We start from the raw sequence: 56,915 nt of genomic DNA on the forward strand, positions 1-56,915 counted from the left end.
CGAGGAGGGGGTGGGTTCGGGGAATGGGGTGGATTTTTTTGGGGGGAAGGGGAATTGGTGTCGGCTGAATGGCTGATACCCCGAGGTTGTGTGGAGGGATAGGGTGCTTTTTCTACCGGCTGCGCGAGAATAGATCTGAGCGAGCGCGGTTGCCCGTTGTCGGTTGTTGCGGCCGCTGTCGTCGGAGTTTGCATGAACGTCTGGGTGTGGGTGGCAACCTGGGCGTCGGTCGTATTGGCAGTCGCGATACTGGGTCCGCTCGGTGCACAGTTCGTGTTGCGCCGGGAGAGGCGGCGGGCGATGCGGTTGGCAAGGGGCGCTTCTACGCAGCGGCGGTTGCCGGGACTGTTGCGGTGGGCGGTGCCGGTGTCTGTCGTTGTCGGGGTCAGCGCGGTCACTGTTTTCGGGGCGGTGTCGGCGCGGGCGCTGCTGGTTCGTGATCTCGAGGGTCGGGGGCGGGGTGGGCTGGCCGAGGTGCTGTGGCAGTTGCTGTTGTTTGCGGGTCTTGCCGGGGTGATCGCTTTTCTGGTCGTTGAATTCGTGAAGCATCAGACGCCATTGCGTGCGCTGGTGCATCGGGCTGCGGTCGAGCGGTTTTTCGGGGGCGATATCAATGTGCTGAATGAGCGGTTGCTGGAGCAGATGCATCAGCCGACGCCGAATGTCGAACGTTCGACTGCCAAGGGGTCGCCCAGCTACCTCAGTTACGGGTCGACGTCTCGACAATTGACGGGCCAGCTGACGGAATCGCTGCGGCATTTCGCGGAGTTCCTTGCGGACATATCGATTTCGGAGGGTTTGCGGGACGCACTGACTTTCGCGACGATCGGTGATCGGCGCATCGCGTCGGATCTCGTTCCCGTGCCAAGCGCATCGCTCGGCCTCGAGATCGTCACGCCGCCGGACAGTTCGAGCCCGAGTCCCGCCGAGGCGGTGTATGAGCATATCGAGCGCAGGCTCGACATCTTTCAGATCCAGGTCGAGAACCTTTGGCGGCGGGTGCTGCGGACGATGGCGGCGGGGTGGGCGGGTCTGCTCGCCGCGCTTGGTGCGTCCGTAACCCAGTCGGGCGCAGCCGAAGTGCTGATGGCGACGATCGGCGGGGTGGTGATCGGTGGCCCGGCCGCCTGGTTGGCGCGAGATCTCGCTCGGCTGATCGAACGCAGGGGTGCGTTGTGAGTTACGACCTGCTGCTTACCTTGCGGACCGCCGACCGTGGCGGACCGTGCAGGCAGCGGGTCCATGCGGAACTCGCGCCCGAGACGGGACGGCCGATGTTGTTGTTCGTGCACGGGTTCAATGTGGATCGGGAACACGCACTGCGCCAATGGCATTCGCTGGCGCGGTTCATCGCGCCGGATCCGATGGTGCAGCGCGGGCCCTTCTTGTGGCCGAGCGATCTGCATTGGATGCGGTCCATCGCGCGCTTCACCTATCCGGCCGTGGTGGATCGAGCCAGAGAGTGTGGCCGGTTGCTCGGCGACTATCTGGATCAACGGCGCGGCCATCCGTGCATCCTGATCGGGCACTCGCTCGGTGCTCTGGTAGCGCTCGCGGCGGCGGATTGGTATCGCGGTGACGAGTCTGTTCTGCGGGGGCTCGGCCTGGCCGGCGCCGCGGTCGCGGTGTCGGAGATGGCGTGGAAGAAGGGGCAATACGGTCGCAAGCTGGCGGACGTCGAGGGTGTCGGCTTCAGCCCGCGCGATCCGGTGCTCAAACGCCCGTTCGGCGTAGGCGACTGGTTGTACGCGCCGTGGACGCCACGGAGCGAGGCAGTCGGGTTGCGTGGCGCGCCTGCGGACCGGGTGTGGCATCGGCAGAACTTCGAGATCGATCACCACGCGCATTGGCGCGAACCGGCGTTCGGCGCCTTCACGGCGGTTCTGCTCGGCGACTGGGCGCAGCGCAAACCCCGTGCGGCGCAATCTCCCCCGGAGCGAAACATCCGTACTCGACCGAGTGGAAGGGACCACGAATGAGCAGCGACGTAACGGCGATCCGCGACGCGATTCACGACTACAAGGCGGGACACAACCCGAAGTTGGACTCGTTCTTCTACAACGGCGGGACGGTCGTCGCGCTCGCGGCGAGCATCGTCGCGACCACGCTGCCGTGGTCGGGGGACCTGCAGTGGATCCCGCGGGCGCTCACGGCGGTGGCCGCGATCATCATCGGCTCCGAGCGTGCGCTCGGGTTCGGTGAGCGCTGGCGGTTCCACCTCGGCCGCTACGGTGCGGCGCGATCGCTCGAAATCCGCCTGGCCCGTGCCGGTGTGTTGGAGCCCGCGGACGAGGCCAAGGAGATCTCGGCGATCGTGCACGAGCTCGGGGAATTGCTGCGTAATGACCGGGTGCCCGGTGGTCAACTGGATATTCCGCGCAGAGAAGGGTGACGAGCGAATGTACATAGCGGCACTGGATGAGTCGACAGACGACCGCGGACTGAGTTTCTCGATCCTGTTTCCGCACCTGGCGCGGATCGGCCGGATTCGCGACGTGCACATCGGCGAGATCCGCCCTGGCAAGGTTCGCGGTAACCACTATCACGCGATCCGTCAGGAGATCGTCGCTGTCATCGCGCGCGGCCGCTGGTCGCTACATTGGGATACCGGCGCGGAAACTCCCACGCACACGCGCACATTCGAAGCGGGTGCGATTGTCGTTGTCCCGCCGCGCAATTGGTCGCACGCGGTACGGAATGACGGTACTGAATCGCTCTGGATAGTCGCGGCGAGCGATCAGGTCTACGACCGGCACGAGTCGGATCCGGTGGCCCGCGACGCAATTCATCGGATGGTGGTGCAACCGTGACAGCGGAGACTTTTCGCACGTTCTGTCATATCAACGAGTACGGCATCGACGGCTTCGAGAAGCTGCACCGAATGGTGGCGACGAGTTCGCCGCTGGTGCTGTGGGGTCCGTCGAGCCGGATGATCGCGTCGATCCACTGTCGCATCCAACCGCACAATTTCCTGGGACTGGTCGACAGCGGCGACATCAAAATCATTTGCCGGGAGTGGTGGCTGGACCGAGCGTCGCGCGATCGGCACGACTGGTCGGGGGCCAAGTGGACGCCGGGCTTCGACGATGCACTCGCCAAGTTCGCGACCGAGGACAGCCCGCTACCCGAAGAGCAACGGCGAGTATCGATCATCAGTGGTGAGGGCGGCGACACCTGGGCTCCCGAGTACGTCGAGCGAAGTCCCGAGTTGGCCGATGCGATTTTCCGATCGCTCACGGCGTCGGACGCGCATCTTCGTTATCCGCGTGGGGTAGTGGAAAAGGCGGATCGCCACCGTGCCGACCGGCGCAAGTTCGTCGCGACGGTCGTCCGCGATACCTACAATCACGATGCGGCCCTGGCTGACTCGGGAACGAAGACACCATTCCTGCTGGCGCCGAAGGAATCCGCATTCCAGCAACTGCTGGAACACGTGCGAGCCGAGTCGCCGGTGGAGTTCCCCGAGTACCCTCGGGTGCCGTCGATGACGCCGAGCGAGCTCGCTGCGCTGACCGCCGAGGTGCTGCAGGTTCTTCGCCATCTCGAGGACGGCCGCAGCACCAGCGTTCGCCAGTTCATGAAGCACGACGGGCAGCAGCTGATCGCGGCATGGATGAATCAGTTCTGCCACGACCTGGAACAGGCGGGCGGCCGATTCAAGGCGGGCGACGTCGTCGCGCGGCTGCGTCGCGATTTCGACAACAATGTGGCCGAACCCGCGGGTGAAATCGAAACTCCGGAGGTCGTCGGACGAATCGCGGAGCTGACGCTGGACGCCGCCGACATGGTCGGCAGTGACCAGTTGCTGCAGGTGTTCGGTGGGTTCGGCATCGCGGCATCGGCGCTGCCGCTCGGCACCGAGTTGGCGCGGCGAGTCGGTCTGCTACCGAAACGCTATGAGGGCCCATGCAAGTGGGCGTTCGCGTACGCCTACGGCAAAGTGACCGCCAGCAACGCACGTCGTCGGGAACTACGGCACACCTTCGACCGGCTGACGTAGGCGGACTCGCAGCGTCAGGAGCCCGCCGAAAAGCATTCGCCAAGCGAGAACAACCATGCCAGGGTCATGGGATGACTGGGCAACGGGCGGCGGTCCCTGCCGAATCGGCCGCATCCGGAGCCGCGACGATCGGCATAACCGTTGGTGCACTGGCAGTTTCGACAACCGGAGTGTTCGTCGCGCTGGCGCAGGCGCCGACCGTGGTCTCGACGTTCTATCGCTGCGCGCTGGCCGTCCCGGTGCTCGTCGCCGTCGCCTGGTGGGAGAGTCGCCGCAATGGGCTGCTCGACCGGCGGGAGGCGTGGCTGGCGATCGCGTGCGGTGTGTTCTTCGCCGCGGACATGTTTCTCTGGGGCACAGCAGTGCTCGAAGCCGGGGCCGGGCTGACGACCGTCTTGGTGAATGTGCAGGTAGTCGTGGTGCCGCTGGTTGCGTACCTGGTGGATCGCGAGCTGCCGGGTCGGCGGATGGCATTCGCGCTGCCGGTGATGCTCGTCGGCCTCATCGCGGCGAGCGGCGTGCTGCAACAGGGCACGACCGGGCACAACCCCATGCTCGGCGCCGTCCACGCGATACTGGCAGGCGTCTGCTATTCCGGCTTCCTGTTCCTGCTGCGCCGCAGCGGCAGGCAGCGACGCACTATGCAGACCTACGCCATCGCCATCGTCATCCCCGCAGTGGCCGGCCTCGGCTGGAGCCTGCTGCGCGGGCTTTCCTCGACACTGCACGTCGACGGTCCCGCCCTGGGTTGGCTGGCGCTCACCGCCCTGACCGGTCAGGGCATCGGCTGGCTGCTCATCGCCCGCTACTCCCATCGAGTGCCGAGCGGAGTGAACGCCACCCTCCTGCTACTCACCCCGGTCGGTGCCCTGCTGCTCGGCGCGCTGATCCTCGGTGAACGCCCGGCCCTGCTCCAAATAGTCGGCTCCGCACTGATTCTCGCCGCCGCATACGGTGTCTCCGTTCGGCGCGACCCGACGTCCGCCCCGCAGCCGACCTCAGCGGAGGAACCTGCCCCCTCGAGCCGATAGGGCTGTCTCGGCGTGCGGCGGACTCGTCAGCCGAGACGCTCCCTGGCCGTGGCTAGGGCACCGGTCAGCACCTCGTGCACCGGGTCGTCCTCCTCGACTTCGGCAAGCGCCTTCCCGAGTACCTCCGCCGCCTCTGCCGCGCGCTCGAGGTCGAGCAGGATCCGTCCGTGCAGCAGATCCGATGAGGCGGCGTTGTCGGTGGCGTCGATTGTGCGAAACATGGTCGCTGCCTTGGCTGCTCGGTCCAGTGCTGCGTCGGAGCGGTCGGCGGCGTACAGGATTCGGGCCGCGTTCTGGTCCAGTCGGGCTTGATGCCAGGTGAGCAGGTCGGGATCGGGATCGCTCGCCGCCAGGTCGCGCATGGCCTGCTCCGCCGCGTCGAGAGCGGCGACCGCAGCGTCGATTTCCCCGCTCCAGCGCAACGACATCGCCTCGCTGTAGCGGCAGTAGGCGACCCGGACAGGGTCGTCGTCGAGCGCGGCCGCGTCGCCGGCCTGCCGATACCGTTGTGCGGCAAGGGCATCGCGATCGAGGGTGTCGAGCAGGTCTGCGGTCTCGGCGAGCACCTGTGCCGCGGCGCCGTGCTCGTCGTTGGCTCGGTGGAACTCGATGATGTCGTCGTAGATCGCGAGCGCCTGGTCCGGTTCCGCCATGTCGCGGTGCAGGCCCGCGAGCAGCCAGCGGCAGCTCTGCGACTCCTCGGTGCGGCCCAGGGCGTCGAAGGCAGCGACGGCCTCCTCGGCGAGGTCGGCGGCGTCGAGTAGCTGCCCGGTCCGGTGGTAGGCGATGGCCAGATCCCACAGGCAGCGCGGTACTGCCTCGGAGTCCACCGATCTGCCGATCGCGATGGCGGTGAGCAGCTCGTGCACCGCTTCGGCAGGCCGGTCCAGCTGGTTGAGCAGCGAACCACGCAGCCCGTACACCGCGACACGCAGGTGCACCGGCTCAACGGCGCGCAGCGCCGCTGCCGCCTCCTCGACGGCGGTCAGGGCGGACTCGGCGTCACCGCTGTGGCGAAGCAGGGCGCCGAGCCGAAACCCGGCGACCGCGATCATCTTCGGGACTTCCGCGCTGCGATAGGCCGCCAGCGCGGTGCGTGCGGCGCCGATCCCCGCGTCGAGCTGCTCGGCGTTGTAGATGGGTAGGTCCATCTGGCAGGCCGCCACATCGCCGATCAGCACCGGGTCGCCCGACCCTGCTGCGAGGGTCGTCGCCGCGGCCAACAATTCCGCAGTCTCGTCGGCGAGCTCGCCACCCGCCGCGATCTGCAGCGCTTCGACCAGTCGCAGTGTCGACTCGATCTGTTCGGCGCGGTCGGGCCGCTGAATCAGATAGGCATGGGAGGTGCGTACCAGCGCCAATCCCTCATCGACGCGGTCGGTTTCGCACAGATGCAGGCCGAGGTGGCCGAGATTGACTTGACGACCGGTCTCGTCGTCTGCCGTGGCGAAGAGCTCTACGGCCCGCCGTATCAACGCCTCGGTGGACGCAGGGTCATCGGCATCGGCACGCAGCCGAGCACGGAGGGCGGCGGTGCGAGCCAGCAGCGACGCATCCAAAGCGCTGTCGTCGAGCGTGTCGAGTTGTTGCAAAAGTGGTGTGGCCGTCGCGCGTTCGTAGCGATCGTAGGCGTGCTCCGCACGCTCGACGAGCTCGGTGGCGCTCAGCCCGGAAACATCGGCGGCAACGAGCTCCGGCGCGGTGCTCGGCGGCTGATGTTTGGCGGTGGCGGACAGCGGGAGGTGCTCCACAATGCGTTCGCGCGCAATGAGAGTGCGGACAATCTTGCTCTGCTGGTCGGTGCCGTTGCGCCGATCGAACCGCGCGGCGATGTCGAGGGCTTGCTGCGTCAGTTCCGCGCCGAGCGCAGCGGCGGTGTGCTCGGCCGCCGGACGGTCCCCGTGCGCGGGACGGCGAACCACGGCCTCGTCGTGGCCGGCCTCGACAACGGTGCGCAGCAGCAGCGCCGCCGACGCGGCGAACATCATGGCCGCGGACGGACTCGGTGCGCGGTCCAGCCACCCGAGGTGGCGGTCGAGGAGTTCCAGTCCGCGCGAAGGGTTTCCGGACAACGCGCAGAACACGAGGTGCTCGCCGATGTCCGCCAGATCCTGAGGCTTGGTGCGCAGGATCCGGTAGGCCCTGCGATGCGCGTTGCGTGCCTGTTCGTGCTGTCCGGTGCGCAGATAAGGCAGCAGCAGCGTGGTGAGGATGCGCTGCGGTTGTTCCACGCAGGTGAGCTCGCCCGCGAGCAACGGCTCGGCCACGGCGATGGCCTCCGCGTCGCGTCCGTGCTCGACCAGGTAGTCGGCCTTGCTGGAGGGATCGCAGCCCTCGCAGTCCGAGTTGTCGTCTCGCGGTGTCGCGCACCACTTCTCGTACCACTCTTCGGCGGCCGCCCGGTCGCCGATGTGCTCGGCGACCCGGTGCCGATAGGAGTACACCGCCTGCAGGCTCTGCCCCTCCGCGCGATAGCGGTCCTCCATCTGATCCAGCGCGGCCAGCGCCCGATCCTTCGGTACCTCGGGGAATTTGGTCATCGCGTTGACGGCGTGCTTGAAGTACCAGCGCAGCGTGCCAGCCACCCACGGCTCGTACGCCGCCGGGTTCCGGTCGTAGTCGGCAAGACACCGGGCGAACGGAACGAACAGCTTGGCGGGCTGTAAGCCGTGCGTGTACGCACCGACCAAGCTCAACCGGGTGTTGAAGGCGACCTCGGCGTGTTCACCGGCCTCCGCGTGCCGCAGAATCTGCTCCAGCAGAGCGTCTTTGGCGTCACCGTAGGACAGCTCGTTGGCTTCGCCGAGCAGCTGGTACAGGCTGTCTTCGGTCTCGGGCATCAGGACCCCCCGGGATTGTCGTGCACTGCCCAGTCGAGCAGGCCGACGAACGATCGATTGAGCAGTGCGGTGTCCACCGGCCGCAGCGGATGCTGGCCGAGCAGCAGCGACTGGCTGTAGAGCGCCTCGACGGCCATGGTGGCCAGGCGCGGGTCCGCGAGACCGGAGATCCTGCGCACCAGCGGATTACGGTGATTGAGCACCAGCTGCGGTCGGTCCGGGCCGTGGTCGGTGTCGAAGGCGCCGAGCACATCGGACCAGAGGTCGTCGGCGATCGCCCTGGTGGCGCGCAGTTCGGCGCGGTGCTGGGTGTCGCGGTCGAGCAGATACAGCGCGGCCAGCGACGGCGGGTCGAAGGTGCGCAGCGTGACCTCGCAGTCGAGCCGGTCGAGTGCGCGCTGCGCGGTCGCCAGGAACGGCCGCAACGCCAGCTCGACCTCCGGGTCGACCATGTCGAAATGGGTGGCCAGTTCGCTGGTTTCGAGGCGGGTGACGCGGATGTCCGGGTCGATGGCAGGCAACCGCTCGAGTATCTCGGTGAGATACGAGTAGCCGCCGTTCACCAAGCCGAGGCCTTGCGCGTTCGCGACGGCGGCGAGCTGGCGGAACTCCTCCACCGACGGCAGATAGCGGACCGTGTCGAAGCGGCGCCGGAATTCGGCGAGGGGAATCCGGCCGACGTTGGTCTCCACCGGAAGCCAGCGGTCCACCAGGCGCAGCATGTCGTCGTCGTGCAGGGCAAGGGCTTTGACGCCGAGGTCGTGGATGTTGAGGAACTGGGTGAGCCTGGCCGGGTCGGCGACGGACAGCTCGACGAGCCAGTCCCTGACCTGCGCGCCGAGCGCTTCTCTGGTGGACTCCAGCAGGTCGTCCTCGTAGAGCGCCTCGCGGCTTGCGGTCGGCCGCAACTCCGCGGCGTCGACCACGCAGCGGATGAAGAAGGCCCAGTCGGGGAGCAGCCCGGTGACGCTTTCGGCGATGAGCATGCGCTTGAGGTAGACGCGATGCCCGGCCTTGGCCGCCGGATTCGCGGCCTGGGGCAGCACGAAAGCCACACCGGTGAGACCGGATTCGGCACAGTCCAGGTCGAAACTGTCGAACGGGGTGAAACCGAAGGTGTCCTCGGCATAGCCGGCCAGGGCGGCCGCGCGATCGTGCGGGCTGGCATGCGGCGCCTGCCACGGCAGGTCGGGTTCGGTGACCGTCCGGCCGTCGACGGTGACCTCGAACGGGAGCATGCTGCCGAAGAGGGTGGCCAACTCGGTGACCGTGGTGGCGGTCATCCACTGTTCCATGCCCTGGCGCGGGAGGAGGGTCACCGTGGTGCCCGGCTCAGCGCGCTGGTCGGCCGCGAGCTCGACCTGGTAACGGCCGTCCGCGTAGCCGGTCCAGGCCACCGTCGGTCCGCCGCGCACCGAGCGGGTGAGCACGCGCGCCTCATCGGCGACGAGGAAGCAGGACAGCAGTCCGATACCGAACTGTCCGAGGAACTCGTGCCTGGCGAAGCCGAGGCTGTCGCGCTTGCCGCTGCGGCCGATGGTGGCGAGTAATTCGTGCACCTCGGGCTCGGTCAGCCCAATGCCGCTGTCGTGCACGCGGATACTGCCGTCGCCGGTCCGCGCCGGCGTCTCGATGCGCACCTGAGCGGGCGCGGCGCCGTCCACGGCCCTGCGTGCGGTGATGGCGTCCACCGCGTTCTGCATCAACTCGCGGACGTAGACCCGAGGACTGCCGTAGAGGTGGTGACTCAGCAGATCGACCACCCCGCGCAAGTCGACCCGAAACGCTTGCTCCACCCAAAACCTCCGAACCACTACACCTACGTCGAACACTCTAGCGATACGACAGCTGCGGTTTCCCGCCGTTGGTTATAGGGGCCCTATCTCTGTGGATGAGGGGTCTCGCGCGGAGGTTCGATTGACCAGCGGGGCAACGTCTTCGGAAGGGGGCCCGAACCTAGTTGGTTGCGGCGCTCTGGAGGCGGGACTGCATGCGCTTGGCCAGCAGGATGACGACCTGTTCGCGGATCAGGCCGATCCGGCTTGCGCAGGTGTCCGCCTTGGCGAGGGCGGCATAGTCGTGCACTTTGTCCGGGTCGCTCAGCAACTCGTCGAGTTCCATTCCCGCCCTGGCCTGGTCGAGGGTGAGGGTGCGGCCGGGGAGCCAGCTGAGGCGCCACGCGACGCCTTCGCGATTGGCGGTGCGCGACGCATATTCCGGAGTGCTATCGCTCGTGATCGACCGCTCGCTGACATAGAGCGTCATTTCAACCTCCTCTGTGGCCCGGGAAATCGGTAGGCCGCACAGGCGCGAATCGACGTGCAGGTTCCTGCGAATCTGCAGGTCATGCAGGCTGTCTCGACCCGACTTGGCGGTACCGACCGGTTTGTTGTCCCTGATCAAAGGTAGAAGCGAACGGGCGGATAGCGGTGCGCAGCGCCGCATTCTAAAATCGAGTTGAGGTAAAGTTTGCGGTCCGTCATGGTCCATCACGGGACAATCACGCGCGGATCACATGCGATCACGGTGGTCGGCTCGGTGACGGGAATCGCTCGAGTCGGCGAACTTTCGGCGACCAATCGGGGCGGTCGTGGCCGCTCTGTCGTAGTCGCTGCGGCGTGGAATACGACCTAACGGTCTTCATCCGATGTCTTGATTTCGTACAGTGAGCACGGCATTGCCGTTGTCCCAGTAATGCTTTGGGTGCTGGGCGATTCGATATCTCGGCAGGAGAGGGACCAGGACGATGAGTACCGACGGGGCATTCTCGGCGCGGTTCGCGCGGGTCGTCGCCGCCAGTGTGGCGGGGACGACCATCGAGTTCTACGACTTCTTTCTCTACGGCCTCGCCGCGGCGCTGGTCTTCGACAAGGTGTTCTTCCCGGTCGACGATCCGCTGATCGGTGTGCTGCTTGCGCTGGTCACCTACGCGGTCGGCTTTCTCGCGCGCCCGCTCGGCGGGGTGGTGTTCGGGCACCTGGGCGATCGGCTCGGCCGCCGCCGCACGTTGTCGATCACGCTGATGCTGATGGGCGGCGCGACCGTCGCGATCGGCCTCATCCCCTCGTACGCCACGATCGGTGTCGCGGCGCCGATCCTGCTTGTCCTGCTGCGTCTGACGCAGGGGCTGGCGCTCGGCGGTGAGTGGGGCGGCGCGGTGTTGCTGGTGGCCGAGCACGGATCGCCGGCACGCCGCGGGTTCTGGAGCAGCTGGCCGCAGACCGGTGGGCCGTTGGGGAACCTGCTGGCGACCGGGGTGCTCGCCCTGCTCGGGCTCGGTGTCTCGAATGCCGAGTTCGAACGCTGGGGCTGGCGGATTCCGTTCCTGCTGTCGATAGTCCTTGTCGGCGTGGGCATTTGGCTGCGGCACGCGGTGGAGGAGTCGCCGATATTCGTCGAGGCCAAGCGCAAGGCGGGCAGCGGCGGGCATGCTCCGGTGCGGATCGTGCTGCGGCGGTATCGGAAACAGGTGTTGATGGCGGCGCTCGCCGATGTCGGGGAGAAGGCAACGTACTACACGTTCAGCATCTTCTTGCTCGCCTATCTCACCCGGATCGTGCACGTACCGAAATCGACTGCGCTGACCGCGATTACGATCGCGTCGGTCTTTCAAGCGACCGCGATCGTGGCGGGCGGGGCGCTCGGTGACCGGTACGGGCGGCGGGTGTCGAGCGTGACTCTCGCGGTGTTGACCGGGGTGTGGGCGTTGGCCGCGCTGCCCTTCGTCGACAGCGGCAGCACGGTGCGGATCACCATCGTCATCACCGTCGGGCTGACCCTGCACGGCCTGCTCACCGGGGCGCAGGCGCCGTTCTTCGCCGAACTCTTCCCGAGCGAAATCCGCTATACCGGAGCGTCATTGGGATACCAGCTGGCGACGGTGGTCGGCGGCTCGCTGATCCCGCTCATCGGCGTCGCGTTGCTGCGCCGGTATCCGTCGACTGTGCCCGTCACACTGCTGCTGTGCCTCGCACTGGCCTGCACGGCGGCCGCGTTCCTCTGGGCGGGTGAGACCCGAGGGCGCGATCTGCGTGCGATCGAGTCCGCCGACAGCCCGCAGACCGACCGGAGCCGATCGATTCCCTGATCATGAATCAGCGTATGCACCGGTTTTGATTCGCCTGTCGAGTCGGCTCTGGCAATCTTGTCCAGGTGACCGATTTCAGCGACAGGGGCGGTGTGCTGAGGTACCTGGTGGAGATCTCCGAAGGGGACCGGCTCAGCCCGGTGTGGTGGCAGGTCGCCAACACCGGCGGACCCGCGCAGGTGGCGGCGGCTCTCAAGGAGATGGCGGTGCGCTTGGAGCTCGACCTGCTCTACCACCCGAGCGAGGGCCGTTGCTGGTACCGCTACTCGGTCAGTTGGTCCGACGGCGCGATCCTCGAGGGCTTCGAGGGCGAGATAGATCCGACGGTCATCCCGGACGACCTCCGCGCGCTCGCGCGATCGGTGATCACGGTCACCGTGCGCGAACGCAGGCACCAGGAGGGGTAGCGGGCCTACTTGCGTCCTGGCGGGCGAACTGCCATCCTCGTGCCCATGATCTCTTATGGAAAGGGCGTGCTGCGCCCGGGCCGTTGAGCCCCCGCGAGGCCACGTTCGTGGCCCACGCATTATCTCTTGCCGCTCTGCACGGCCCTGGCCCGTGGCCCCGTGCTGGGCATCCGCTTCCGGACGAACAACCGCGAGAACCCGGCGAATTCGTGCTGCCCAGTGTCGTTTTCGACGGTATCCGGACCCACCACTTCGGGGTGGGCAGCCAACCCGTCGAGGAGTTGGCCGACCAGATCCTCGACCATCTGGACAACCCGGCGCCGCTACTCGACCTCTTCGCTGGCCTGGACGTCGTACGCGTCGCCGACGATCTCCTGCAGGAGTTGCGATCTCGTCAAGTGGCGCGCGAAAAGCTGCGTAGTGCAGCACGATTCGTGGCCGAGAACGCAACTCGGCGCGAAGTCGCCAAACTCGGCATCGTGCTGCTCGGCCTCAGCGGCGACGAACGCGACAGTGAGCTGCTCCACCTGCTGGGGACGCTCGACGAATTCGCGTTGTTCGCCGTGGTCGCGCTGATGAATACCCAACCCGACCGGCACCGTGCCGTCTTCCAGCTGGCACAGCGGCTGGACGGCTGGGGCCGCATTCACGCGGTCGAGCGGCTGGCAGGCTGCACCGACCCGGACATCAAAGCCTGGTTGTTGCGCACCGGCTTTCGCAACGGAGTGATGAACGAATACCTCGCCCACCTCGCCGCCACCACCGGAGGTCTCTATGAAGCGCTGCTCGATGACGTCGACGACGCCTTGCTCACCGGTGCGGCGGGCATTCTGAGAGCGCTGGCTATGGGCGGACCCGCGAACGACATGCACGATTACGACGACGCTGTGCCCGCTATGCATCGGTTCGCGGAGCTCGTCGATGCGGCCGCACCCGATCTCGGGTTGCTCGATGCGGCACTCACCCTGGAGCGGTTCGTGCACACCGAGGAGCTCGACTGGCCGGACGATGAGCCCGCGCGCCTGCGGGAACGGTACAGATCTCTTGTGTCACAGCCACGTTGGCATGACTTGGTGATGAGCGAGCTCACGGCGCACGTCTCGATCGATGGACAGGCAGCGGACGCGAAGGAGCGGAGATTCGAGAATGCGCTCTCCTGTGCGGGGCGACTGCGGGTGAACGCGTTCCCATTTGCCGTTGCGCGGTTAAGGATCGATCCCCACAACGGCTACGTGTGGCAGTGGGCGATACGGTACCGCAGCGGGCCGTTCGAGGAGATCGTCGAGCTCGCCGAGGAACTCCTTCCGCTCGATGACCTGGCGTCGGGGCCATCGGAATCTGTTGGCCTCGGTATCGGTTACGAGGCGGACATGGCCTTGGAGCTGGTGGTGCAAGCACTGCACCATCACCCCGGTCTCGGCGAGCGCCTGGTGCGGGTCGCTCTCGCCAATCGTGTCATCCGTTGTCGCTGGTCGGCTTTGAAGCTTCTCCGCAACTGGCCGACCGACCATGCGGCAGTGCGCGACTGGGTCGCCACCGCCGCCTACCGCGAGCCCAACCCGGATCTACGCACAGCGATGCTGGCGTTCCCGGACAGTGGAGCTGAGCCGGTGACCTGATCGGTGCTGTCGGCGGGCCAGCACGTAAATGGCCCGCCGACAACGCTGTTCGCCTCTTGTAGCAGGTACCTGTCAACCTCGCGGCGGCGGACCGGAGCGGGCGACCGCCGAGTTTACGCTGGGTACGTCCTGCGAATGCGCGGGGGAGTATCGATCGATGACACGGGGTTCGTCCGATGGATATCGCGCTGAACAGCGATGATGCGGCGACGTCTTTCGTCGGCCGCCGGGCCGAACTCGGGATGGTGCGGCATCTGCTCGTCGAGGGCCAGCAGCATGTGCTCGCGGTGGTCGGTCCCGGCGGTGTCGGCAAGAGCCGCCTGGTGAGCGAGGCGGTGCGGATGATTCGCGATCGGTTCGGCTGCGTGCTGTATCTGGATTTCAGCCGCGCGTTCGATCCGGCGCGGGTGTGCGCACCGCTGTTTCGCGGGGAGCACCAGGACGAACTCGGCTTGCTGTTCATGGACAACGCGGATGCGGGCTTCTATCAGATCTGGTCGTTCGTCAACGATGTGGTCGAGGCCAATCCGCACCTGCGTGTGGTGGTGACGAGCCGGGAGCCGATCCGCATTCGCGGCGAGAAGGTGCTGCGGCTGGGTCCGTTGCCGCTGCCTGCGGCCGACGCCGTCCACGAGCCGGATGCGTTGCGCCGCAACCCCGCTGTGGCGTTGTTGACACAGCGGGCCCGCGCGGTGGATCCCGGCTTCGAGCTGACCGAGCAGACGGCGTCGTTCGTCGCGGATCTCTGCGTCAGCCACGGTGGCCTGCCGCTGGCGATCGAGCTGGCCGCCGTTCAACTCGGCCTGTGCGGCATCGTTTCCGGGTCGCTGCCGGCCGCCGCGGTGCCGGCCGAGCCGCGAAAGACGGTGGACAGGACAGCGTTCAGCGACGGACGTGCGCCGTCGTCGACCGTGCTCACCCAGCGCGAATACGAGGTCGCGGACCTGGTGGCGCAGGGGCTCACCAATCACATGATCGGGCGCAAGCTCGGAATCTCGGATCACACGGTTGCCAACCATATGCGGAGCGTCATGCGAAAATTGAACTGCCCGTCCCGGATCCACGTCGCGAGGAGGATGCTGTGAGCTCCGCGCGACAGGATTCCGGAGCGCTGTATCGCCTGGGCTCGTGGTGTGCGCGCCACCCGAAAAAGGTGTTCGCGCTGTGGTTTCTGGTGGTCGTGGCCGCCGGGGTGTGTGCACTGACGAGTGGCGGTGTCTACCGGCAGTATTCGGAGTTGCCCGGTACCGACACCCAGCGCACCGTCGACGTGTTGCGCAAGGATTTCCCGCAGCTCAGCGGGCCGGTGGCCAATCTCGTCTTCGAAGCACGAACCGGTGTCCGGCTGGACGATCCTGCGGTCGCGGATCAGGTGCGCGGGGCGCTGTCGGCGGTCGCCGCGCTACCGCGGGTTGCGTTCGTGGAGAACCCGTTCGGGGGCATCGGCGGCGAACGAAGCGAGCGAGCGGCCGTCGCGCACGTGTTCTTCAAGGGTGATCTTGCCGATATCCGGCTGAGCGATGTCGACGAATTGCGCACGGCAACAGCGCCGCTGGCGGCGGCCGGGGTGACGACGCGGATGGGCGGGATGGTGCCCGGTCTGCTGGATCAACCCGAGAATTCCTACGTCGAAGTGCTCGGCGTGCTTGTCGCGATCGCGATCCTGCTGTTGGCCTTCGGCTCCTACCTGGCCGCGGTGCTGCCGGTCGCCATCACCTTGCCCGCGCTGGCGGTGGCGATGGCCGCGGTACAGGTGGCCGCCGCCTACGTGGAGGTGAACCCGACCGCGCCGATCATGGTGGCCATGCTCGGGCTCGGCGCAGGCATCGACTACGCGTTGTTCGTGGTGACGCGTTATCGCGAGCAACTCGCCGATGGCGCACCGATCGACAGCGCGATCGCGCACGCCGTTGCCACCGCGGGACGCTCGATTCTGTATGCGGGCGGCACCGTCGCGCTCGCGATCAGCGGCGTCTGGCTGTCCGGTGTGCGCTTCATCGGGGTGATCGGCCTCGCCATCGCGGGCGCGGTGCTGATCATGGTCGTCGCCGCGCTGACGCTGCTGCCTGCGGCACTTTCGGTGATCGGTGCGCGCATCGACCGCTATCGGCTGCCGCGCATCCGGCCCGCCGTGTCGTCCGCGTGGTGGCTGCGCTGGGGCAGGCATGTGAACCGGCGCGCGGTGCCGTATGCGATCGGCGGCGTGGCCGCACTGCTGTTGCTGGCCGCTCCCGTTGTCGGACTGCGTTTCTCGGTGATCTCCGACAGCACCGAACCACTGCGCAGCGAGAGCAGGCAGGCCTACGAGGTGATGGCCCGGGAGTTCGGGCCGGGCACCGCGACGGTCTTCCTGGTCGCCGCGAATGCGCCGCAGGGCGAAATCGACCGGGTCAGTACAGAATTGGGACCTGCTCTGAAAGGCACTGCAGGCGTCGCGACCGTCGAAGGCCCGCTGCGTGGCGGCAGTACCGCCGTGTTCCGGGTGGTGCCCACCGGCGCCCCGACGGACGCCTCGACCGCGGAGCTGGTGCATCGGCTGCGGTCCGACGCGATCGCAGGCGTCCGCGATCGGAACCCCGACGCCGAGATCTTCCTGGGCGGCGATGTCACCTCGATGATGGACATGGCCGACGTGATCCGCGCGCGGATGCCTTTGGTGGTCTCCGTCGTGGTCGGGGTGGCGTTGATCCTGTTGATGGTGATGTTCCGCTCGATCGTGGTGCCGCTCAAAGCGGCAATGATGAACCTGCTCTCCATCGGCGCGTCGTACGGTGTTGTCGTCGCGGTCTTCCAATGGGGGTGGGGCCTGCCGCTGGTGGGGCTCGACCAGCCGACGCCCATCATCTTCTTCGTGCCGCTGTTCATGTTCGCGGTGGTCTTCGGGTTGTCGATGGACTACGAGGTGTTCCTGCTGTCCCGGATCAAGGAGGCCTACGACAGCTCAGGGGATCCGGACGAGAGCGTCGTCGCCGGCGTCGCGTCCACCGGCCGATTGATCACCAGCGCCGCACTGATCATGGTGTGCGTGTTCCTGAGCTTTGTGCCGCAACCCAATTCGACGGTGAAGATGATGGCGCTGGCACTGGCGGTCGCGGTGGCGGTCGATGCGACCATCGTCCGGCTCGTCCTCGTCCCCGCGCTGATGAAGCTGTTCGGCCACCGCAACTGGTGGCCAGGCGCAGGGCCGGGCCACCAGGCGGCGAAGGTCACCGGGCAGGGTCAGGAAACGCCGACGCGCGCGTAGAAGTCCCGCAGCGCCCGGTCGACCGGCTCGGTGGCGATGTACCCCAGGAAGTGTTCGCCGCCGGGCACGAACCGGAATTCGGCGCCGGGTCCGATGAGTTCGGCCATCCGGCGGGCCTGGTCCACCGTCACGATGCGACTGCGGTCGCCGCTGAGCAGCAAAGCGGGACAATGGAGTTCGCCCGCCTCGGGCAGATGGTCGAAGAACATCGGCAGCATGCTGTGCTTGAACAGTCTGGGGAACTGCGGAACCTGCTTTGCCCTGGTACGCAGCAGCCGCGGCGGCGCACCGGGGCCGCCGAGGAAGTACCCGAGCAGCAACCGCACCATCGCATCGGGCACCAGCCGTTCGATCGGACGACGGTAGAGCAGTGTGGTGATCGCCTGCATCGGCGGCGGGCGGAGGCGATACCGGTCCGGCAGCACGAGCAGGGCGGCCGAGCGGGCGTGCGCCGGGTAGGCGGCCGCGAAGCGATAGGCGACCGCGCCCGCATCGCTCCACGCGAGCAGATGGGCGGAGTCGAGGCCGAGTGCGTCGAGGACACAGCGCAATTCGCGCACGCGGTCCTCGACGGTGATTCGGCAGGACCGGCTGACGACCGGCTCGTACAGTACGACCTCGTGATCGGCGCTCAGGGCGTCGATGTGCGGTGCGTAGACGAAATTGAGCTCGGGCAGCAGTGGGACGCAGACGATCGGGGTGCCACGGCCGAACGTGGCGACCGGTCGAGTGACGCCGTCGGGGCAGTCGAGCTGCCGCATCGCGCCCGCCAGCCTGCCGGTGTCGCGGTCGACCCGATCGAGCAGCTCGGAAACGGCTTCGGTCATGGTGCTCACCTAACTCGACAGGCCGGGCGCCAGTGTGTCCGCGCGTCCCGGCCGTCGCGGGATCCAGCGGTTGACGTGTGCGCAGTAGTCCAGATACGTCTGCCCGAAACGGGATTTCAGCTCCCGCTCCTCGAACAGCACGTAGACGTGCATCACCACGGTGAGCACCACGGCATAGCCGAGATAGGTCCACGATTCGAGCAGCAGCCCGATGCCGAACGCCAGCAAGGCATTCGCGATATACATCGGGTTTCGCAGATACCGGTACAACCCGGTGGCTACGAACTCTGTGGGCGGATCCATCGGCACCGGCGTGCCTCGGCCGCGCACCGCAAGGGTGAGCGCACAGGCGTAGTTGAGTGCGAATCCGGCGACGGTGACCAGGATTCCGGCGACCCGCACCCCGGTCCCGCCGTCGAAGGTCCGCGCACCGATGAGCAGGATCGCCAGCCACGGCACCAAGGCCAATCCGGCGAGCAGCACAAGCGCGCCGAGTAGATGGGTCTTCACCACTGCGGCCGTCATCGCGGATTCTCCTGTGTCCGTGTGCCGTTGGTCATCGACGTACCCTTTCGTGCGGTTCGGTTCCGCCGGTCAGCGGACGTAGGCCAAGCGTTTGGCGAGTGCCTTCTTCAATGGCGGTGTGCGATCGACCGTCTCGATGAGACGACGGTTGGCCGACAGCGCCGTCTGCTGACTTCCCGCCTTGCCGATCAGGTGGGTGCGGCGGAACACCGGGTTCAGTGCCTTGCGGCGCCGCTTGGCATAGCGCGCGCACGCCTTGTCCAGCGCCGCCGTCCCGTCGGCGGTGGCGACGCCAGCCGCGAGTGCCTCGGCGTCCTGGAATCCGAGGTTCATGCCTTGACCGCCCGCCGGGTGCACGACGTGCGCCGCGTCGCCGAGCGCCACTGCGCCCGGTATCCACCAGCTCTGCCCGATCGATCGGCGCATGTGATAGATATTCGCCTCGCGGAATTCGAGCTGATCGGGATCGAGCACCCGGCAGATACGGGTGGCCCACTCGACGAAGTTCGCCCGGTTGGGGCGCGGCGCGGACGCGGTCGCGAACTGGATCCCGATCCGATGCTGGTCGCCGGGCAGCGGGATCAGCACCAAGAACCCGCTGTCGTCGAGGACGTAGTAGGCACTGTCGCGAAACTCCGGCAGGGCGGGTACACAGACGTTGAAAAGCGAGGTGCCGTACTCGAATACCGTCGGCTTGCCGAAATGCGTGTCCCGCAGCGCGGATCGGCCACCGTTGGCGACAACGGTGAGCGAGGCGTGATACTCGCCTGCCCTGGTCGCCACACCGTGTACCCGGCCGTCGTGGACGAGCAGGTCGGTGGCTCGGGTCCCTGGCACGATCTGCACCAGACCGCTGCGTGTCGCGGCCGCATGCAGCGCTCTGGCGATATCGGCGTGCCGGATCGCGGTGAACCGGTACTGCGGCCCGAGCAGCGCATCGATCTTCATCTCGAACAGCTTCTTGCCGTCGCCGTCGATGATGCGAAACTGGCGCAGGCTCAACGGATCACCGCTGTCGAGGTCCGGGCCGACACCCCAGCCGCGCAACAACGAGATGCCGTCGTGGTGCACCATGTCGCCCCGGTCGATCTCGTCGAAATGCTGCCTGCTCTCCAGGACGATCGACGGCCGCCCGCGCGCCGCGAGCGCGACCGCCGCGGCCAGCCCCGAGGTGCCGCCGCCGACGATCAGCACGGGCTCGGCCGTCATCAGATCACCTCGACGGCCATGGCGCCGAAGGAGAAGCCGAGCCCGAAGGCGAGCAGGATCAACCGGGTGCCCGGCTTGATCTTGCCCTCGTCCCTGGCCAGCGAGAGGTTGATGAGCAGGCTGGACGGGCCCATGTTGCCGTAGTGCACGACGGGCAGCGGCACCGACGCGACATCCCAGCCGAAGCGTTGCGCGCTGAGCTCGAGCAGCTTGGCGTTGGCCTGGTGGGCCAGGAACAGGTCGACATCCTCGGGCTGCCAGCCTGCCTCGGCCATGACCCGGTTCAGCAGGCCGGGCAGCAGCCCGAGTGCGACCGTCGCGAGGCGCTCGCCCTGCATCTCGTAGTAGCTGGTCTCGATGGTGACGCCGGTGTCGTGCTGGACGGTGTTGCGCACGTCGACGACGCCGAGCCGCCAGTGCTTGACGTGGGTCTCCCACTGCAGGCCGTGCACGATGCCCTGAAAGCCGTTGCCGGGGTTGCCGTTCGCCGAGAGCACCACCGCGCCCGCGCCCGAACCGAACAGGCCTGCGGTCTGCGGGTCGGCCTTGTTGATCACCTCGAAGAAGTCGACGGAGGTGGACACGATGGCGCGTTCACAGCGGCCCGCGCGCAGCATGAGCATCGCCATCTCCATGACGGCGATCGGTTCGGCGCAGACGCCGTCGATGCCGAGCGTGCGCACCTTGTTGAGGCCGAGGTGTGCGGCGAGCACGATGGGGGCGGGCGGTGCGAAGTGGGTCTGCCCCATCTGGATGTGGAAAAGCACGGTCTCGGTGCCGATGTCGTCGAGTGCGAGCTCGGCGTCGGTGCAGGCCTTGGTCACCGCGTCGGTGGCGAGGGTGAGCACGTTCTCGTTCTCGCCTGCGACCCGGCGCTCCACGATGCCGGTCCGCTCGACCATCCAATCATCGGGAAGACCAAGCGATTTCGAGACTTCCTGGTTGTCGCTGACCGAGGATCCGATCGAATGACCCAGGCCGGCTACGGTGATGTTCGAGGCCATGATGACCGCCCTTCTTGACGTTGCGGGCGTGGAATCCAGCGCCCGGTACTGAGTCGGTAGCGCCGGTAGGCGGCACCGAAAGTCTGCTCGAGCGCGGTAGTTTCGTACCGGACCCACAGCAGCAGCGCGAGGGTGAGCACGACCGCGTAGCCGAGATAGGTCAGCGAGCCGAGCGCGAGCCCGATGCCGAACACCATCGCGATGGTGCCGGTATCCATGGGATTGCGGGTGTAGCGATAGGGTCCGTCGACGACGAGACGCCGCGGCGGCGAGGTCGGGCACGCGGTGCCGCGGCCGCGCACCGCGAGAACCAGGACGCACGCATAGCCGAGCGCGAATCCCGCAGTCGCCAACACGATTCCGGCGATCTGCACCAGCGGACCCCGGTCGAAGGAGTTGGCGCCGAACACGACGACGGCGAGCGCGGGGAGCAGCACGAGCGCGGGCACGAGCATGGCGAGGCCATAGAGATGGACCTTGATCATCAGGGCATGCATGGTCGTCACGCACCCCGCTGGTCGTCCAGGTAGTCGCCGACCTCGGCGGTGATATTGGCCGCGAGATCGCCCGCGGTGAGCTGACGCCACAGATACCTGCGCCGTGGCTTGCCGCTGGTGGTGCGGGCGATCGTGCCCTGCTCCACCTGGAGCACGCGCAGGGTCACCCGTTCGCCAGCGAGTGTGCGGACCACCCGGAGTACTTGCTCGGGTGGGAGTTTCAGCCGCTCGCACAGCAGCGCGACGGTCGGGGCGCCGCGGTCGGTGCCGAGCAGGACGGTCACCCGGTTCTTCGGCGCGCCCGCGGCCGCGGTGACGGCGGACTCGATGTCCTCGGCGAAGAGCGTCCTGCCGTGCACCTTCATGCTGTCGCCCATCCGGCCGACCAGATAAAGGTCGGCGCCGCAGCGGAATCCGGCGTCGCCGGTGTGGTACCAGTCGTCGTCGAACTGCGTCGTCTCGGTGGGCTCGCCGACGATCGCACGGGTCACCGACGGTCCGCTGATCGCGACCTCGCCGAGGACGTTGTCGCCGACCGGCGTGCCCTCTGGGTCCAGGATCCGCACCTGTGCGGAGTCCAGCGGCGACCCGCAGCTGGACAACCAGGTGTGGGTACCGTCCGGCTCGGGAGCGTGGCCGTTGTCGAGCGTCGCGGAACCGAGTATCCGCACGGCGCCGCCGAGTCGCAGGCTGGTCGGGTCCACGGCGAGCGCGGTGGGCACCGCATCGGTGCGCAGTCCGGTCACCGCGAGCGCGGCCTCGGCAAGGCCGTAGGCGGGCAGCAGTGTCTTCGGATCGAATCCGTGCGGGGCGAGCAGCTCGGTGAACCGGCGCAGCACGTCGAATTCGACCCGCTCGGCGCCGATGATCAGATGCCGCCAGCTCGCGAAGTCCATGCCCGCCAAGGCTTCCGGTGCGACCTTGCGCAGAATCCAGTCCAAGCCGAAGTTCGGCGTCGCCGTGCTCCACACGCCGTCGCGGCCGAAACATTCGAGCCAGCGCAACGGGCGTGCGATGAATTGGACCGGTTGCAGCAGCCGCAGATCGAACTGGTGCACCAGCGCGGGCAGCAGCAACCCGACCAGGCCCATGTCGTGGTGCAGCGGCAGCCAGGATGCGGCGGTGAGGTCGCCGCTCACGTCGAGCCATGACGTGATCAACCGTTGCTGCGCTTCGACATTGGCACCGGTGAGCAGCACGCCGCGGGGCGCGCGGGTGCTGCCCGAGGTGAATTGCAGGAGCGCGAATTCGGCGCTGACCGGGCGGATTTCGGTCGGTACCGGCGCCGAGGCGTCGATCGCGAGCACGGGAGCGTCGAGACCCGCCGCGGTGAGCGCCGCCTTCACGCCGACATGGAAGCGTTCCTCGGCGACGACCACGTCCGGCCGTGCCGCGCCGAGAATGCGGCCGAGGTAGCCGGCATAGTCGCCGCTGATGGTGTGCGTCGGCGGCGCGACCGGCGCCACCGTCGCGCCGACCAGCAGGGTGGCGCAGAAGGCGGCGATGCCTGCCTCGGAGGTGTTCATCACCACGCAGACGCGTCCGTCGCGGCGGGCGCCCGCCGCGACGATCTGCTCGGCGCCGCGCAGGCAGAGCTCGGCGAGCTCGGCGTAAGACACGAAACGCCAGCCGTCGGCGTCGTCGGCGAAACGCACGCCACGATCTTTTCTGGGCTCGCTGACCCATTCGATCAGCCGGGAACTGTTGAGCGACACGAGAGTTGTTCTACCGAGGCGCGAAAGGTGTTGCCTATGACGAGAGTTGGCTAGCGATCTCTGGGGATAGGCCGGCGCGGGCGGTCGCTGCCAGACTCATCGGCATTGCTGATCCACCAGCTACCGGAAGGGTGTGGCAGCTCGTGACCACCCATCTCACGTCCCCCGATGATCCGCTGACCGATACCGGCGCACTACTCGACGCGGGACTCTACGGTCCGCATGTCGAGCGGTATCGCGCCGCGGTCCGTGCGCACATCGACAAGTTGGTGCTGCCGCATCTCGACAGTGCCGAAGCCGCAGGGCAATTCCCGACCGCGGTGATCCACGACCTCGGCGCGGCACACGTGTTCGCCGAGCGCTGGTTCGCCGGCGGCGACACCGGGCGCTCGGTGCTGCTTGCCACCGAACTCGGGCGGGCAGGCGCGGGCGGTCTTGCCGTCGGCATCAGCCTGCACCTCGAAACGGTGCTGTCGATGCTGTGCCGGTTCGGCGACAACGACTATCTGCGCGGTGTCCGCGATCAGGCGATGCGCGGCGAGCTGGTCGGCTGCGTCGGGGCGAGCGAGGCCACCGGCGGGTCGGATCTCGAGCAGGTCACCACCACGGCGCGGCGCACCGCGGACGGCTGGCATATCGAGGGGCGCAAGAAGTTCGTCTCCCTCGGCAGCGTCGCCGATTTCTGCCTGGTGCTGTGCCGAGTCCACCGCGACAACGGTCCGCAGATGGCGCGGCTGGGTGTTGCGGTGGTGCCGCGCTCGGGACTGCGTGTCGAACACAGTCATCAGAAGGTCGGCACGCACAGCCTCGACACAGTGAAAGTCGCTGTGTCAGCCGATATTCCGGAGCAGGCGATGCTCGGCAGGCCCGGCCTCGGCCTCGCGGTCATCAACTACGGGTTGACCATGGAACGGCTCGGCGCCGCGGCGCAGTTGATCGGCACGTGTGAGCTGGCGCTGGGACTTGCTGTGGCACACGCGGATCGACGCACCCAGTTCGCCACCAGACTGCGCAAGCATCAGGCGCTGGAATATCGGCTCGCCGATCTGAGTGCCAGGGTGGAGATACTGCGCGCCGCCGCGCTGGCGACTGCGGCAGGGTATGGACGGCCGGGCGGCCCTGGCGCGCACCAGATCGCGGGCCTGAAGGTGACCGCTGCCCAGACCGCCGAACGCGTGGTCAGCGAGTGCATGCACATCTTCGGTGGCGCAGGCTACCTGCCCGAAGAGACCCCGATGGGGCGGCTGTGGCGCGACGTCCGGCTCGGCCGGATCGGAGCGGGCACCGACGAGATGATGTGGTCGATCCGCGCGGTCGGCCTCACCCCGGACAACGACGCCTACGACCGAATGATCCACATTTCGACCTAGGGCCTGTGCCGAAGCCGAAGCTCCGACACAGGCCCCTAATCAGAAAGCGAGTACAACCATGGCTGATCGGACGAAGATCATCGATGTCCTGGAGACCGCCTACACCTCGGTCACCCGGGTGCCACGCACGCTGACCGGCAGCGAATCGCTGCGCGACGACCTCGACGTGAACTCGGTGTCCCTGCTCGAACTGTTCTCCAAGATCGAGGAGGAACTCGACATCGTGCTGTTCGAGAACATGGAACTGCCCGATGTGCAGACCGTCGACGATCTCGTCGTGTTGATCTCCACCGAACTCGACACGCCCGCGGACCGCACGGCCTGACGCGCCCGCGTCACGCGAAGTCGAACAGCGGTGGGATGGTGACAGTTACGGCCGCGGCCCAGGCTCCGTAGACCGGCAGATATCTGGTCTGCCACTGCTCGACGGAGCCGAAGCCGCGCTTGCCGCGGACGAAGCCGAGGCTCAGATAGGCCGACCAGACCAGGTTGACCAGCAGCACCAGGTTCAGTCCGAGCGCGACCGTCTTGTTCGGCGTGAAGCCGAATTCCGCGATGCGGCTGAGCATTACGGCAAGCATGACCACGTCGACGGCAAGGGCGCTGACGACGAGGACCAGCTGGAGGCGGTCGAACAGATCCGGTGCGGCCAGCGGGTCGCGCGCGGAGATCGCGTACAGCAGCTGACCGAGCACGAGGACGAGGATGAGATCCATCAGGATCAGCAGATTCCGGTCCACGTCGATGACGCTGCCGCTCGTCGCGAACGCCACGAGCAGCGCGAGCAGCATGATGACCGTGAGCGGGGTGAACACCCGAGTCAGCACGGGCGCGATGTTCTCGACCACATTCTGTTTCGCCTCGACCAGCCAGGCCGCGACGATGACCGCGCCCGCGATGCCGAACGGCACGACCCAGTCTTCGATGACCCACTCGACATTGATGTCGAGGGTTTCGAAGGCGCCGACCGTCAGTCCCATCAGCACGCCGCCGCCGAGCGCGAGCAGCGTCAGATAGACGAACCATTCGCCGGTGAATCGGATGAAATCCATTCGGCGCCGGTCGGATCGCCAGTCACCGCCGACGTAGGCGAGACCGACCACGAACCACAATGCGAGGGGTGTGTGGATCGCGGCGATGACCTCGGTAGCACCCGCATAGGTGAACGGGAAGACGTTCAGCACCACCGCGGCCAGCACGAACGGAATGATCAGCGGTGCGGCGGTGCGTACCGTCAGCTGCCGCTTCCACGCGAAATAGGCTGTGAGGAAGGGGATTACGAAGAGGCTCACATTGCGGCCGAGTGCGTCGTCCGACAACAGCGTCAAGCCGGTCTTCAACGAGAGTGCCGCCGCGACGGCGAGGATGAGCACAATGATCAGCTCACGCCTCGGACGCGCGCCGTTGCCATCCGGTGCGGCGGGCACCAGCACCAGCTGCTTCCACAGTCGGTCGGAATGTTCCCTGGCGAACTCGCGCGAGAGGGCGTCCAGTGCGCCCATGCGCTTGATCGAGACGAGGAAGGCCTCGTCCGAGCTGAGCCCGGCGGCGGACAGGTCCGAGACCTGACCGCGCAGATGATCTTCGAGTTCCTCGACATCGGCGGCGGAGATCGCCTTGTGGCGCTGAATGTAGCCGCGCCACTGGCCGATCTGCGATTCCAACTCGGCGTCGTCGTGCATCAGGACCATCCCATCGCGAGGTGCGGCGGCAGTTGGATGTCCTGCCAGACCTGGTTCAATGCGTCCGCGACGACGGTCCATTGCAGGCGTCGCTCAGCGAGCACCTCCTTGCCCGCATCGGTGATCGCGTAATGCTTGCGGCGGCGACCTCCCTCGGAGGTTCCCCAGTTTGCCGACACGTAGCCCAGGCGTTCCAGGCGGTGCAGCAGGGGATAGAGCATGCCGTCGGTCCACTGCATCTGGCCGCGGGACAGCTCGTTGACGCGCTTGACGATGGCATAGCCGTAGGACTCGCCGTCGGCGAGGATGCCTAGGACCAGCGGAGTCGCCGAAGCGGCTACCAAATCTTTGTCTATATGCACCGGACTCCCATACGTAGATCTTCTAGGGATGAACCCTAGCAGACCTAGGTATGGGTCGGATGGAGGTCCGGTGCTGCGTGTGTGCTGATTGTGTGCGGGTGACCGTTGTTCGGGTCAGCGCATTTGCGTGAACGTCCCGTAGTGATCGCCGGTGTACCACGCGGTGCGTTCGTTGCCGGTGACGATTCGCTCGGCATCGCGGCTCTGACCCGGTTTCTTGATATTGACGTCCCACTCGCGGTAGGCCATCGGGCGGCCCGTCGAATCGGTGCGCGGCAACCGCCCCTCCCGGTTCGACCAGGTGCCACCGCCCTTGGTGCCGGAGCCGTCGTTCGGCGGCCACGTCCCCGCATCGATCCTGGCGAGCGTGTCCCACGCCCGCTGCGGCACCGACGCCGACACCAGTATGATCGACGCGTCCGATGCCGCCCGATCCTGCTGCCCCTGCGCCCCGGTCGAGAATCCGAGAATCAGCGCGAATGCCGCAGCGAGCGCGGCGAAAGTGTGCACGAATTTAGTCGAAGCCGCCCCAGTCATGACTGGTCAACCTACGTGCCCAACCCCAACACCACGTTTCCTCAGGTTTCGCTGCGGTGAACGAATCGGGTTATGTGGGCTGCGATTTCGTCGGCGTGGTCTTCGAGGGCGAAGTGGCCGGTTGGCAGGATGTTCAGGTCGGCATCGGGGAGATCGCGCAGGTAGGGGTGGGCGCCTGATTCCGGGAAGATCTCGTCGTTGGCGCCCCAGGTGATCAGGGTGGCGGGTTGGTGGGTGCGGAAGTAGGCGTGCCATTCGGGGTAGAGCGGTGGGTTGGTGCGGTAGTCGTAGAGGAGGTCGAGCATGGCGTCCTTGTTGCCGGGGCGGTTGAGCAGGGCGGATTGGAGGAGCCAGCTGTCGGGGTCGATTCGGGTGGGGTCTTGGACGCCGTGGGTGTAGTTCCATTGGAGGGCGGCGTCGGACATGCCGCCTTCGCGGATGGCCGCGCGGTTGGCGGGAGATGGATCGTTCCAGAAGGCGCGGACCGGGGTCCAGAAGCTGTCGGGCAGGCCTTCCTCGTAGGCGTTGGCGTTCTGGATGACGAGGAACGTGACACGGTCGGGGTGGCGGGCGGCCAGGCGGAATCCGACAGGGCCGCCGAAGTCTTGGAGGTAGAGGGCGTAACGGTCGAGGGCTAGTTCTTTGGTGAAACGTTCGACGACGTCGGTCAGGCTGTCGAAGGTGTAGGTGAATTCGTTGCGGTCGGGGGCGTCGCTGTGGCCGAAGCCGGGATAGTCGGGGGCGATGAGGTGGAGGCGGTCGGCGAGCCGATCGATCAAGCCGCGGAACATGAACGACGACGCGGGGAAGCCGTGCAGGAGCAAAAGGGTTGGGTTGTCCCGGCTTCCGGCCTCTCGATACGAGATTCGGGTGCCGTCGATGGTGATGTCGCGGTAGTGGGTGGTCATGGGAACTCGACTTTCTGGTTGGTGTTTTCGGTAGAGAGGTGTTCTGGTGCAGTGGGTTTGGTGGCTGCCCAGAAGATCAGGGCGGTCAGGCTGACGGTGGCGCCGAGGAGGCAGACGCCGTTCCAGCCCCATGTGGCGTAGGTGAGGGTGGACAGGAGGGCGCCGGTGGCGGAGCCGAGGGAGTAGAAGAGCATGTAGGCGGCGGTGAGGCGGCTTTGCGCTTCCGGGCGGACGCGGTAGATCAAGCCCTGGTTGGTGACGTGCACGGATTGCAACCCGTAGTCGATGGCGACGACACCGAGCACGAGCCACCAGAGTGAGTGGGGGAGTAGCGCTATCGGGATCCAGGACGCGAGCATGATCGTGAGGCCGATGGTGGTGGTGCGTTGACCGTGGCCCCGATCGGCCTGGTTGCCCGCGAATGCCGCGCCGAGCGCACCTGCCGCGCCTGCGAGCCCGAACAGTCCGATGCTGGTGTGTGACAGCGATATCGGCGGGGCGGACAGCGGAAGCACCATCGGTGTCAGGAGTGTCGTGATTGCGGTGAAGATCAGGAACGCCAGGATCGCGCGGACGCGCAGAACGGGTTCGCGCACAAGCAAAGTCGGGACGGAGCCGACCAGTCGGCGGTAACTGAGACGTTCGCGACGAGCGGTCTCCTTCGGTGTCGCGCGGAGCAGCACCAGCGCCATGGCCAGTGTCGCGACCGCCGAGACGGCGAATACTGCACGCCAGCCGCCGATGTCGGCGATGCTGCCCGCGATGACGCGCGCCAGGAGGATGCCGAGAACGATGCCGCTGGTGACCGTGCCGACCACGCGTCCTCGTTCGGTCGGGTTCGCCAAGATGGCGGAATAGGCGACGATGACCTGGGCGACCACCGCGAGGATGCCGACAACCCCCATGGCGGCCAGCATGATCCACGGTGACGGTGCGAAGGTGACGGCGCCGAGGGCGAGGAACGACAGGCTCAACTGCCCGACGATCAGACGCCGCCGGTCGAGGCGGTCGCCGAGCGGAACGATCAGCAGCAAGCCCGCGCCGTAGCCGATCTGGGTAACCGTCACGATTGCGCCGACGGCGCCGTGGTCGATACCGAAATCCGCGGCGATCAGGTCGAGCAGAGGCTGCGCGTAGTAGACGTTGGCCACGGCCAGCCCGCAGGCGATCGCGAAGAGCAGCGTGCGACCTCGGGACAGTTGTGAACTCATGTCCGATATCGCGGTAAACGGCACTGCCCGTGTGGTTTTGGCGTTCGCTGCGCTGTGGTGCATCCCCGACCTTCCGATGGTTGCATTGTGCTACCACTGAAACCATGCCACGGGTGGTAGCATTGTGCAACCCATCGGAAGGTCGATCACGCGGAAGGATGGACGATGCCGAAGCGGACCACGCATGAAGGGGCGAGCTGTGCCGTCGCCAGGCCGCTCGACGTGATCGGCGACCAGTGGACCCTGCTGATCATTCGCGATGCCCTGGAGGGTTCGACCCGATTCGGGCAGTTCCAGAAGAGCCTCGGGCTTGCGAAGAACATCCTGTCGTCGCGGCTGCAAAGCCTGCTGGCCAACGGTCTGCTGGAAACAATTCCGGCCACCGACGGCAGCCCGTATCAGGAGTACATCCTGACCGAGAAGGGCCGCGCCCTGTTCCCGGTGATCACGGCGCTGCGTCAGTGGGGCGAGGCGTACTTCTTCGAGGACAACGAAATGCGCCCCCGGCTGGTCGACAAGGCGCACGGCCGACCGGTCCTGCCGGTCGAGGTGCGGTCCGCCGACGGCGAGATCCTCACCCCGGACGCCGTGTCGATCACGATGACGCGTGTCGATCGCTGACGGATCTTGCACAATCGGTGCATGCGCACACCTTGGTTGTTGCTGCTCCAGCTACGGCCCGAGCGCCCCGCCGCGGACGACGAGTACCAATCCATCCTGCGAGCCGGTGACCTCGACGCCGATGAGGTGTCGCGGGTTCAGATGGACCAGGGCTTGCCGAACATCGCCCTCGACGAGCACCGGGCGGTCATCGTCGGCGGCGGTCCGAGCAATGTCGCCGCCCCGGAGGCCGAAAAGTACGGGTATCAACGGCGTTTCGAGCCTGGGCTGAAGAAGCTACTTGCCGAGATCATCGAGCGCGACGTGCCCTACCTCGGCGCCTGCTACGGGCTGAGCATTCTCGCGGACGTGCTCGGCGGGACCGTGAACGGGGAGCGGTACGGCGAGACCGCGGGCGCGCAGACCATCGAGTTGACCGACGAGGGGCGCGATGACCCGCTGCTGCGCGGTATTCCGGACAACTTCCGTGCCTTTGTCGGGCACAAGGAGGCCTGTCAGGAGGTGCCGCCCGGCGCGGTGCTGCTCGCGGGCTCGGCCGACTGCCCGGTGCAGATGATCCGCACCGGGCGGAATGTGTATGCGACGCAGTTCCATCCGGAGTTGGACGGCGACGGGCTGGCGCTGCGCATCGAGGTGTACCGGCATGCGGGCTATTTCGACCCGGCCGAGGCGGACTATCTGACCGAACTCGGCCACCGCGAATCGGTCACCGTTCCGAGCCGGATTCTGCGTCGGTTCATCGGGCGCTATCGAGACGAGAACGCCCGCTGAGCTCGGGTGGGTCAGCCGGTGGTGGTGATGCCGGTGGTCACCTTGACGATCACCTTGTCGGCGGTCACCGACTGCACGTTGACGCTGAGCCCGTCGGCGGGCTTGGTCTCGCCGACCGGCACCGAGACCTGCTGGCCGCCCACCTTCAACGTGACCGTATTGCCGTCGACGGCAACAAGTTCCGCATCCACCCCGAGGACGCTGGCCTTTGCATTGACCCCGCGGTCGAACGTGATCGTGCAGCCGCTCACTGCGCACTCGGTCTTGGTGCCTTGCCCTTGGACGGTGCAAGCCGTCGCCCCGAAGACAGCGAACATGGAGAACAGGACCAAGGCGGCGAAACGACGAACAGTCATGCCGACAGGGTAGAGCGAATCGGGCGCGTTCGGGCAAAGGCCCCTGGTCGCTCAGCGTGGTCAGCTCTTGCCGTCGAGCACCTCGTGCAGCTTGTCGGCGAAGGCTTCGGGCTGACCTGCGTATCCGTACTCGCCGCCGATGAATCCGCCGTGATGGCTCGGGAACACGGTCAGCTCCTGGCCGAGCAGCTCGGCCATCGCCACCGAGGTGCGCCAGGTGAAGGTGCCCTTCGACTCGATGCCCGCGGCGACCACGATCCGGGTCGGCGCCGCGGTGAGCGCGGCGACGTCGGGCTTGTAGCTGCTGACCGCCCAGGAGCGGTCAGAGAGCAGCGGATCGTCGCGGGTGCCGTCGTCGTCGCTCGGCATCCCGAACAACGCGGGATCCGCGGCAGGCTTGGCGAAGTAGTCGTCGGTGAACTCGCCCTCCCATGAGGTCATCGCGATGAATTGCGCCATGCCCGCGTGGGATCCCTTGGCCTCGTAGGTGTCTCGCACAGCCGCACGCGCACGCGCACAAGCCTCGGCATCGGGAACGACCGGCAGCAGTGGCGGCTCGTGCACCACGACCGTCGTCACATCGCCGGGATGCGCGGCGACAAGCGCCAGCGCGACGATCGCGCCGCCGCTGCTGCCGAACATCTCCACCGGACCGACGCCGAGCGCCTCGATGAGCCCATGCAGATCGTCGGCCTGCACCGTGGGTGCATGGTCGATGCGGCCGTCCTTCCGGACGCTGCGGCCGAGCCCGCGCGGGTCGTAGGTGATGACCGTTCGATCGGTGAAATGCGATCGCAGGGTGGTGAATCCGGTGGCGTCCATCGGCTGTCCGATCATGAACAGCGGTGGTCGCCCGTCCGCGGTGGGCAGCGGACCGTGCACGTCGTAGACAAGATCGACCGCATCGGTCGCGAGCGTGTGTGTCGTCATGTCTGTGTAGACGTTTCTCGGCCCGGAAATTCATCGCCGCCGGCGAGCATTCCGAGCTGCCGCACGGCAGACGCTAGGACGATACTTCCCGGCCGGAATTGCCGGTGTGTCGCCGGACGTTCGCGCCGATAATGGCGGTGTGATCCAACGATTCCTGGGGTGGGTGATCGGACTTGCCGGTCTGATCGGGCTCGGGTGCAGTATCTGGCTGTTCGTCGCGGTCGGTCTCGACGAGGCCGACAAGCTGGCGAGTGTGCTCAGTTTCTTCCTAGCCGCCGTCGGGCTTGTCGCCACCGTGTACGGCGTGGTGCTGGCCAGGCGGGCGAGCGTCGGCGGTGTCACTCAGGGAGTCAGCGATTCTGCGGTCGGTGGCGGGGTGCTCCAGGTGGGCCGGGTGCGCGGCAAAGTAACGCTGCGCCGCACCGGCGGGAGTCCCGCCGTCACCGCGCCCGGTGCCGTTCCTGCTCCGACTACGGTGAATCCGCCACCAGGCCAGTCGGTTTCGCACAGCCGGATCGCCGGGCCGGTGGACCAGGTCCATGACGCGGACGAGCTAGACGCGGACCGGTGAAGTTTCCGTGGCGACGGTCCGTCAAGGGGCAGTCGATCAGCAACACCGTCGTCTTCCGCGACGTGATCCAGATCGCCGGCTCCGGCAATGTCACGATCTCCGGAAACCAGCAGCAGCACTACCGGATCGAGAATCTGCCTACCGCCACGGCGACCGTGCCGAAGGAGCGCGCGCGGGCCCAGCCCGCCCGGCTGCTGCACTCCCGGTACGAGGTGGTGCCGTTCATCGGCAGGGACGAGGAGATCGCCAGGCTGAACGAGTGGATGAGCCAGCCCGATCAACTCGGGGTCCGGCTGATCCACGCCGGCGGCGGGCAGGGCAAGACCAGGCTGATGACGCACTACGCCGCCCAATCCGCCCGCGCGGGCTGGGCGGTGTGGCGGGCGCTGTACGCGCCCGATTCCGATATCCCGCAGGATCCGGTCGAACTCGGCAGCAGCCGCGGCGTTCTGGTGCTGGTCGACTACGCCGACCGGTGGCTGCTGACCCATCTGCGCAGGCTGATCACCCAGCTGCACATGCTCGCGCTGGAGCGTGGTCTTTCGATGCGGGTGCTCATGGTGGCCCGTTCGGCGACCCACTGGTGGCCCACCCTCGCCCACGATCTGGAGGGCGGATTCGATATCGCTGCCGACGCCATCGAGCTGACGCCGCTGGGCACCCAGCTCGACCGAGCCACCGTCTTCGGTTCGGCGGCAGCGGCTTTCGCCGCCGCAATGGGCGTCCGCGACGACCGGTCCGCGACGCCACCCGCGGAGATCGATCTGGCGCAACCCGGGTTCACGTCGGTGCTTCCCTGCATCTCGCCGCCCTCGTCACCGTCGACAGTCAGTTGCGCGGCGCCGACCTGCCCGGTGACCAGGCTGCGCTGTCCGGCTATCTGCTGCGCCGCGAACAGACACACTGGACCCGGCTGTTCGAGATCGGGCACATCACCGCCCGCCCCGAGGTGATGCACCGGGTGGTGTGGCTGGCCACGCTGATCGGTGCGGTGACCCCGCATCCGGCCGACGGCATTCTTCGGCACGTCGGGCTGGTGTCCACCTCGGAGCGGGCGCACGAGCTGATGGACGACCATTCGCGTTGCTACCCATCGGAAGACCCGCACACGGTACTGGAGGGACTGCACCCGGACCGCCTCGGCGAGGACTTCGTCGCACTCTCCATCCCGGGCCGGGCGCCGAACAGGGCGCAGGACATGATCGCGCCGGACCCATGGACCGCTGCGGCGGCGCAGCGGTTGCTCGACACCGCGACCGAGCAGGCGACGCCGGTGGCCTGGTGGACACCGCAGGTGATGACGAACCTGGTGGAGACCGCGCGCCGGTGGCCGCACGTCGCTACGGAGATACTGTTCCCGGTGGTCCGCAAACACCCACAGGTGCTGGTCGCGGCAGGCGATGCCGCGGTCGAGCACTTCGTCAAGTTGGACGGCATCGACCCGGCGGTACTGGCAGCCCTGGAATCCTGCTATCCCCGGCACTGCCGCGAGCTGGACATCGCCCTGACGGTCGCGCTCATCTCCACCAAGGCCTATCCGGATCGGCTTGCCGCAGAGCAGGATCCGGTGCGGCAGGCCCGGATCCATCGCATCCACGCGCAACGGCTCAACGACGCCGGTTCGTACTCGGCCGCCCGCACCGCCGCCACCGAATCCGCCCGCCTGCTGCGGAGCAGGGTGGCCGTCGATCCTGCCGAACTCGCGGCGGCACTGATCCAGCTGTGCATCGCCGAATTCCGGCTCGGTCGCACCGACGACGCGGTCGGCAACGCGCACGAGGCGATGGCGCAGTACCTTGCCCTGCCTTCCCGCGACCGGCACGAGCATCTGGACGATATCGCGGTGCTGGCCAACAACTTCGGCACCTGGCTGGCGACCCAGGGCGATACCCGCACGGCGCTGACCATGACCGAGACCGCCGTCGAGGTCGGCCGTGCGCTGGTCCGGGACAGTGCGGATCAGCATGTCCTGCTGCCGGGGCTGGCCTCGTCGCTGCACAATCTCGGCCATCAGCTGTCGATCATGAGGCGCGATGCCGAGGCACTGACCGCGATCGAAGAAGCGGTGGCGTTGCGTCGGGATCTGGTGCACTCGAAACCCTACGACCATCTGGCCGACCTGGCCGAATCACTGTGCCTGCGCAGTACTCAGCTCGCCCGGCTTGGGCAGACCGACAAGGGTCTCGCGGGCCTGCGGGAGGCGATGCTGATCATGGACGTGCTCGTCCAGCGCAAACCCACTGTCTACCAAGAGGCTTCGGTCGTCGTCTGTCGGCAGATGGTGGGGCTGCTGCTGGATATCGACCGGCGCGAGGACGCGGTGGCACCGGCCGAGCAGGCGGTGCAGGGGCTGCGTGCGTTGGTCGGATCTGGTGCGCTGCAGCACAGATCCGCCCTCGCGGAGGTGTTGCAGCTGCTCGGCGATCTGCTGGCGGATCAGGAGCGTTCGGCCGAGGCGTTGCTTGCGGCCAAGGAGGCGTTGAGTCTGCGCAGGCAGCTCCAGGCTGCCGGGTCGGCGGCCGAGTTGCCCGCGCTCGCAGCGTGTCTGGCGACGGTCGCGATGCGGCTTTCGCAGGCAGGACGGATGGAACAGGCCGAGCCGCTCGCCTGTGAGGCGGAGCAGATCTATCGTGGCTTGGCCGAATCGGACGGGTCGTACCGGCTACCGCATGCCGGTGCGCTGGAGATACGGGACGCCGTGCTGGTGGGTCTCGGCCGTGGCGCCGAAGGCCTGCCGATGCTCCGGGAGACGGTGGCGCTGTATCGCGGACTGGTCGACAAGGATCCAGTACACCTGCCCGGCTTGGTCGCGGCGCTGGCCAATATCGGCAGGCGCGCAGCCGATTCCGCCGATGCGGAGGAAGCGGTAACGGCGAGCGCGGAGGCCGTCGAACTGTGTCGGCGGTTGGCGGCGGGGCATACCGGTATCGACTCGGCTGTCCTTGCCGACGCGCTGCTGGTGCACGGCACGAATTTATTTGCGGAGCAACGTAATGCGGAGTCGGTGGCGCTGTGTGACGAGGCCGTCGGGCTCTACCAGCAGCTGGTCGTCGACCGGCCGGACGCCTACCTGCCGAATCTGGCCGAAGCCTGGCTACAGTTGGCCGTCGGCCATGCGGCGGACGAGCAGTTCCAGGATGCGCAGGCCGCGGCGTACCAATCCCTTTCGCTCTATCGCTATCTCACCAAGGCCGATCCGTACACGCATCAACTCGGCTTCGCGCGCGCCGCGGAATACCAGGGTGTGTGGCTGGTGCAGTCGGGTGATCCGCTCACGGCCATCGCTCCGCTCAACGAGGCCCTCGCCGCCTACCGGAACCTGTCCGAGCGCGACATCGATCCTGACCATCTAGCTCGGGTGGCTGCGGTGCTGCATCAGATCGCACTTGCCGGAATGCTGACCGGACGCGTCGGGAACGTCTACCCCGCCATCCGGGAGTCGGTCGCGATCTACAGCTCGCTCAACGCGCATCACGCCGACAGATATCACGCGGAACTGAACGAGGCCACCGGCACCCAAACGGCGGTTCTCCGGTATTTCGACCACTATTGGGCCTGGGTCCGTGAGCAGGAGGAGGTCAAAAAACAACAGGACCACTGGGCCGACTGGATCCGCGGGGACGAGTAGTAGAGCGGCGAGGACTATCGGTCCGTGGTCGGAAACTCATCGGCGGCGACGAGCGTTTCGAGCCGCCGGCTAGTGCGCGGGGGCGGCTCGGCGCGGGAACAGGCGGCGCGGGAAGAGCAGAGACGCGCCTGCGGCCAGCAGCGGCTGGCACCAGATCGGACGGAAGAGCATCGGCGGTGTGGGTGCCGGATTCGAGTGGGGGCGAAGGCGTTCGGCGCGCGGCATGATCAGATCGGCGGGCTTGATGGGCCACCACATGAGGGTGCCGAGCTTGGCCGCGGCCGCGGGGATGATGAAGGAGCGCACGAGGAAGGTGTCCACCAGCAGGCCGATGCCGACGACCGAACCCACCTGGGCGATGTTGGTCAGCTTGCTGGTCAGCAGGGACAGCATGGTGAGGCCGAAGACGACGCCCGCGGTGGTGACGACGCTGCCGGTGCCTGCGAGGGCGCGGATGATGCCGGTGTTGAGCCCGGCCCTGGCTTCCTCTTTGAAGCGCGCGGTGAGCAGTAAGTTGTAGTCGGCGCCGACCGCGACCAGGGTGATGAACGCCAACGGCGCGACCATCCAGTGCAATTCGATGCCGAGCAGATGCTGCCAGAGCAGGACGCCGAGGCCGAGCGCGGTGGCGTAGGCGAGCAGGACCGTGCCGATCACCAGCGCGGCGGCGACGAGACTGCGCAGCACAACGAGAATGATCAGGAAGACGAACGCGAGCGCGACCACCGCGACCAGGGCGAAGTCGTGATCGGCAAGGGCGCGTACGTCTTTCATCGAGGAGCCGACGCCGCCGACCGAGACGACACTGCCGTCGAGTGTGGTGCCCTTCAACGCTTGTTCGGCCAATTGCTTTGCCGCAGCGGCACGTTCCATGCCCGGTATGCCGAAACTCTCACCACTGCCGTACACCAGCATCCGCGTGCTCTTGCCGTCGGCCGACATGAGCAGCGAGAGCGCCCTGGTGAATCGGGAATCGCTGAAGGCTTGGGGCGGCATGTAGAAGATGCCGCTGTCGCTGCCACTGAAGTTGCGCCCGAGTGCCTGCAGGAAGTCGGTGATATCGCTGATCTGCGGCACCAGCGCACCCGCGGTGCCGGTCAACGCGGCGGCGATGCCGCGCAGCTGGGTCAGCATGCCGGTGAGCTGGTCGAGGCTCGACAGTGCTTGCGGCAGTGAGGTGCTGAGGCCGCCGAGCGCGTCCGCCATGGTGTCCGAACCGTTCGAGACGGGTCCGATGCTCTGGACCATCGTCGCGATCGGCGAGCTGTCGACCTTGTCGATGACCGTCTTGGTGGCCGTGCACAGCGGATCCGCGGCGCAGTTCGGATTGTCGGCGACGGCCTGCCGCAGCGGCTGTGCGGTCGAGGTGACCTGGTCGACGCTGTCTCGGAGCTGGGTGACGCCGGTTTGCAACTGGACGGCGCCGTTCGAGGCGCTGTCGAGGCTGGCGATGCCGCGCTGCAGGGTGCTGCGCAGCGTGTTCGCCGCGCCCATCATCGTGTCGATGCCCTTGGTCAACGCGTCGAGGTCGTTGACCCGTGAGGTCAGAATGGACTTGTTCTGCGCGATCCGGTCGCCGATGTACCCGGCCTGGTAGGTCAGGGAGGTCTGCGGAAGCAGGGTGCCGAGCGGGCGGGTGATGCCTTGGACGAGGTCGATGCCCGGCTCGTCGGCGAGCTTCCTCGCCACCCTTTCGATCGCGAGCATGTCCGCAGGGTTGCGCAGGTCGTGGTTGGCTTCGATCAGCACGAAATCGGGGGAGAGACGGTTCGACGGGAAGTGCCGTTCGGCCGCGGCGTAGCCGAGGTTGCTCGGGGTGTCGGCGGGTTGCACGCCGCGTTCGTCGTACCCGGTGATCATGCCGGGTAGCAGGAGCCCGCAGACGATCAGCGTGGCGAGCCCCGCCGCGAGAATGGGGCCCGGCCAGCGCACTGTCCTGGTGCCGATGCGTCGCCACGTGCGCGTGATGTTGTGTTCGGTGACGGCCCTCGGCTCGAGCAGGCCGACCGAAGCGCCGATGCTCATGAGTGCGGGCACGAGTGTCATCGCTGCGGCGAGCGCCACCAGAATGGCGATGGCACAGGGAATTCCGGCGCTCTTGAACAGGCTCAACTGGGCAAGGCTCATGCAGGCGCAGGCGCCAGCGATGGTGAGGGCGGATGCGGTGACAATCGGGCCGATGCCACGGTAGGCGGCGTGGTAGGCCGCAGCGGGCGCAACACCCTTGCGACGGCCCTCGTGGTAGCGGCCGATGAAGAAGATCGCATAGTCGGCGCCTGCGCCGAGGATGAGTGCGGATCCGAGCATCACCGAAAAGCTCGATACCGGGGAGAGTTTCAGCTCGCCGACCAGCGCGATGAGCGGCCGCGCCACGGCAAGTGCCATGCCGATGCCCGCCAACGGGACGCCGGCAAGCAGCGGCGAGCGGTAGACGACGAGGAGCACGAGGCCGATCAAAACGCCTGCGGCGACGGACAGCGCGACCATCCCGCGTTCGGCGGCGGTCAGCTCATCGGAGACGGCCGCACCGGGTCCGGTCACGTAAACCGTCAAACCTGGTGGCTTGGTACTGGTGTCGACGATATGCCGGACAGCGTCGATGGCGTCGTTCGCTTTGACCGTGCCCATGTAGCCCGCGAGGCGCAACATCACGTAGGCGGCCTTGCCGTCGGCACTCTGGTTCACCACACCGGTCATCGGGTCCGACCAGAGATCCATCGCCGATTGGACGTTGTCCTTATCCGCGGTGAGTGTGCGCAGGAGCGCGTTGTAGTAGTCCCGATCCCGTTGGCCGAGGACGTGATCGGCCTCCAAGAAGACGAAAGAGACGTTGTTGGTGTCGGATTCGTGGAACCGCTCGCCCATGGTGGTCAGTGCGACCGCGGACTCGGCGTTCGTCGGCAGGAACGGCTGCGCCTGGCGCGCCACCACGGTTTCCACCTGCGGAATGACCAGGTTGAGCACTCCGGCGAGGCCGACCCAGGCGACCACGACCAGGACGGCGTAGCGGCGGAGGAACTCGGCGAAGCGGCCGGGCGCGCGCGTGGTCGGGGTCATGTCGCGATCACGTTGCAGCTCACCGCGGCTCGGGCACCGGTGGTGGTCCGAGTGTCGCGTACCTGCCCGTCGACGAGGATCGTGCAGGTGACGGAGTCGGCATCGACCTCGGCGGTGATGCCCGCCGGTGCGATCGTCGACGGGGGGAGACGGATGGACCACGGTAGCGGTGCTTGCACCTCGCTGACGCCGAGGGATCCGCCGAGGTAGCTGATTTGTGCTGTGGCAGTGGGTGAGTCGCTTGTCAGCCGGTACTCGATGACGCTGCGCGGGAGCTCGGCACTGGCCGGGAGCGGCGGTGGGCGGTCTGCCGTGTCGACCAATGCGGTGTCGGGCAGCTTGAGCACCACGACGCTCACTGCGACGAGGACCACCACGATCACGACGCCGATCCACCCGTGCTTGCGCAGCGCGTCGCGCACCGCCGAGCGAGTGGGGGGCGCCATGAGCTTCTCCTACGTTCGTTTAAACGTAACCGCCGGTACTGGATAAAGCGGAGGCTAATCGAGCCGAATGGCGTAGCGCAACAGTTGCTGTGCAGGTCACAGTGCATTTAGTTTGCAATGCACGTCACAGTGTAGCGAGTAGCAGGCCGGGTCAGAGATAGGTAGCTGAGTACTCGCGAAGTATCGATATCAACCTGCGACGATCGGAAACAGCCGACCCAGCGCCGGAACAATCGACCGAAGAACGATCACCATGCCTGATAACACCGAACCCGCAGCCCTGATCCGTGCACTGGACGCAGTCGGCGTGGATTTCAGTATTCCGGAACCCGTGCTCCGCGACTTTCTCGGCAATGCTGAATTCACCCCATATCCGGCATTGTCTGCCGGGTTGCTGAAACTATTGGAAAGCCGGATGCTGCGGCGTCCGGTTTTCCTCGATGTAATCGTGTTCAACTACGAACACTCGCCGGGCGAGCCGTCACCGCGTCGGATCGAGGACGTCGATTTCGGGGTGCTCGAAGGTGCGGTGCTGGAAGGTTTCAATAACCGCTATGCCGAGCAGAACGTGAGTTTTCAGACTGTGCTGAAGCCCCTCGATGCGCCGCAACCGCCGGTCCAGACGTTGGCGCTGGTGGTCGAGGGCACGAAGAAGGTCGAGAACGGCATCACCCTCGTCGACACCGACAACCCGCGGATCGAGGTCGGCACGAAGCTGATCAGCGTCCCCGCGCAACCGAACAACGTGACGGTGCCGCAGGAGATAGTCCGCATCGGCAACGGCTGGCGGTTCACCAACGGCGACGTCGAACTGTCGGTGAGCAACGGCGAAGCCGAGGCGGGGCTGCGGCCGATCCGGGCGGGATCGCTGAGCGAGGGCGCGAACGCGTGGCCGACGACCGTCGGTACCTTCAGCGGAGCCACCGGGGCCGATGTGCGGCTGCAGGCACGCATCCGGGTCGGCTATCGGCCGGTCGACGTGAAGCTACTTGTGCACGGGCGCAAGGGCTTTGCCGCCAATACCGCCGAGAAAGCGCGCATCGCACTGGATCCGGACGTGCTGCTGGTACCGATCGAGGTAGCCCGCTTTTTCTCCGATGCCATTCCCGTGCAGCAGATTTCGGCGGCGAGTCAGATGGCGCTGTGGGATCAGGTGCCGATCATGAGCCCAACCACCAACCTCAAGAGCACCGACGGCGGCACCGGCGAGCTCCAGTTCGCCGAGCGCGCCTGGGATCACTGGCCGGTGCCGGACAACGAGGGCCTGTATACGCACTTGGGTTGGGTATCACCGGACAGCATCTGGGGTAAGGCGGGCATCAGGTTCCGCCTCGTCAACTACATCGATATCAAGACCGACAACGAGCACGCCGCGCCGGGGCCTGCGCCTGGCGTGGTCACCAACGCGACACTGCGGGCGAACAACGCCACGCTCAACGACCATCCGCAGCACATCAAGGACAAGCCGGTCGTGAAGGTGATCTTCATGCACCGCATCGCACCGCCGGACGCACCCCAGATCGGCGAGGCGCTGGTCGGAAGCAGTTGCATCGGGATCTCCGCAGGCGCGTCCGACCGGTTCGCCACCATCGCCCACGAGATCGGCCACCTGATCACCGGCAGTGGATCGCACAGCACCGAGCTGAACAACGTGATGAACGACCCTGGCCCTGGCACCAACATCACCGACGCCCAGATCGCCTTGGCGAGAACCTGGGCCAAACAGTTCGCCGACTTCTGGGTGCATTAGTGGGCCGAATGCGTTGAGACACAGCTGAAGCACTGGTGAAACTCCGTAGCCGGAAGCTGTATTGCGAGCGAGCAGTACATCTTTCGAAGGAGCAGCACAGTGAAGACAGGTATCGCGCACCTGATCGTCCTCGCGGCCGCCGCAGCTATGACGCTCGGCGCTACCAGCACTTCCGCCGCCGAGATCAACCAAGGCAGCGGTTATCTGCGCAATGTGTATACCAGCCAGTGCTTGACCGACCGGGGCGTCGAGAACTATCCGAACGCGCAGGAGTGTGCGTTCGACGGCGCCGGGAATGTACCGCCCAACCAGCAATGGACTCGCATTCCTGCCGCAGCGGGTTCAACGAATTGGGCACTGCTCCGCAGCGGCCTCGGTAACTGCCTCCGCCACGGCACGGAGGCGGAGCACTCCCCGGAAAGTTCCGTGTGCACGAATACCGACCCGTGCCTAGGCCTGAACTCAGACAAGTGTGGTTCCTGCAGCTGGACGCAGGGAGTCAAGGGGCAACGGTCCGGTACCAAACTCCGTCCGACCTCCGCATCCTCTGTCTCGGCGTCGACAAAGACGCCCCGCATCTCGTCATGATGGCCGAACAGTCCCGATGGTACGACCGTCGATACGTCGAATGGAAGTTCGGCTGAGGCGAATTCAGACGAGGTGGTGCTCTTCGATCGGCGTGCTGAGGGTGGTGCCGTTGAGGTCGAGGTAGAGGGCGCGCTCGGTGATGGAAAGTGTTGCGGTATTGCGGCGTTCGAGGACGGCGACCGCAGCGGCGATGAAGTCGCGGTCGAAACTGTAGAGCGGGATGTCCTCGGCGCGGTGAATTCGCTTGCCTGCCAACTGGGCAAGGACCTTCACCGGGTCGCGATGGGTATAGATGGCGGCTCGCCCCGCCAACTTGCTGCCGCGGTGCACCCGCTCCGCGTCCGGCGCGCCGACCTCGATCCACGCGGTGATCTGTCCGGTCAGATCGCGCACCAGCACGGCTGGCTCATCGGTCGCGGACACACCACCCTCGCTGAACGTGATCCCTTCCTCGTACTCTAGGCAGTACGCCAGCAGCCGAGTCACCATGAACTCGTCGGTCTCGGAAGGATGCCGCGCCACCCGCAACTCCAACTCCTCGTAGACCCCACGATCAACGTCAGCCAGGTGAACGGCAAAGGTGTGCAGTGTCGCGCTGATAGCCATAGACCCCCAACCCTAGCCGTCCCCGCCATGAGCTCCGAACAGCGAGCAGCTAACCCGAAACCTACCCAGCAACCGCCCTCGTCACCAGTTGGTCAACTGATCACCGGGAACTGGTGGCGGCATCGCCCGAGAAGCCCCCGCCACCAGTTCCCACTCGGCACGAAATCACCCAGCCACTCCCACATACCGGGATGCGCCGCGCGGTTTAGGGGATGTGGTGGTCTGGGGTGTTTCCGGCGGCCCAGATGCCGCGGACGTGGCCGATGTGCTTGCGCAGGAAGAGTTCCAGTTCCTCGCCCTGGTTGTGCTCGATGAGGTCGATGATGGTGTGGTGCTCTTGGGCTGACTGTTCGAGTTCCCCGCGGGCGACCAGGGCGGCCAGGCCGAAGAGGCGGGTTTGGGCGCGCAGGTCGCTGACGATCTGGGACAGGCGCGGGTTGCGGCAGTATTCGAGCAGCATGAGGTGGAAGCGCTGGTCGGCGTCGACGTATTCGACGAGGTCGCCGCGCTTGGCGGCCTCGACGATCTTGTCGGCTTGTGCCCGAAGCCCGGGGAGGTCGGTCGCCGGGATGAGGTCGATGATCGCGCGGACGCTCGGCGGCTCGAGCAGCATGCGGATCTTGGCGATCGCATCGAGGTCCTCGTCGGAGGTCTCGGTGACACGGAAGCCTTTGTTCGGCACCGACGTCACCAGGCCCTGCTTGACCAGATCGAGCATCGCCTCGCGCACCGGCGTCGCGGAGACCCCGAACCGTTCGGACAACCATGGCGCCGAGTAGAGCGCCCCGGGCTCGAGCTCACCGGAGATGATCGCGGCACGCAGCGCGTCGGAGACATGATCACGCAAGGTCTGTCGCTTGACCGTATCCAACCGCTCAATCATCAATGCGCTCCGCGTTTCTCCTGTGGGCGGGCCCGGGGCTACCAGCATAGTTAGCTCTCCGAGGTGTTCAGCTTCGAGTTCCGGTAGCCGAAACCCCAGTACAGTGCCAAGCCGAGGGCGAGCCAGACGAGGAACCGCACCCAGGTGACCCAGTCGAGGTGGCTGATCAGCCAGATCGAGAAGCCGATGCCGACCAGCGGGACCAGCGGCACCAACGGGGTGCGGAATGCGCGATCCGCGTCCGGGCGTGTCCGGCGCAGCCGCAGCACGCCGACCGCGACGACGATGAACGCCATCAGGATGCCGACGTTGGTGAGCTCGGCGGCCTCCCGGATCGGCAGGAACCCGGCGATGAGCGCGGACACGATGCCGACCGGCCAGATCACCCTGGTCGGCACCTTGCGGGTCGGGCTGCTCTTGCCGAAGTAGGACGGCAGCAGTCCGTCGCGGCTCATGGCGAAGCCGACGCGGGTGACGGCGAGCATGTTGGCGAACGCGGATGTGGTCACGCCGACCACCGCGCCGACCGCGATGACCAGGCCGAGGATGCCCAGCCCGACGGAGTCGAACGCGCTGGAGAACGGCGAACTCACGTTGATGTCGGTGTAATTGACCATGCCGACGATGACGAGGCAGACCAGCAGGTAGACGACCGAGGCGATGCCGAGGCTGATCAGGATTGCCTTGGGCAGCAGTCGTTTTCCGTCCTTGGACTCCTCCGCGGCCGCGCTCATCGCGTCGTAGCCGTAGACGGCGAAGAAGGCCAGCGCCGCGCCGGAGACCGCGCTGCCGACACCGAAGGGGAAGAACGGCGTGTAGTTGCCCGCTTTGATGTGGAAGGCGCCCGCGATGACGACCACCGCGACGATCACCATCTTCAGAGCGACGAGTCCGGTTTGCACGCGGGCGGATTCGCGGGTGCCGCGGGACAGCAGGAACGCGAGCAGCAGGCAGAGCAGGACCGCGAACAGGTCGACTTTGTGGCCGGAGCCGGTGCCTGGTGCGCCGAGCGCCCAGGTTGGCAGGTCGAAGCCGAGGTAGTGGGTGATGTAGTTCAGGTATCCGGAGACGGCGATGGCGACGACCGAGACGATCGCGGTGTACTCGAGCAGCAGGTCCCAGCCGATCATGAAGCCGACGATTTCGCCGAGCGCCACATACGAATAGGTGTAGGCCGAACCGGCTTTCGGAACCATGCCCGCGAATTCGGCGTAGCAGAGGCCTGCGGCGCCGGAGGCGATGATCGCGATCAGGAACGAGACGAGGACGGCAGGGCCGGACACCTCGTTCGCCACCACGCCGGCCAGCGAGAACACTCCGGCGCCGACCAACCCGCCGAGGCTCAGCGCGACCAGCTGCCACAGCCCCATGCTCTTCTTGAAGTCGCCGGTGTCGGCGACGGTCACCGGCATTCGGCGCATCACCCCACGTCTGGTCATGGGGGGACGGGGGCGGCGGGTTACGACAGCCATTGTCGTTGCCTTTCAGGTGGTGCGGAAAACAAAGATGGTGGTCGGAGGGTGAAATCGCTTGTCTTAGAAGACGAATCCTTCGGGGAAGGGGTCCGTCGGGTCGAGCAGGTAGTTGGCGGTGCCGGTCAGCCAGGCGCGGCCGGTGATGGCAGGCACGATCGCGGGGGCGGCGCCCACCGTGGTGGTGTCGACGGCGCGCGCGTGGAAGGTGGTGCCGATGAACGAATCGTTGCGCAGCACTTGGTCTTCGGAGAGCAGCCCGCGGGCATGCTGGCGGGCCAGCAGTGCGGAAGTGCCGGTGCCGCAGGGCGACCGGTCGAACCAGCCGGGGTGTATGGCCATCGCGTGGCGCGTGTGCGCGGGCTCGGAGGCCGGGTCAAGGAACAGCACGTGCTTGCACCCGGCGATCTGCTTGTCCTCGGGATGCACGGGGCGACGGAAGTCGTTGATCGCCTGCATGATGCGCAGGCCGGACGCGAGGATCCGGTCCTTCTCGGCACGGTCGAATGGCAGGTCGAGGGTGGCGAGATCGACGATGGCATAGAAGTTTCCGCCGTAGGCCATGTCGTAGCGCACCGTGCCGAGACCGGGGACCTCGATGTCGTTGTCGAGGCTGTCGCAGTAGGCGGGCACGTTGCGCAGGGTCACCGCGTCGGCGTGGCCGTTGCTGACGGCGACCGAGGCGACGACGCGTCCGGCCGGGGTGTCCAGCCGGATCTCGGTGACGGGCTCGATGACCGGGACCATGCCCGCCTCGACGAGCGCGGTGGCGACGCCGATGGTGCCGTGGCCGCACATCGGAAGCAGCCCACTGACTTCGATGAACAGCACACCGTAATGCCCGTCATCGGTGGTGGCAGGCTGCAGGATCGCGCCGCTCATCGCCGCGTGGCCGCGTGGTTCGTTGACGAGGAGCTTGCGCAGTCCGTCGAGGTGCTCGATGAAGTGGGTCCGGCGTTCGGCCATCGTGGTGCCGGGGACCGTGCCGATGCCGCCGGTGATCACCCGGGTCGGCATCCCCTCGGTGTGCGTGTCGATCGCGGAGATGATCATGCTGCTGTGCATCAGGACTGTCCTTCGTGGTCGAGATCGGCGAGTTCGCGCAGGCGGATCGGTGCGGCGAGCGGTCGCCAGGCCGGGGTGGCAGCGGCGAGGCCGGACGGCATTGGCGATGTCGCGCGTGGGGGAGCAGTTGTCATGGGTGACTGCGGATTTCGGGAACCTCGCGCGCCTTCCTGGCAGGCAGGGGTGGCTGCGGCGAGATCGGGCGGCATGGGCGATGTCGCGCGTGGGGGAGCGGTTGTCATGGGTGACCGCGGATTTCGGGCACCTGGCGCGCCTTCCTGGCAGGCGGCAGGCGGTGCATCTTGGACCGGATGCGAGTCGGCGGACACGCCAATGCGGAGCGCCTCGATGTTCGTCGCGCACATACGCCCCTGGCAGGGACCGAGGCCCGCGCGGGTGGCCAGCTTGGCCGGTCGGTAGGAGTCTCCGGCGGCCCGCGCCCAGGCGGTCGTCAGGTCGTCCCGGGTGGTGCCCTCGCATCGGCACAACACGGTCTCGGGCCGGGACCAGCCGAGCACGCCGGGCCGGATCGGGTGTGCGGCAGCGAGTCTGGCCACGAATTGCTCGGCGGTGCGGTGGCGTGCACGCAGCGCCCGGTCCGCGGCGGGGTCGGCGCCTGCCGCGGCCACTCCCGCGACGGCGCCCTCGATGGCGGCGACCTGGGCGCCGCCGATGCCGGTGATCTCCCCTGCGGCCCAAACATTCTCGGCAGTGGTCTGCTGAGCATGGTCGACGTGGACGAAGCCGTGTGCGGTGAGGCGTGTCCCGGCCGCGACCGCGAGTTCGTGCTGCGGCGTGAAGCCGTGCGAGACCGCGACCGCGTCGGCGGAGACGGTGCTTTCGCTGCCGGGGATCGGCGTCCAGTTCTCGTCGAGCCGGGCGATGGTGGCTTGCTCGACCCTGCCGTCACCTGCCACGGCGACCACGGCGCGGCCCATGCGCAGCGGAATTCGGTGCCGCACACCGCAAGCGACATACTCGATCAACTCGGCCGCCTTGCCCGCGCTGTGGCGCAGTTCCCACGGCCTGCTTGCCCAGTGCCGCAGGATCCGGCGACCGGGATTGGCCTCGAGCACCGCCTGCACGTGCGCGCCGCCTTCGACGAGCGACTGCGCGACCGGCAACAGGAACGGACCGGTGCCGGAGAGCAGCACGGACCGCCCGATCAGCACGCGCTGCGTTTTCGCGAGAGTCTGTGCGGCACCGGCGGTGTAGACGCCGGGCAGATCCCAGCCGGGAAACGGACACACCCGGTCGTAGGCGCCAGTCGCGAGCACCAACGCATCACCACGGACCACGCGGTGCGTGCGCTGATCACCCTCGATGCCGATCAGCAATCGAACTGTGGGACAACCACCGTCGAGATGCCGCTCGATCTGATAGACCGATGCCAACGGCAGGTACTCGCACCGTGGGTGTTCGATCAACAGCCGCGCACGCCGCGCCGCCTCGGCATACCCGTGCCCGATGCTTAGTGGGCGCCTGACCCCGAAAGCATCTGGGATGCGCCGGTTGTACTGACCACCCAGTGCCTCGTTCGAGTCGACCAGGGTCACCGTAGCGCCGTGCCGCAACGCCGATTGCGCGGCGGCGGTGCCCGCAGGTCCACCGCCGATGATCACGACATGCCGACTCATTGCGCACCTCGATTCGCTCGGGACTGCGTGGCGACGGCATCGCCGTCACGGGCCGGACGCCTGCACAGCCGAATATCGGGGATGCCGTTCACCGTCGCGACGCAGTCGAAACACACACCGATACCGCAGAAGACGCCGCGCGGACCACCGGTGGTTGCGGTTCGCCACTGCGAGCGTCCCTCCGCCAACAGCACCGACGCCAGCGTCTGGCCGTGCACGCCCGCGACCGTGACGCCGTCGACGGTGATCGTCAGCGGCCGGTCGCTACGCCCGACGGGGTCGGTGTCCGCGGGGATGAGTTCGGGGCTCAACGGGATGTCCTTTCTGTGTGCCGATGCAGACGAGGTGTGCCGGATTGTGTGCTCGCCTGCAGCGATTGCGAAGGTGGTTGTTGCTCAACGCGATACCTTCTCTCCGGCTGGTTCGCCGGCGTCGACTCCGATGACGGCGGGCCGGTCGATCGCGAACGCGGCGATGTCGACCTCGTCCGGCTGTCCCGCGAGCGCGGAGGCGACGAGCTGGGCGGTGCCGACCGCGAGTCCGATGCCTGCACCCTCGTGACCGGTGGCGTGCCAGAGGCCTGGCAGGCGGGGGTCAGGCCCGATCGCCGGGAGATGGTCGTCGACGTAGGGGCGGAAACCGCCGTAGGCGCGCATGATCGCGACATCGGCGAGGATCGGATAGAGCCGCAAGGCTTTGCGGGCGATGGCGGCCATGCTGTCCGGGCGGATGCGGTCGTCGAACCCGCATTGGCGCCGCGAGGAGCCGAGCAGCAGCGGGCCGCCGCGGGTGGACTCGACGACCGCCGAGGACTGCAGTGCGGCGTCCGAACTGCCAACGGCTCCTACATAATCCGCGTCGTAGACCTTGTGGAAAACGGTCGGCGGCATCGGCGCGGTGATCAGCACGTCGCCGCGCCGGGGCTTGACCGCGATCGGGGCGCCGAGCAGCGTCGACACCGGGCCCGCCCAGGGGCCTGCCGCGTTGATCACGATGTCGGCGTGCCGCGGTCCCCGGGTCGTGTGCACTCCGATCAGCCTGTCGCCGTGCAGGATCGGGCCGGTGACGGCGCAGCCGGTCTCGACGATTGCGCCTGCGGCCATCGCGGATCCGATCAATGCGGCCGCCGCCCCCGCCGGTTGTACCTGGGCGTCGTCGGGGTAGTACCTGGCCGTCACGACGTCACGGGTCAGTGCCGGTTCGGCGGCGGCGAGCCGGTCCGCGTCGAGGTCCTCGCAGTGCACCCCGGCCGCCCGCTGACCGTCGGCGAACTCGGCCAGCGTCGCCGCGCCTGCCTCGGTGGTCGCTACGACGATGCCGCCCTTGGGCTCCCATTCGACCGCGGCGACCTCGTCGGGTAGCCGATCGGCGACGCGGTCGAGGATCCCCGGCCATAGTCGGCGAGAGAGCATGGCCAGTTCCAGCTCCGGACCGGGTCCCTTGTCCGAGACGAGTACGTTGCCTTCACCGTGCGCAGTGGTGCCGGATGCCAGCTCACCCGCCTCGCAGACCCGTACTGACGCACCGGCGAGCGTCAGCCGGTCGGCGAGCGCGCAGCCGATCATGCCGCCGCCGATGATCAGCACGTCGAGAGTCATTGCGGTCGTGCCCCGTTCACCGACCGCGGCACGGAAAGCGGGTTGTCCGACCGCAACTCGGGCGGCAACAGATCGTAGGGCACCGACTGGTACACCACCGGGCGCAGAAAACGCGCGATGGCCGCGGTGCCCACCGACGTCGTCGTCGGCGTGGTGGTTGCCGGGTATGGGCCGCCGTGCTGCTGGGCGTAGGTGACGGAAAGGCCGGTGGGCCAACTGTTCCAGAGCACCCGGCCCGCCGCGTCCGATGCGGCGGCGACGAGCGAACGGGTGGTGTCGTCGGCGCCGTCGCCGAACACCGACACGGTGAGCTGTCCCGGCATCGAGCGGGCCAACTCGAGTAACTCCTCGGTGTTCTGGTAGCTCACCAGAAGGGTTGCCGGGCCGAACATTTCGCGCAACAGCCCGTCCTGATCGGCGAGCACGGTCCGCGCCGTGGTGGCGAGGAGCAACGCCTCGCCCGTCGCGCCGCCGGCCAGTACTTCGACGGCCGGATGCGCACGCACCTGATCAACCGCCTGGGCGAAGCCCGCCGCGATCGCGTCGTTGAGCAACTCTCCGGTGGGCACCGGCCGAGTGCGAAGCAACTCGACGAGCGCGCTGAACACCGGCGCCTCCTCGGGCAGCGCAACCAGCCCTGGCTTGGTGCACAGCTGCCCGGCACTGGCACTCACCGCGGTCAGCAGTCCTGCGGCGATCTCGTCGGCGCGCGCTCCGGCCGCCGCTGCGGTCACGAACACCGGATTGATCGAGCCGAGCTCGCCGTAGAAGGGGATCGGCACCGGGCGGGCACACGCCAGGTCGTAGAGCGCGCGTCCGCCCGCGGTGGAGCCGGTGAACGCCGCGGCCGCGACCGCAGGATGGGTGAGCGCCCGCACGCCGGCCTCCCTGCCGAAGATCAGGCCGAAAGTGCCTTGCGGCGCACCGCATTCCGCGATCGCCTCGGCGACGAGATCGCCGACCGCACGTGACAGTGCCTGGTGGCCGGGATTGGCTTTCACGAGCACCGGACACCCGGCGGCCAGCGCGGAGGCGGTGTCGCCGCCCGCGACCGAGAACGCGAACGGGAAGTTGCTCGCCGCAAAGTTGACGACCGGGCCAAGCGGGATGTTCATCCGGCGCAGGTCGGGTCGCGGCGCGCCCATCGGCCATTCGGCATCCGCGGTGTCGATGCGCACCTCGAGAAATCTGCCGTCGCGGACCGTCTGCGCGAACAGCCGCAACTGAAAGCTGGTGCGCTTCAGCTCGCCGGTCAGCCGCGCTTCGGGCAGGCGCGTTTCGCGCATGGCGAGCGGGATGAGCTCGGCGGCATGCGCGTCGAGCCGGTCCGCGATGCCGTCGAGCACCCGCGCTCGGTCCGGCCGCGCCAGCGCCGCCCAGGGTTTCGCCGCGGCCGCCGCCGCGGCGACTGCCGAGTCGACCTCGTCCGCTGTGGTGTCGGAGCCGGGGTCGACCATGGTTTCGGTCATCGCGTTGTCCTCAATTCCCGTACGTGCCGATGTGCTTGGTGCGTCGTCATGGTTGCGCACCGGGCGGGTCCGCGCGCGGTGGCTACCGGTAGCCCTTGGCCAGCGCATCGCGCGTCGCGAGGGTGATGCGGTCGACCAGTGCGGCGGCGAGCGGGACGCGCGGCGGGCGGCATGGTCCGCCTTGCCGTCCGGCCAGGTCCATCGACAGCTTGATCGCGTGCACGAATTCGGTCTTGGAGTCCCAGCGCAGCAGCGGATGCAGGTCGCGGTACAGCGGCAACGCCTTGGCCAGATCGCGATTCACCGCAGCGGTGTAGAGCTCCATCGTGGCCTGGGGGATCGCGTTCGGGTAGCCGGCCACCCAGCCGACCGCGCCTGCGATGCCGAGCTCGAGGACCACATCGTCGGAGCCGACGAGCACGTCGAGTTCGGGTGCGAGTTCCTTGATCTCGTAGAACCGCCGGACATCGCCGGTGAACTCCTTGACGCCGACGATCAGTCCCTCGCCGTGCAATTCGGCAAGAAGATCGGGGGTCAGGTCGATGCGGGTGTCGATCGGGTTGTTGTAGGCGACGATCGGCAGGCCCACCTGCGCCACGGTGCGGTAGTGATCGAGGACGGAGTCACGTCCGCCTCGATAGGCGTTGGGCGGCAACAGCATTACCGCGTGCGCGCCCGCGTCGGCAGCCTGCTCTGCCCACTTGCGCGCCTGCAACGCCCCGTACGCCGCGATGCCGGGCATCACCGTGAAGCCCGCGGGTGCGGCCGCGATGGCGGTGGTCACCACCTTGGCCCGCTCCGCGTCGTCGAGGGTCTGGTACTCGCCGAGCGAGCCGTTGGGGCTCACGCCGTGGCAGCCGTTGGCCGCCAGCCATCGCACGTGCTCGGCGTAGGCGTCGTAGTCGACCGCGAGGTCTTCGGTGAACGGCAAGGTCGTCGCCACCAGCACCCCGTGCCATGGCTTGTTCGCCGCCGATGTGGTCGTTTCGGACATGTGCGCCTCCAGCTGCGTGAATCCGGGAAAGCGCCCGGCCGCCACTGTCACTCAGTGCGGTGTGACATTGCACAGAACCTAGCGCGAGTGATGGGGGTCACGCAACCGCTGTCGTGCACATGGGCCCGGCGAGTGCGCTTGCTCGACGCGCGGGGCCGGTCATCCCGGAATTAGCGGTTATATCCGAATATCGTTAATGCATTGCTCGATGAAGGCGCTGCAACCGGTTGGACGGATTCCATCACAGAACGGAGAGAACCCATGCGTTGGACAACAATGCGGCCGGCTCTCGGTGCCGCCAGAATTCTCTTCGCGGTGACTGCGGTAATACTCGGACTTGTCGGTACGGCACCGGTCGGCGCGGCGGACACGGGCGACGACGAGTCGACGGCCAGCACGGTGACCATTCAGAAGACGGCGACGATCACGAATGAGAAGACGATCGTCACCGGCAAGGATGTGTATGGCGTCGCGGTGTCCGGCACCGCGACATGTGCGGCCGTCGAAGACGAACCGACCGGATCGCTGTGGCTCTTCCTCTATCAGCGGGAGTCCGCCCAGTCCGCAGAAGCGCCGGTGGACGTCGCCTGTGATGGCAAGAGTCATCCGTGGTCCAGCAAACTGCAGGTGAGCAGCGCGTTCCTGGGCCTGCCCGGCGCGGAGTTCGACGCCGAATCCGCCGGTGTCCGTGCCTCGCTCCGGCAGGGTGGGCGCGAGGTGGCGCACGGGACCACCGCGGTCAAGCTCGTCGCAGGCAAGAAGAAGTAGCCGCCGCATAAAGTGATTGCCGCGCAAAGGGAGAAAGCGAACAATTCGGCAGATTTTTCACGGTCGCGCATTGTTCGGTCAAATGTATAGTTGGTGAATCCGGTACTGAAATAGCCTGTCTGACCGGGACTTTCGAGTGTCCGGCGGAAACTGTGCTCGACGTCACGCTACGGTGAATCGTGCCGTGTCTGATAGCGTTTGCGTGGCTTTGCGCGACATCTTTCTTTCCTGATCCGAGTGGTAGCCCGATGAAGGAATTATCCAATGTCAGCAGACAAAGCGCACCGCAGCGGGCTGAAAATCATTGGGGTGACGCTCACTCCGTCCGAAGGCGCCCAGATCCCGGCCACCACCTACGGGCTGCCGACCACCCTGGCCAACCGCAGGCAAGTCAACGACTTCATCAGGCAGAGCGGCATTTTCGATTCGGTGCTCGACTTCGACGCCGCCGTCGTGGATCCGGCGCACCCGGACCGCTGGGCGCAGGGACTGTCGCCGAGTAACGACAACGTGCACCCCAACGACCAAGGCTCGCAACAGGAAGCGGATGCCATCGACGTGCCCGCGCTGCTCGGGGTCGCGGGCTGCCGCTAGCGCGGCGGTGTTTGTGGTCCGTCTCGGTGGGTGTCGAGATCGGCGACGCCAGCACGACTCGGCCCTTGCGATTGCGCATGGCAATAACTTTCGCTCTCAGCGAAGCGAATTGCCGTGCCGCTCACCTTAATCGGATGTTAAGAATCGCGTTTTCGATCATGCGCATGTTCATCGAATCGTACGATCTGTCCACCGGTGTGGGTAGGCCGATCATCAGCAGCCGCTGATCGATCGGTAGCTGGGTTCGACTACCCCTCAGTGAGATAGGAAGAACAATGCGCAGATGTGCAGCAGTCATGGCGGTCGGGTTCGCGATCCTGGCGCTCGGTGGAATCTCGACTTCGGCAAATGCGGTCGAGTCACGCAGCTACATCCAACCGGCCCCGAGTGGTGAACTTGCTGGTTGGAGGTTCATCGGCTGGTACAACTCCAACGGCAGGTGCGTCGATGCGGGGCAGCAGTTCCAGCGTGAGCATGCCATTCGAGAGTGGAAGTGCGTGTTCGACAACTCGCATACTCCGCCGTACGCACTGTGGGGTAAGTAGGCGTCGATCGGTGCTACGCACCTTTCGGTAAGTAGGTGTTTATCGGGGTGCGCACCTTTTGGTAAGTGGGCATTCAACACGGTGCGCACTTTTCGGTAAGTAGGTTTATCGACCTGCGTGCACATCTCGATGAGGAGGGGCTGATCGGCGCTGCGCACTGTGTGGCAAGCAGCGCCGATCAGGCGAATTTCGGTGAATTGGTTGGCTCGCTCGCGGTGCAACCAAGTCACGACGGCGCCGTCCTCGGGGTAGCACCCGAGGTCGGCGTTCCGGCGGCTGTCGAATACCGCGGCCGCACAAGGTTTCCCGGCAGCGGGAACGGGTAGCCCGCGCAGCGTTCGAGAAGCGCGTGCCGGAGGCCGGATCGCCGGAAAACGCTGTCGCCCTATGGAAGACGCTGGCCGTGGGGTAGCCCGGGCGAAGGTGCTGCCTGATCGGGCAGCAGTGGACGCATGAAGGTGCGGTCGTAGCGCAGGACGCAGCCACTCTCGTCGCGGATCCGGTCGGCGGCGATGAAGTCGGGGTCCTCGCCGAAGCGGGTGCGGTACTGCTCGTAGGCGGCCAGGCTCGGAAAGCTGAAGAGTGCCATGGCTTTATCGCTGGCGCCCTCGCTCGGCAGGAAGTAGCCGTGGTGCGTGCCGCCGTGCCGGTCGACCAGCTCCATCCACCGCCGGGCAAAGCGCTCGAAGGAGTCGATCTTCGCCGGATCGATGACGTACTCGACAACACAGGTGATCATCGGTCCATCATGCGAGGGTCGGTCGGTGACCGGAAGACCCTGCGGAACGCGCTGGCGGTGGGGGGTATCCAGGTGAAGTTGCGGCCTGGTCCGGCAGTACGAGGCGCAATAAGCGGTCACACTGCCGGACGCGGCCACGGTCGTCGCGGAGCTGGTCGGTGGTGCGATCAAGCCCCGCCGGAGCGCCCGCCGAGTTCGCTCGGGGTGGCCCGGTGCGCGCCACCGAGGGTCTCGTGGTTGGCGGCGGAACGGGCGCTCGCGCTGCCCGTCGCGGCCGGCGTGGTCTGCCGAGGAGCGGTGCGTCCGCCGCCGGATCCACCGCCGATGAGACCGGCGAGTCCGCCTGCGGCGCAGGCGATCACGAGGCCGACCGGGAGTGCCCACCATTTCGAGTTCGAGTCGGAGTCATTGCCCTGCGCGGTCGAGTTCTGTTCGCTGGCGTTGCCCGCGACCACCGAGCCGGGCGCCGCGCCGGGAACGGAGACGTCCAGTCCGCGCAGCTGGTTCGCGATGTCGGGCGGGTTGGTGACAAAGCCGCCGTCCTGGCTCCAGCGCACCTCGACCGGGGTGCCGTTCTGGCCGCGGAAGGACTGGGAGTAGACGCCGTCGGCGACCATGGTGTCGGTGGCCGGGCTGCCGAGCACGCCGTCCGTAGCGCGCAGATGCGACCATGCCGTGCGGATCGGACCGCGGACCAGCCATGCGCCGTGCTGCGGGCTCCACTCGATGGTGGCGCCGTCCTTCGCGGAGAACTCACTGAAGCGGGCCGTGCCCGCAACCGGCGCGTCCGATTCGTCATTGGTCGGGTAACCGATATCGATGGTCGGACCGCCCAGCGAGAGATATTTGTCGAGGATGGCGCCGTACATCACTTTCGCGCCGGTGTCCGGCGAATAGATTATCTTGCCGCCCTGGTAATCCTGCGCCGCCCCGTTCGGGCCGAGTTCGTATGGCTCGCCGATCTTTTGGCCGAGCGGCGATGATGTGCCGCCCTTGTCCCGATAATGCGAATCTATCGCGGCATTCGCGTCGGCGGGCTGCGCCGACGCAGAAGGGCTCAGCAACACTCCAGCGCAGAGTGCGAGGGCGAAGCCGAACACCGCCGTCGTTGCGGACACCGATTGCTTCCAACGTGTCATCGAAATACTCCTCACAAGGGTCGACATGGCTATCGCTTGCGGGCAACTTCGAAAAGACGATTCGACCGGATATCGGCTGTGCCGAATGGGTGATCGACGGTCGGTCAGTGTGCCTGGTCGGCTTTGGCCTTCGTGACGAAGCCGAGCACCGCGGACACCACAGCGCCGACAACGCCGCCGCCCGCGACCTGGGCAAGTATCTGGCCGAAGTCGAGACCGCTGCTGGCCGCAGCCTGAATGATCGCTCCGGTGACGCCGCCGCCGACCGCGCCGGCCGCACCGTTCACCACCGGGCCGAGCGGGTTCTTCGCGCCACCGATGCCGCCGCCGACCACACCGCCGAGCAGACCCAAGAGCCACTCCATGCTTCCTCCTTCAGACGTGCCGGACGTTGCGTACCTGACGATAACGACAGTTCCGGGGAACCGTCGGCGATTGGACTTTCGCTCGTCCTCATCGCGGAAGACGCGCCGCGAAAACATTCCGCATCGAGCGGAATTGCTGGCCCGTGTCGAATGCCCCGAAGTCGAGTTGGCAAACTTGAGGCACAAGATTGTCCGCACTATCGATTTCCCGGCTACGTAGTTCGGCAGCGCGACCGTGGGATACCTCGCTGTCGAGGTAACGAAAGGAGATCCGATGATCATCGATATGGTCGTGCAGTGGTATCGCTTCCTACGGAAACATCGATAGGTGTCGCGCCGCCCGGTCACGACGGTGTTTCCGGATCGGCGCGGACGGACTTCGATGATTGATCTCGCCGACCGCGATTAGATCGCTGGATTTGGGTAGATCTTCAGGTGCATCACATTGTGCTCGTTTTCCCGGGTCGTCCGCTGCCCGCTCGCCGAGCGGACCCGTGGCGGCCCGCAGCAGACACCGGCCGTGCGGCCGGGTCATGGCCAGGAAAGGAGAACTGTCATGTACCGCAATCGGATCGTCGCCCTCCTGGGTGGCGCTGTGCTCGCCGGCGCAACGGTGCTCGTCGTGAGCGCACCGGCCGACGCGACGCCGAAACCGAACTGCCAGACGTCGATCACCGCGGGCGACGGCGAGAACGCGGCGGCGGTCGCCGCCAGGGGCGGCGTCGATCTGCCGAAGGTGATGGATCTGAACGTCGACCTCGACGCGAACGCACCGCTGGCGGCAGGCACCGCCGTGTGCATCGCCTGATCTGGACAGCGCGAAACGCCTTGTCCCGGTACGCATAACGGCGTCACCCGCGGCCATCGCCGCGGGTGACGCCGTGCCGGTCGTTGGTGGGCTAGTCCTTAGCGCACTTCGACCAGAACTCGAACGGGCCGCGCACGTTCCAGTTGTTCTGAGCCGTGGCCTGGGCCTTGTTCTGCGCCTCGGTGACCGTCGCACCCCAGGCGGAACCCCAGCCGTTGTTCTGGCCGAAGGCCATGGCCACACAGCCGTCACTCGACCAGACCGGCTCCTGGCAGCCGCCGCCACAGGCGGTCAGTGCCTGGAGCGAGGCGACTTCCTGGCCGATCGAGCTACGCGCCCAATGGACTTGGTTGGTGGCCTCGTTGTAGGTGGCGGCGATCCAGACGCTGGCCGGCTTCACCGGCGTGGCGGAGGTGGTGGTCGGGGACGTCGTGGTTCGC

Annotated in this window: 53 protein-coding genes (1 of these 53 running past the window's edge); 22 read left to right on the top strand and 31 right to left on the bottom strand. The window is 66.9% G+C overall.

The annotated features are described in order from the left end of the window. The first annotated feature begins 192 nt into the window (after positions 1 to 192). From NA11_RS31890 to NA11_RS31915, 6 genes are all read left to right on the top strand, one after another. Complete coding sequence (locus NA11_RS31890) at positions 193 to 1,179, top strand: hypothetical protein (protein ID WP_069165761.1); 987 nt, start codon at positions 193 to 195, stop codon at positions 1,177 to 1,179. Continuing rightward, entirely contained in the window at positions 1,176 to 1,979 is an 804-nt protein-coding gene (locus tag NA11_RS31895; protein WP_069165762.1) for an alpha/beta fold hydrolase, read from the top strand. The genes NA11_RS31890 and NA11_RS31895 overlap by 4 nt, the downstream gene beginning before the upstream one ends. Then, complete coding sequence (locus tag NA11_RS31900; protein ID WP_069165763.1) at positions 1,976 to 2,392, top strand: hypothetical protein; 417 nt, start codon at positions 1,976 to 1,978, stop codon at positions 2,390 to 2,392. Before NA11_RS31895 ends, NA11_RS31900 begins: the two co-directional genes overlap by 4 nt. Before the next feature lie 7 nt (positions 2,393 to 2,399). Next, positions 2,400 to 2,810, top strand: a complete 411-nt coding sequence (locus NA11_RS31905) for a polysaccharide biosynthesis C-terminal domain-containing protein (RefSeq protein ID WP_069165764.1) — start codon at positions 2,400 to 2,402, stop codon at positions 2,808 to 2,810. After that, positions 2,807 to 4,000, top strand: coding sequence for a hypothetical protein (locus tag NA11_RS45120; RefSeq protein WP_069165765.1), 1,194 nt, complete (start codon positions 2,807 to 2,809; stop codon positions 3,998 to 4,000). The genes NA11_RS31905 and NA11_RS45120 overlap by 4 nt, the downstream gene beginning before the upstream one ends. A 71-nt stretch (positions 4,001 to 4,071) precedes the next feature. After that, a complete protein-coding gene (locus NA11_RS31915) occupies positions 4,072 to 5,031 on the top strand; it encodes a DMT family transporter (RefSeq protein WP_069165766.1) in 960 nt (319 codons plus the stop codon). A 26-nt stretch (positions 5,032 to 5,057) separates the two neighbouring features. Here the strand turns inward: NA11_RS31915 and NA11_RS31920 are convergent, their stop codons facing one another. The 3 genes from NA11_RS31920 to NA11_RS31930 all read right to left on the bottom strand — a co-directional run bounded on the left by NA11_RS31920 (position 5,058) and on the right by NA11_RS31930 (position 10,136). Further along, a complete protein-coding gene (locus NA11_RS31920; RefSeq protein ID WP_069165767.1) occupies positions 5,058 to 7,871 on the bottom strand; it encodes a hypothetical protein in 2,814 nt (937 codons plus the stop codon). Further along, positions 7,871 to 9,667: an HSP90 family protein gene (locus NA11_RS31925; RefSeq protein WP_069165768.1), complete on the bottom strand. Its 1,797-nt coding sequence runs from the start codon at positions 9,665 to 9,667 to the stop codon at positions 7,871 to 7,873. Before NA11_RS31925 ends, NA11_RS31920 begins: the two co-directional genes overlap by 1 nt. A 160-nt stretch (positions 9,668 to 9,827) precedes the next feature. Then, a complete protein-coding gene (locus tag NA11_RS31930) occupies positions 9,828 to 10,136 on the bottom strand; it encodes a hypothetical protein (protein ID WP_069165815.1) in 309 nt (102 codons plus the stop codon). Positions 10,137 to 10,617: 481 nt separating this feature from the next. On the opposite strand from NA11_RS31930, the gene NA11_RS31935 reads away from it, so the two are divergent. The 5 genes from NA11_RS31935 to NA11_RS31955 all read left to right on the top strand — a co-directional run bounded on the left by NA11_RS31935 (position 10,618) and on the right by NA11_RS31955 (position 17,228). Continuing rightward, positions 10,618 to 11,958: an MFS transporter gene (locus NA11_RS31935; protein WP_069165769.1), complete on the top strand. Its 1,341-nt coding sequence runs from the start codon at positions 10,618 to 10,620 to the stop codon at positions 11,956 to 11,958. 65 nt (positions 11,959 to 12,023) lie between these two features. Then, positions 12,024 to 12,365: a hypothetical protein gene (locus tag NA11_RS31940; RefSeq protein ID WP_069165770.1), complete on the top strand. Its 342-nt coding sequence runs from the start codon at positions 12,024 to 12,026 to the stop codon at positions 12,363 to 12,365. A gap of 107 nt (positions 12,366 to 12,472) precedes the next feature. Next, positions 12,473 to 13,984, top strand: coding sequence for a hypothetical protein (locus tag NA11_RS31945; protein ID WP_141717948.1), 1,512 nt, complete (start codon positions 12,473 to 12,475; stop codon positions 13,982 to 13,984). A gap of 176 nt (positions 13,985 to 14,160) precedes the next feature. After that, positions 14,161 to 15,069, top strand: coding sequence for a LuxR C-terminal-related transcriptional regulator (locus NA11_RS31950; RefSeq protein ID WP_069165772.1), 909 nt, complete (start codon positions 14,161 to 14,163; stop codon positions 15,067 to 15,069). Further along, entirely contained in the window at positions 15,066 to 17,228 is a 2,163-nt protein-coding gene (locus NA11_RS31955) for an MMPL family transporter (RefSeq protein ID WP_167837772.1), read from the top strand. Before NA11_RS31950 ends, NA11_RS31955 begins: the two co-directional genes overlap by 4 nt. On the opposite strand, the gene NA11_RS31960 is transcribed toward NA11_RS31955, so the two are convergent. From NA11_RS31960 to NA11_RS31985, 6 genes are all read right to left on the bottom strand, one after another. Then, on the bottom strand, positions 17,204 to 18,055 hold the full coding sequence (locus tag NA11_RS31960) for an alpha/beta fold hydrolase (RefSeq protein WP_141717949.1): 852 nt from the start codon (positions 18,053 to 18,055) through the stop codon (positions 17,204 to 17,206). The genes NA11_RS31955 and NA11_RS31960 overlap by 25 nt on opposite strands. A 9-nt stretch (positions 18,056 to 18,064) precedes the next feature. After that, on the bottom strand, positions 18,065 to 18,580 hold the full coding sequence (locus NA11_RS31965; RefSeq protein ID WP_084655237.1) for a methyltransferase family protein: 516 nt from the start codon (positions 18,578 to 18,580) through the stop codon (positions 18,065 to 18,067). A gap of 69 nt (positions 18,581 to 18,649) precedes the next feature. After that, positions 18,650 to 19,789 carry an FAD-dependent oxidoreductase gene (locus NA11_RS31970; RefSeq protein ID WP_069165774.1) on the bottom strand — a complete coding sequence of 380 codons (1,140 nt, stop codon included), beginning with the start codon at positions 19,787 to 19,789 and terminating at the stop codon, positions 18,650 to 18,652. Further along, complete coding sequence (locus NA11_RS31975) at positions 19,789 to 20,793, bottom strand: 3-oxoacyl-ACP synthase III family protein (protein WP_069165775.1); 1,005 nt, start codon at positions 20,791 to 20,793, stop codon at positions 19,789 to 19,791. The genes NA11_RS31970 and NA11_RS31975 overlap by 1 nt, the downstream gene beginning before the upstream one ends. Continuing rightward, entirely contained in the window at positions 20,772 to 21,290 is a 519-nt protein-coding gene (locus NA11_RS31980; protein WP_245746322.1) for a methyltransferase family protein, read from the bottom strand. The genes NA11_RS31975 and NA11_RS31980 overlap by 22 nt, the downstream gene beginning before the upstream one ends. A 5-nt stretch (positions 21,291 to 21,295) precedes the next feature. Further along, positions 21,296 to 23,005: an AMP-binding protein gene (locus NA11_RS31985; RefSeq protein WP_069165777.1), complete on the bottom strand. Its 1,710-nt coding sequence runs from the start codon at positions 23,003 to 23,005 to the stop codon at positions 21,296 to 21,298. A 143-nt stretch (positions 23,006 to 23,148) separates the two neighbouring features. Here NA11_RS31985 and NA11_RS31990 point away from each other — a divergent pair, with 143 nt between their 5' ends. Then, positions 23,149 to 24,375 carry an acyl-CoA dehydrogenase family protein gene (locus tag NA11_RS31990; protein ID WP_167837773.1) on the top strand — a complete coding sequence of 409 codons (1,227 nt, stop codon included), beginning with the start codon at positions 23,149 to 23,151 and terminating at the stop codon, positions 24,373 to 24,375. A 58-nt stretch (positions 24,376 to 24,433) separates the two neighbouring features. Further along, the gene (locus NA11_RS31995; protein ID WP_069165778.1) at positions 24,434 to 24,700 is read left to right on the top strand and encodes an acyl carrier protein; all 267 of its coding nucleotides are present in this window, start codon (positions 24,434 to 24,436) and stop codon (positions 24,698 to 24,700) included. 10 nt (positions 24,701 to 24,710) lie between these two features. On the opposite strand, the gene NA11_RS32000 is transcribed toward NA11_RS31995, so the two are convergent. From NA11_RS32000 to NA11_RS32020, 5 genes are all read right to left on the bottom strand, one after another. Further along, entirely contained in the window at positions 24,711 to 26,057 is a 1,347-nt protein-coding gene (locus NA11_RS32000; RefSeq protein ID WP_069165819.1) for a permease prefix domain 1-containing protein, read from the bottom strand. Beyond that, positions 26,057 to 26,419 carry a PadR family transcriptional regulator gene (locus NA11_RS32005; protein ID WP_069165779.1) on the bottom strand — a complete coding sequence of 121 codons (363 nt, stop codon included), beginning with the start codon at positions 26,417 to 26,419 and terminating at the stop codon, positions 26,057 to 26,059. Before NA11_RS32005 ends, NA11_RS32000 begins: the two co-directional genes overlap by 1 nt. A 114-nt stretch (positions 26,420 to 26,533) precedes the next feature. Further along, positions 26,534 to 26,956, bottom strand: a complete 423-nt coding sequence (locus NA11_RS32010) for a guanyl-specific ribonuclease (RefSeq protein ID WP_069165780.1) — start codon at positions 26,954 to 26,956, stop codon at positions 26,534 to 26,536. A gap of 41 nt (positions 26,957 to 26,997) precedes the next feature. Further along, positions 26,998 to 27,864, bottom strand: a complete 867-nt coding sequence (locus tag NA11_RS32015) for an alpha/beta fold hydrolase (RefSeq protein ID WP_069165781.1) — start codon at positions 27,862 to 27,864, stop codon at positions 26,998 to 27,000. Further along, positions 27,861 to 29,075 (bottom strand): MFS transporter, encoded by a 1,215-nt coding sequence (locus NA11_RS32020; protein ID WP_218023416.1) that lies wholly within the window; start codon positions 29,073 to 29,075, stop codon positions 27,861 to 27,863. The genes NA11_RS32015 and NA11_RS32020 overlap by 4 nt, the downstream gene beginning before the upstream one ends. A gap of 165 nt (positions 29,076 to 29,240) precedes the next feature. Between NA11_RS32020 and NA11_RS32025 the strand changes: the two genes are divergently transcribed. Both NA11_RS32025 and NA11_RS32030 read left to right on the top strand, forming a co-directional pair. Then, complete coding sequence (locus tag NA11_RS32025) at positions 29,241 to 29,696, top strand: winged helix-turn-helix transcriptional regulator (protein ID WP_069165783.1); 456 nt, start codon at positions 29,241 to 29,243, stop codon at positions 29,694 to 29,696. 21 nt (positions 29,697 to 29,717) lie between these two features. Continuing rightward, on the top strand, positions 29,718 to 30,467 hold the full coding sequence (locus NA11_RS32030) for a glutamine amidotransferase (RefSeq protein WP_069165784.1): 750 nt from the start codon (positions 29,718 to 29,720) through the stop codon (positions 30,465 to 30,467). 11 nt (positions 30,468 to 30,478) lie between these two features. On the opposite strand, the gene NA11_RS32035 is transcribed toward NA11_RS32030, so the two are convergent. Further along, the gene (locus NA11_RS32035; protein WP_069165785.1) at positions 30,479 to 30,823 is read right to left on the bottom strand and encodes a hypothetical protein; all 345 of its coding nucleotides are present in this window, start codon (positions 30,821 to 30,823) and stop codon (positions 30,479 to 30,481) included. A 60-nt stretch (positions 30,824 to 30,883) separates the two neighbouring features. Next, the gene (locus NA11_RS32040) at positions 30,884 to 31,753 is read right to left on the bottom strand and encodes an alpha/beta fold hydrolase (RefSeq protein ID WP_069165786.1); all 870 of its coding nucleotides are present in this window, start codon (positions 31,751 to 31,753) and stop codon (positions 30,884 to 30,886) included. Positions 31,754 to 31,892: 139 nt separating this feature from the next. Here NA11_RS32040 and NA11_RS32045 point away from each other — a divergent pair, with 139 nt between their 5' ends. Next, positions 31,893 to 32,324 carry a hypothetical protein gene (locus NA11_RS32045; RefSeq protein ID WP_218023417.1) on the top strand — a complete coding sequence of 144 codons (432 nt, stop codon included), beginning with the start codon at positions 31,893 to 31,895 and terminating at the stop codon, positions 32,322 to 32,324. 832 nt (positions 32,325 to 33,156) lie between these two features. Then, positions 33,157 to 35,952, top strand: a complete 2,796-nt coding sequence (locus NA11_RS47235; protein WP_069165788.1) for a tetratricopeptide repeat protein — start codon at positions 33,157 to 33,159, stop codon at positions 35,950 to 35,952. Between the two features lie 69 nt (positions 35,953 to 36,021). Here NA11_RS47235 and NA11_RS32055 read toward each other — a convergent pair whose 3' ends face one another. Next, positions 36,022 to 39,009 (bottom strand): MMPL/RND family transporter, encoded by a 2,988-nt coding sequence (locus NA11_RS32055; RefSeq protein WP_069165789.1) that lies wholly within the window; start codon positions 39,007 to 39,009, stop codon positions 36,022 to 36,024. Beyond that, positions 39,006 to 39,455, bottom strand: coding sequence for an MmpS family transport accessory protein (locus NA11_RS32060; protein ID WP_069165790.1), 450 nt, complete (start codon positions 39,453 to 39,455; stop codon positions 39,006 to 39,008). Before NA11_RS32060 ends, NA11_RS32055 begins: the two co-directional genes overlap by 4 nt. Positions 39,456 to 39,708: 253 nt before the next feature. Between NA11_RS32060 and NA11_RS32065 the strand changes: the two genes are divergently transcribed. Beyond that, positions 39,709 to 41,205: a hypothetical protein gene (locus NA11_RS32065; protein ID WP_069165791.1), complete on the top strand. Its 1,497-nt coding sequence runs from the start codon at positions 39,709 to 39,711 to the stop codon at positions 41,203 to 41,205. Between the two features lie 99 nt (positions 41,206 to 41,304). Beyond that, positions 41,305 to 41,793 (top strand): hypothetical protein, encoded by a 489-nt coding sequence (locus NA11_RS45125; protein ID WP_141717950.1) that lies wholly within the window; start codon positions 41,305 to 41,307, stop codon positions 41,791 to 41,793. Between the two features lie 63 nt (positions 41,794 to 41,856). Here the strand turns inward: NA11_RS45125 and NA11_RS32070 are convergent, their stop codons facing one another. The 9 genes from NA11_RS32070 to NA11_RS32110 all read right to left on the bottom strand — a co-directional run bounded on the left by NA11_RS32070 (position 41,857) and on the right by NA11_RS32110 (position 51,517). Further along, positions 41,857 to 42,399: a YaeQ family protein gene (locus NA11_RS32070; protein WP_069165792.1), complete on the bottom strand. Its 543-nt coding sequence runs from the start codon at positions 42,397 to 42,399 to the stop codon at positions 41,857 to 41,859. 205 nt (positions 42,400 to 42,604) lie between these two features. Continuing rightward, positions 42,605 to 43,282, bottom strand: coding sequence for a GntR family transcriptional regulator (locus NA11_RS32075; protein WP_069165820.1), 678 nt, complete (start codon positions 43,280 to 43,282; stop codon positions 42,605 to 42,607). A 50-nt stretch (positions 43,283 to 43,332) separates the two neighbouring features. Next, on the bottom strand, positions 43,333 to 44,721 hold the full coding sequence (locus NA11_RS32080) for an amino acid permease (protein ID WP_245746318.1): 1,389 nt from the start codon (positions 44,719 to 44,721) through the stop codon (positions 43,333 to 43,335). 96 nt (positions 44,722 to 44,817) lie between these two features. After that, positions 44,818 to 45,819, bottom strand: coding sequence for a proline racemase family protein (locus NA11_RS32085; RefSeq protein ID WP_069165794.1), 1,002 nt, complete (start codon positions 45,817 to 45,819; stop codon positions 44,818 to 44,820). Next, a complete protein-coding gene (locus NA11_RS32090; RefSeq protein WP_069165795.1) occupies positions 45,819 to 47,456 on the bottom strand; it encodes an NAD(P)/FAD-dependent oxidoreductase in 1,638 nt (545 codons plus the stop codon). Before NA11_RS32090 ends, NA11_RS32085 begins: the two co-directional genes overlap by 1 nt. Further along, positions 47,453 to 47,767 (bottom strand): (2Fe-2S)-binding protein, encoded by a 315-nt coding sequence (locus NA11_RS32095; protein WP_069165796.1) that lies wholly within the window; start codon positions 47,765 to 47,767, stop codon positions 47,453 to 47,455. Before NA11_RS32095 ends, NA11_RS32090 begins: the two co-directional genes overlap by 4 nt. An 84-nt stretch (positions 47,768 to 47,851) precedes the next feature. Beyond that, positions 47,852 to 49,054 (bottom strand): NAD(P)/FAD-dependent oxidoreductase, encoded by a 1,203-nt coding sequence (locus NA11_RS32100; protein WP_069165797.1) that lies wholly within the window; start codon positions 49,052 to 49,054, stop codon positions 47,852 to 47,854. Then, the gene (locus NA11_RS32105; protein ID WP_218023418.1) at positions 49,051 to 50,523 is read right to left on the bottom strand and encodes an aldehyde dehydrogenase (NADP(+)); all 1,473 of its coding nucleotides are present in this window, start codon (positions 50,521 to 50,523) and stop codon (positions 49,051 to 49,053) included. Before NA11_RS32105 ends, NA11_RS32100 begins: the two co-directional genes overlap by 4 nt. A gap of 82 nt (positions 50,524 to 50,605) precedes the next feature. Next, complete coding sequence (locus tag NA11_RS32110; protein ID WP_069165822.1) at positions 50,606 to 51,517, bottom strand: dihydrodipicolinate synthase family protein; 912 nt, start codon at positions 51,515 to 51,517, stop codon at positions 50,606 to 50,608. A gap of 315 nt (positions 51,518 to 51,832) precedes the next feature. Between NA11_RS32110 and NA11_RS32115 the strand changes: the two genes are divergently transcribed. Together NA11_RS32115 and NA11_RS32120 are read left to right on the top strand one after the other, a co-directional pair. Further along, the gene (locus NA11_RS32115) at positions 51,833 to 52,285 is read left to right on the top strand and encodes a hypothetical protein (protein WP_141717951.1); all 453 of its coding nucleotides are present in this window, start codon (positions 51,833 to 51,835) and stop codon (positions 52,283 to 52,285) included. Positions 52,286 to 52,549: 264 nt separating this feature from the next. After that, the gene (locus tag NA11_RS32120) at positions 52,550 to 52,879 is read left to right on the top strand and encodes an SGNH/GDSL hydrolase family protein (protein WP_069165799.1); all 330 of its coding nucleotides are present in this window, start codon (positions 52,550 to 52,552) and stop codon (positions 52,877 to 52,879) included. Between the two features lie 930 nt (positions 52,880 to 53,809). Here NA11_RS32120 and NA11_RS32130 read toward each other — a convergent pair. From NA11_RS32130 to NA11_RS32140, 3 genes are all read right to left on the bottom strand, one after another. Next, the gene (locus tag NA11_RS32130) at positions 53,810 to 54,163 is read right to left on the bottom strand and encodes an NIPSNAP family protein (RefSeq protein WP_069165801.1); all 354 of its coding nucleotides are present in this window, start codon (positions 54,161 to 54,163) and stop codon (positions 53,810 to 53,812) included. Between the two features lie 167 nt (positions 54,164 to 54,330). Beyond that, positions 54,331 to 55,302: an LGFP repeat-containing protein gene (locus NA11_RS32135; protein WP_167837775.1), complete on the bottom strand. Its 972-nt coding sequence runs from the start codon at positions 55,300 to 55,302 to the stop codon at positions 54,331 to 54,333. 104 nt (positions 55,303 to 55,406) lie between these two features. Then, the gene (locus NA11_RS32140; protein WP_069165803.1) at positions 55,407 to 55,667 is read right to left on the bottom strand and encodes a hypothetical protein; all 261 of its coding nucleotides are present in this window, start codon (positions 55,665 to 55,667) and stop codon (positions 55,407 to 55,409) included. A gap of 556 nt (positions 55,668 to 56,223) precedes the next feature. Between NA11_RS32140 and NA11_RS32145 the strand changes: the two genes are divergently transcribed. Next, a complete protein-coding gene (locus NA11_RS32145) occupies positions 56,224 to 56,475 on the top strand; it encodes a hypothetical protein (protein WP_069165804.1) in 252 nt (83 codons plus the stop codon). A 91-nt stretch (positions 56,476 to 56,566) separates the two neighbouring features. On the opposite strand, the gene NA11_RS32150 is transcribed toward NA11_RS32145, so the two are convergent. After that, a protein-coding gene (locus NA11_RS32150) for a DUF4189 domain-containing protein (protein WP_141717952.1) crosses the window boundary here: on the bottom strand, positions 56,567 to 56,915 show its end. 767 nt of this gene lie beyond the right edge of the window; only the last 349 of its 1,116 coding nucleotides appear in the window; its start codon lies off the right edge, out of view; the stop codon is at positions 56,567 to 56,569.

This window comes from Nocardia altamirensis NBRC 108246, assembly GCF_001612685.1.
Classification (GTDB): domain Bacteria; phylum Actinomycetota; class Actinomycetes; order Mycobacteriales; family Mycobacteriaceae; genus Nocardia; species Nocardia altamirensis.

What these genes read in the sequence shown, in the direction of transcription:
- NA11_RS31890 (WP_069165761.1), top strand. Translation starts at nt 193, where the DNA reads ATGAACGTCTGGGTGTGGGTGGCAACCTGGGCGTCGGTCGTATTGGCA.
- NA11_RS31900 (WP_069165763.1), top strand. Translation starts at nt 1,976, where the DNA reads ATGAGCAGCGACGTAACGGCGATCCGCGACGCGATTCACGACTACAAG.
- NA11_RS31905 (WP_069165764.1), top strand. Translation starts at nt 2,400, where the DNA reads ATGTACATAGCGGCACTGGATGAGTCGACAGACGACCGCGGACTGAGT.
- NA11_RS31915 (WP_069165766.1), top strand. Translation starts at nt 4,072, where the DNA reads ATGACTGGGCAACGGGCGGCGGTCCCTGCCGAATCGGCCGCATCCGGA.
- NA11_RS31920 (WP_069165767.1), bottom strand. Translation starts at nt 7,871, where the DNA reads ATGCCCGAGACCGAAGACAGCCTGTACCAGCTGCTCGGCGAAGCCAAC.
- NA11_RS31930 (WP_069165815.1), bottom strand. Translation starts at nt 10,136, where the DNA reads ATGACGCTCTATGTCAGCGAGCGGTCGATCACGAGCGATAGCACTCCG.
- NA11_RS31935 (WP_069165769.1), top strand. Translation starts at nt 10,618, where the DNA reads ATGAGTACCGACGGGGCATTCTCGGCGCGGTTCGCGCGGGTCGTCGCC.
- NA11_RS31950 (WP_069165772.1), top strand. Translation starts at nt 14,161, where the DNA reads ATGGATATCGCGCTGAACAGCGATGATGCGGCGACGTCTTTCGTCGGC.
- NA11_RS31960 (WP_141717949.1), bottom strand. Translation starts at nt 18,055, where the DNA reads ATGACCGAAGCCGTTTCCGAGCTGCTCGATCGGGTCGACCGCGACACC.
- NA11_RS31965 (WP_084655237.1), bottom strand. Translation starts at nt 18,580, where the DNA reads ATGACGGCCGCAGTGGTGAAGACCCATCTACTCGGCGCGCTTGTGCTG.
- NA11_RS31970 (WP_069165774.1), bottom strand. Translation starts at nt 19,789, where the DNA reads ATGACGGCCGAGCCCGTGCTGATCGTCGGCGGCGGCACCTCGGGGCTG.
- NA11_RS31975 (WP_069165775.1), bottom strand. Translation starts at nt 20,793, where the DNA reads ATGGCCTCGAACATCACCGTAGCCGGCCTGGGTCATTCGATCGGATCC.
- NA11_RS31980 (WP_245746322.1), bottom strand. Translation starts at nt 21,290, where the DNA reads ATGCATGCCCTGATGATCAAGGTCCATCTCTATGGCCTCGCCATGCTC.
- NA11_RS31995 (WP_069165778.1), top strand. Translation starts at nt 24,434, where the DNA reads ATGGCTGATCGGACGAAGATCATCGATGTCCTGGAGACCGCCTACACC.
- NA11_RS32000 (WP_069165819.1), bottom strand. Translation starts at nt 26,057, where the DNA reads ATGCACGACGACGCCGAGTTGGAATCGCAGATCGGCCAGTGGCGCGGC.
- NA11_RS32010 (WP_069165780.1), bottom strand. Translation starts at nt 26,956, where the DNA reads ATGACTGGGGCGGCTTCGACTAAATTCGTGCACACTTTCGCCGCGCTC.
- NA11_RS32015 (WP_069165781.1), bottom strand. Translation starts at nt 27,864, where the DNA reads ATGACCACCCACTACCGCGACATCACCATCGACGGCACCCGAATCTCG.
- NA11_RS32020 (WP_218023416.1), bottom strand. Translation starts at nt 29,075, where the DNA reads ATGAGTTCACAACTGTCCCGAGGTCGCACGCTGCTCTTCGCGATCGCC.
- NA11_RS32025 (WP_069165783.1), top strand. Translation starts at nt 29,241, where the DNA reads ATGCCGAAGCGGACCACGCATGAAGGGGCGAGCTGTGCCGTCGCCAGG.
- NA11_RS32030 (WP_069165784.1), top strand. Translation starts at nt 29,718, where the DNA reads ATGCGCACACCTTGGTTGTTGCTGCTCCAGCTACGGCCCGAGCGCCCC.
- NA11_RS32035 (WP_069165785.1), bottom strand. Translation starts at nt 30,823, where the DNA reads ATGACTGTTCGTCGTTTCGCCGCCTTGGTCCTGTTCTCCATGTTCGCT.
- NA11_RS32040 (WP_069165786.1), bottom strand. Translation starts at nt 31,753, where the DNA reads ATGACGACACACACGCTCGCGACCGATGCGGTCGATCTTGTCTACGAC.
- NA11_RS32055 (WP_069165789.1), bottom strand. Translation starts at nt 39,009, where the DNA reads ATGACCCCGACCACGCGCGCGCCCGGCCGCTTCGCCGAGTTCCTCCGC.
- NA11_RS32060 (WP_069165790.1), bottom strand. Translation starts at nt 39,455, where the DNA reads ATGGCGCCCCCCACTCGCTCGGCGGTGCGCGACGCGCTGCGCAAGCAC.
- NA11_RS32065 (WP_069165791.1), top strand. Translation starts at nt 39,709, where the DNA reads ATGCCTGATAACACCGAACCCGCAGCCCTGATCCGTGCACTGGACGCA.
- NA11_RS32070 (WP_069165792.1), bottom strand. Translation starts at nt 42,399, where the DNA reads ATGGCTATCAGCGCGACACTGCACACCTTTGCCGTTCACCTGGCTGAC.
- NA11_RS32075 (WP_069165820.1), bottom strand. Translation starts at nt 43,282, where the DNA reads ATGATTGAGCGGTTGGATACGGTCAAGCGACAGACCTTGCGTGATCAT.
- NA11_RS32080 (WP_245746318.1), bottom strand. Translation starts at nt 44,721, where the DNA reads ATGACCAGACGTGGGGTGATGCGCCGAATGCCGGTGACCGTCGCCGAC.
- NA11_RS32085 (WP_069165794.1), bottom strand. Translation starts at nt 45,819, where the DNA reads ATGCACAGCAGCATGATCATCTCCGCGATCGACACGCACACCGAGGGG.
- NA11_RS32090 (WP_069165795.1), bottom strand. Translation starts at nt 47,456, where the DNA reads ATGAGTCGGCATGTCGTGATCATCGGCGGTGGACCTGCGGGCACCGCC.
- NA11_RS32100 (WP_069165797.1), bottom strand. Translation starts at nt 49,054, where the DNA reads ATGACTCTCGACGTGCTGATCATCGGCGGCGGCATGATCGGCTGCGCG.
- NA11_RS32105 (WP_218023418.1), bottom strand. Translation starts at nt 50,523, where the DNA reads ATGACCGAAACCATGGTCGACCCCGGCTCCGACACCACAGCGGACGAG.
- NA11_RS32110 (WP_069165822.1), bottom strand. Translation starts at nt 51,517, where the DNA reads ATGTCCGAAACGACCACATCGGCGGCGAACAAGCCATGGCACGGGGTG.
- NA11_RS32120 (WP_069165799.1), top strand. Translation starts at nt 52,550, where the DNA reads ATGTCAGCAGACAAAGCGCACCGCAGCGGGCTGAAAATCATTGGGGTG.
- NA11_RS32130 (WP_069165801.1), bottom strand. Translation starts at nt 54,163, where the DNA reads ATGATCACCTGTGTTGTCGAGTACGTCATCGATCCGGCGAAGATCGAC.
- NA11_RS32135 (WP_167837775.1), bottom strand. Translation starts at nt 55,302, where the DNA reads ATGACACGTTGGAAGCAATCGGTGTCCGCAACGACGGCGGTGTTCGGC.
- NA11_RS32140 (WP_069165803.1), bottom strand. Translation starts at nt 55,667, where the DNA reads ATGGAGTGGCTCTTGGGTCTGCTCGGCGGTGTGGTCGGCGGCGGCATC.
- NA11_RS32145 (WP_069165804.1), top strand. Translation starts at nt 56,224, where the DNA reads ATGTACCGCAATCGGATCGTCGCCCTCCTGGGTGGCGCTGTGCTCGCC.